Source organism: Maritimibacter dapengensis, from assembly GCF_019218265.1.
Classification (GTDB): domain Bacteria; phylum Pseudomonadota; class Alphaproteobacteria; order Rhodobacterales; family Rhodobacteraceae; genus Maritimibacter; species Maritimibacter dapengensis.
In genome coordinates this window covers 1,069,638-1,125,975 of the sequence record NZ_JAHUZE010000002.1, presented here as the reverse complement: position 1 = coordinate 1,125,975, position 56,338 = coordinate 1,069,638, and the positions used below count along the sequence as shown (strand labels likewise).

General features: G+C 62.3%; 55 protein-coding genes, 2 tRNA genes and 1 other RNA gene (2 of these 58 only partly in view). 31 read left to right on the top strand and 27 right to left on the bottom strand.

All coding sequences use genetic code 11. From position 1 onward, the window contains the following. Together uvrA and KJP28_RS11905 are read left to right on the top strand one after the other, a co-directional pair. On the top strand, positions 1–2,051 hold the 3' portion of the coding sequence (gene uvrA, locus KJP28_RS11910) for an excinuclease ABC subunit UvrA (protein WP_218392745.1). The gene continues 835 nt to the left of window position 1, outside the view; only the last 2,051 of its 2,886 coding nucleotides appear in the window; the start codon falls outside the window, past its left edge; the stop codon is at positions 2,049–2,051. Next, a complete protein-coding gene (locus KJP28_RS11905; RefSeq protein ID WP_218392744.1) occupies positions 2,048–2,449 on the top strand; it encodes an NUDIX hydrolase in 402 nt (133 codons plus the stop codon). Before uvrA ends, KJP28_RS11905 begins: the two co-directional genes overlap by 4 nt. Here the strand turns inward: KJP28_RS11905 and KJP28_RS11900 are convergent. Beyond that, complete coding sequence (locus tag KJP28_RS11900) at positions 2,446–3,174, bottom strand: hypothetical protein (protein WP_218392743.1); 729 nt, start codon at positions 3,172–3,174, stop codon at positions 2,446–2,448. The genes KJP28_RS11905 and KJP28_RS11900 overlap by 4 nt on opposite strands. Before the next feature lie 115 nt (positions 3,175–3,289). Here KJP28_RS11900 and KJP28_RS11895 point away from each other — a divergent pair, with 115 nt between their 5' ends. Next, a complete protein-coding gene (locus KJP28_RS11895; RefSeq protein ID WP_218392742.1) occupies positions 3,290–4,177 on the top strand; it encodes a patatin-like phospholipase family protein in 888 nt (295 codons plus the stop codon). On the opposite strand, the gene KJP28_RS11890 is transcribed toward KJP28_RS11895, so the two are convergent. The 8 genes from KJP28_RS11890 to KJP28_RS11855 form a co-directional block, all read right to left on the bottom strand. Then, on the bottom strand, positions 4,174–4,395 hold the full coding sequence (locus tag KJP28_RS11890) for a ribbon-helix-helix domain-containing protein (RefSeq protein ID WP_218392741.1): 222 nt from the start codon (positions 4,393–4,395) through the stop codon (positions 4,174–4,176). The two genes, KJP28_RS11895 and KJP28_RS11890, sit on opposite strands and share 4 nt — an antisense overlap. Next, positions 4,385–4,561, bottom strand: a complete 177-nt coding sequence (locus KJP28_RS11885) for a DUF4169 family protein (RefSeq protein WP_218392740.1) — start codon at positions 4,559–4,561, stop codon at positions 4,385–4,387. The genes KJP28_RS11890 and KJP28_RS11885 overlap by 11 nt, the downstream gene beginning before the upstream one ends. A 22-nt stretch (positions 4,562–4,583) precedes the next feature. Continuing rightward, positions 4,584–5,618 carry a sensor histidine kinase gene (locus KJP28_RS11880; protein ID WP_218392739.1) on the bottom strand — a complete coding sequence of 345 codons (1,035 nt, stop codon included), beginning with the start codon at positions 5,616–5,618 and terminating at the stop codon, positions 4,584–4,586. Between the two features lie 155 nt (positions 5,619–5,773). Next, positions 5,774–7,165 carry a class II fumarate hydratase gene (gene fumC, locus KJP28_RS11875; protein ID WP_218392738.1) on the bottom strand — a complete coding sequence of 464 codons (1,392 nt, stop codon included), beginning with the start codon at positions 7,163–7,165 and terminating at the stop codon, positions 5,774–5,776. A 138-nt stretch (positions 7,166–7,303) separates the two neighbouring features. Beyond that, on the bottom strand, positions 7,304–7,771 hold the full coding sequence (locus tag KJP28_RS11870) for an SspB family protein (protein ID WP_218392737.1): 468 nt from the start codon (positions 7,769–7,771) through the stop codon (positions 7,304–7,306). Positions 7,772–7,835: 64 nt separating this feature from the next. Continuing rightward, complete coding sequence (gene chrA, locus KJP28_RS11865) at positions 7,836–9,041, bottom strand: chromate efflux transporter (RefSeq protein ID WP_218392736.1); 1,206 nt, start codon at positions 9,039–9,041, stop codon at positions 7,836–7,838. A gap of 43 nt (positions 9,042–9,084) precedes the next feature. Continuing rightward, positions 9,085–9,435: a transfer-messenger RNA gene (ssrA, locus tag KJP28_RS11860) on the bottom strand. A 113-nt stretch (positions 9,436–9,548) separates the two neighbouring features. Next, a complete protein-coding gene (locus KJP28_RS11855) occupies positions 9,549–10,274 on the bottom strand; it encodes a FadR/GntR family transcriptional regulator (RefSeq protein ID WP_218392735.1) in 726 nt (241 codons plus the stop codon). Positions 10,275–10,349: 75 nt separating this feature from the next. Between KJP28_RS11855 and acuI the strand changes: the two genes are divergently transcribed. The 13 genes from acuI (at position 10,350) to KJP28_RS11790 (ending at position 24,207) form a co-directional block, all read left to right on the top strand. Next, positions 10,350–11,342 carry an acrylyl-CoA reductase (NADPH) gene (gene acuI / locus KJP28_RS11850; protein ID WP_218392734.1) on the top strand — a complete coding sequence of 331 codons (993 nt, stop codon included), beginning with the start codon at positions 10,350–10,352 and terminating at the stop codon, positions 11,340–11,342. 202 nt (positions 11,343–11,544) lie between these two features. Beyond that, positions 11,545–11,964: a universal stress protein gene (locus KJP28_RS11845; protein ID WP_218392733.1), complete on the top strand. Its 420-nt coding sequence runs from the start codon at positions 11,545–11,547 to the stop codon at positions 11,962–11,964. Between the two features lie 33 nt (positions 11,965–11,997). Next, complete coding sequence (locus tag KJP28_RS11840; RefSeq protein WP_218392732.1) at positions 11,998–13,662, top strand: BCCT family transporter; 1,665 nt, start codon at positions 11,998–12,000, stop codon at positions 13,660–13,662. A gap of 134 nt (positions 13,663–13,796) precedes the next feature. Then, positions 13,797–13,985 carry an SRPBCC family protein gene (locus KJP28_RS11835; protein WP_218392731.1) on the top strand — a complete coding sequence of 63 codons (189 nt, stop codon included), beginning with the start codon at positions 13,797–13,799 and terminating at the stop codon, positions 13,983–13,985. Beyond that, positions 13,986–15,125, top strand: coding sequence for a vWA domain-containing protein (locus tag KJP28_RS11830; protein ID WP_218392730.1), 1,140 nt, complete (start codon positions 13,986–13,988; stop codon positions 15,123–15,125). 68 nt (positions 15,126–15,193) lie between these two features. Beyond that, positions 15,194–16,615, top strand: a complete 1,422-nt coding sequence (locus KJP28_RS11825; RefSeq protein ID WP_218392729.1) for a cryptochrome/photolyase family protein — start codon at positions 15,194–15,196, stop codon at positions 16,613–16,615. A gap of 65 nt (positions 16,616–16,680) precedes the next feature. Continuing rightward, positions 16,681–17,889, top strand: coding sequence for an SAM-dependent methyltransferase (locus tag KJP28_RS11820; RefSeq protein WP_218392728.1), 1,209 nt, complete (start codon positions 16,681–16,683; stop codon positions 17,887–17,889). A gap of 30 nt (positions 17,890–17,919) precedes the next feature. Continuing rightward, entirely contained in the window at positions 17,920–18,360 is a 441-nt protein-coding gene (locus KJP28_RS11815) for a TrgA family protein (protein ID WP_218392727.1), read from the top strand. Beyond that, positions 18,357–19,487, top strand: coding sequence for an NUDIX domain-containing protein (locus KJP28_RS11810; protein WP_218392726.1), 1,131 nt, complete (start codon positions 18,357–18,359; stop codon positions 19,485–19,487). Before KJP28_RS11815 ends, KJP28_RS11810 begins: the two co-directional genes overlap by 4 nt. Before the next feature lie 56 nt (positions 19,488–19,543). Continuing rightward, positions 19,544–20,578 (top strand): cysteine synthase A, encoded by a 1,035-nt coding sequence (locus KJP28_RS11805; RefSeq protein WP_218392725.1) that lies wholly within the window; start codon positions 19,544–19,546, stop codon positions 20,576–20,578. Then, positions 20,575–23,127 carry a DUF3772 domain-containing protein gene (locus KJP28_RS11800; RefSeq protein WP_218392724.1) on the top strand — a complete coding sequence of 851 codons (2,553 nt, stop codon included), beginning with the start codon at positions 20,575–20,577 and terminating at the stop codon, positions 23,125–23,127. Before KJP28_RS11805 ends, KJP28_RS11800 begins: the two co-directional genes overlap by 4 nt. A 100-nt stretch (positions 23,128–23,227) precedes the next feature. After that, positions 23,228–24,043 (top strand): peptidoglycan-binding domain-containing protein, encoded by an 816-nt coding sequence (locus tag KJP28_RS11795; protein WP_218392723.1) that lies wholly within the window; start codon positions 23,228–23,230, stop codon positions 24,041–24,043. A gap of 74 nt (positions 24,044–24,117) precedes the next feature. Next, positions 24,118–24,207 (top strand) — tRNA-Ser (locus tag KJP28_RS11790). A 188-nt stretch (positions 24,208–24,395) separates the two neighbouring features. Here the strand turns inward: KJP28_RS11790 and KJP28_RS11785 are convergent. The 5 genes from KJP28_RS11785 to KJP28_RS11765 form a co-directional block, all read right to left on the bottom strand. Beyond that, a complete protein-coding gene (locus KJP28_RS11785; protein ID WP_218392722.1) occupies positions 24,396–26,279 on the bottom strand; it encodes a bifunctional sugar phosphate isomerase/epimerase/4-hydroxyphenylpyruvate dioxygenase family protein in 1,884 nt (627 codons plus the stop codon). A gap of 4 nt (positions 26,280–26,283) precedes the next feature. Beyond that, positions 26,284–27,579, bottom strand: coding sequence for a TRAP transporter large permease (locus KJP28_RS11780; protein ID WP_218392721.1), 1,296 nt, complete (start codon positions 27,577–27,579; stop codon positions 26,284–26,286). After that, positions 27,572–28,093: a TRAP transporter small permease gene (locus KJP28_RS11775; protein WP_218392720.1), complete on the bottom strand. Its 522-nt coding sequence runs from the start codon at positions 28,091–28,093 to the stop codon at positions 27,572–27,574. The genes KJP28_RS11780 and KJP28_RS11775 overlap by 8 nt, the downstream gene beginning before the upstream one ends. A gap of 66 nt (positions 28,094–28,159) precedes the next feature. Then, a complete protein-coding gene (gene dctP, locus KJP28_RS11770; protein ID WP_138421571.1) occupies positions 28,160–29,134 on the bottom strand; it encodes a TRAP transporter substrate-binding protein DctP in 975 nt (324 codons plus the stop codon). Between the two features lie 21 nt (positions 29,135–29,155). Continuing rightward, a complete protein-coding gene (locus KJP28_RS11765; protein WP_336245331.1) occupies positions 29,156–30,034 on the bottom strand; it encodes a shikimate dehydrogenase in 879 nt (292 codons plus the stop codon). A gap of 143 nt (positions 30,035–30,177) precedes the next feature. Between KJP28_RS11765 and KJP28_RS11760 the strand changes: the two genes are divergently transcribed. From KJP28_RS11760 to KJP28_RS11745, 4 genes are all read left to right on the top strand, one after another. Further along, the gene (locus KJP28_RS11760; RefSeq protein ID WP_255552316.1) at positions 30,178–30,837 is read left to right on the top strand and encodes a TetR/AcrR family transcriptional regulator; all 660 of its coding nucleotides are present in this window, start codon (positions 30,178–30,180) and stop codon (positions 30,835–30,837) included. A 3-nt stretch (positions 30,838–30,840) separates the two neighbouring features. Next, on the top strand, positions 30,841–31,770 hold the full coding sequence (locus KJP28_RS11755; protein ID WP_218392719.1) for an alpha/beta hydrolase: 930 nt from the start codon (positions 30,841–30,843) through the stop codon (positions 31,768–31,770). After that, complete coding sequence (locus KJP28_RS11750; protein WP_255552315.1) at positions 31,752–32,234, top strand: DUF3237 domain-containing protein; 483 nt, start codon at positions 31,752–31,754, stop codon at positions 32,232–32,234. The genes KJP28_RS11755 and KJP28_RS11750 overlap by 19 nt, the downstream gene beginning before the upstream one ends. A 516-nt stretch (positions 32,235–32,750) precedes the next feature. Next, the gene (locus KJP28_RS11745; RefSeq protein WP_218392718.1) at positions 32,751–33,752 is read left to right on the top strand and encodes an NAD(P)-dependent alcohol dehydrogenase; all 1,002 of its coding nucleotides are present in this window, start codon (positions 32,751–32,753) and stop codon (positions 33,750–33,752) included. 193 nt (positions 33,753–33,945) lie between these two features. Here KJP28_RS11745 and KJP28_RS11740 read toward each other — a convergent pair whose 3' ends face one another. The 3 genes from KJP28_RS11740 to KJP28_RS11730 all read right to left on the bottom strand — a co-directional run bounded on the left by KJP28_RS11740 (position 33,946) and on the right by KJP28_RS11730 (position 35,582). Next, positions 33,946–34,776: a class I SAM-dependent methyltransferase gene (locus tag KJP28_RS11740; RefSeq protein WP_218392717.1), complete on the bottom strand. Its 831-nt coding sequence runs from the start codon at positions 34,774–34,776 to the stop codon at positions 33,946–33,948. Next, positions 34,773–35,258 carry an OsmC family protein gene (locus KJP28_RS11735; protein WP_218392716.1) on the bottom strand — a complete coding sequence of 162 codons (486 nt, stop codon included), beginning with the start codon at positions 35,256–35,258 and terminating at the stop codon, positions 34,773–34,775. Before KJP28_RS11735 ends, KJP28_RS11740 begins: the two co-directional genes overlap by 4 nt. 108 nt (positions 35,259–35,366) lie before the next feature. Continuing rightward, positions 35,367–35,582 carry a tautomerase family protein gene (locus tag KJP28_RS11730; protein WP_218392715.1) on the bottom strand — a complete coding sequence of 72 codons (216 nt, stop codon included), beginning with the start codon at positions 35,580–35,582 and terminating at the stop codon, positions 35,367–35,369. Positions 35,583–35,734: 152 nt separating this feature from the next. Between KJP28_RS11730 and KJP28_RS11725 the strand changes: the two genes are divergently transcribed. Both KJP28_RS11725 and KJP28_RS11720 read left to right on the top strand, forming a co-directional pair. Continuing rightward, a complete protein-coding gene (locus KJP28_RS11725) occupies positions 35,735–36,451 on the top strand; it encodes a winged helix-turn-helix transcriptional regulator (RefSeq protein ID WP_218392714.1) in 717 nt (238 codons plus the stop codon). A gap of 277 nt (positions 36,452–36,728) precedes the next feature. Next, positions 36,729–36,805, top strand: a tRNA-Arg gene (locus tag KJP28_RS11720). 29 nt (positions 36,806–36,834) lie between these two features. Here KJP28_RS11720 and KJP28_RS11715 read toward each other — a convergent pair. After that, positions 36,835–37,572 (bottom strand): glutamine amidotransferase, encoded by a 738-nt coding sequence (locus KJP28_RS11715; RefSeq protein ID WP_218392713.1) that lies wholly within the window; start codon positions 37,570–37,572, stop codon positions 36,835–36,837. Between the two features lie 149 nt (positions 37,573–37,721). Further along, a complete protein-coding gene (gene mepK / locus KJP28_RS11710) occupies positions 37,722–38,285 on the bottom strand; it encodes a peptidoglycan L,D-endopeptidase MepK (protein ID WP_418887928.1) in 564 nt (187 codons plus the stop codon). A 324-nt stretch (positions 38,286–38,609) separates the two neighbouring features. Between mepK and KJP28_RS11705 the strand changes: the two genes are divergently transcribed. The 3 genes from KJP28_RS11705 to KJP28_RS11695 all read left to right on the top strand — a co-directional run bounded on the left by KJP28_RS11705 (position 38,610) and on the right by KJP28_RS11695 (position 41,842). After that, entirely contained in the window at positions 38,610–40,223 is a 1,614-nt protein-coding gene (locus tag KJP28_RS11705) for a L,D-transpeptidase family protein (protein ID WP_218392711.1), read from the top strand. Between the two features lie 121 nt (positions 40,224–40,344). After that, positions 40,345–40,620 carry an acyl carrier protein gene (locus KJP28_RS11700; RefSeq protein WP_218392710.1) on the top strand — a complete coding sequence of 92 codons (276 nt, stop codon included), beginning with the start codon at positions 40,345–40,347 and terminating at the stop codon, positions 40,618–40,620. 13 nt (positions 40,621–40,633) lie between these two features. Further along, complete coding sequence (locus KJP28_RS11695; RefSeq protein ID WP_218392709.1) at positions 40,634–41,842, top strand: beta-ketoacyl-[acyl-carrier-protein] synthase family protein; 1,209 nt, start codon at positions 40,634–40,636, stop codon at positions 41,840–41,842. Between the two features lie 75 nt (positions 41,843–41,917). Here KJP28_RS11695 and KJP28_RS11690 read toward each other — a convergent pair whose 3' ends face one another. Continuing rightward, complete coding sequence (locus KJP28_RS11690; protein ID WP_255552314.1) at positions 41,918–42,616, bottom strand: invasion associated locus B family protein; 699 nt, start codon at positions 42,614–42,616, stop codon at positions 41,918–41,920. Between the two features lie 513 nt (positions 42,617–43,129). Between KJP28_RS11690 and KJP28_RS11685 the strand changes: the two genes are divergently transcribed. Beyond that, positions 43,130–44,668 carry a helicase HerA-like domain-containing protein gene (locus KJP28_RS11685; RefSeq protein ID WP_218392876.1) on the top strand — a complete coding sequence of 513 codons (1,539 nt, stop codon included), beginning with the start codon at positions 43,130–43,132 and terminating at the stop codon, positions 44,666–44,668. A 61-nt stretch (positions 44,669–44,729) separates the two neighbouring features. Here KJP28_RS11685 and KJP28_RS11680 read toward each other — a convergent pair whose 3' ends face one another. From KJP28_RS11680 to KJP28_RS11670, 3 genes are all read right to left on the bottom strand, one after another. After that, complete coding sequence (locus tag KJP28_RS11680) at positions 44,730–45,368, bottom strand: M23 family metallopeptidase (protein ID WP_218392708.1); 639 nt, start codon at positions 45,366–45,368, stop codon at positions 44,730–44,732. A 62-nt stretch (positions 45,369–45,430) separates the two neighbouring features. Beyond that, positions 45,431–46,198: a hypothetical protein gene (locus tag KJP28_RS11675; RefSeq protein WP_218392707.1), complete on the bottom strand. Its 768-nt coding sequence runs from the start codon at positions 46,196–46,198 to the stop codon at positions 45,431–45,433. Positions 46,199–46,289: 91 nt separating this feature from the next. Next, entirely contained in the window at positions 46,290–47,609 is a 1,320-nt protein-coding gene (locus KJP28_RS11670; protein WP_218392706.1) for an HlyC/CorC family transporter, read from the bottom strand. Positions 47,610–47,687: 78 nt separating this feature from the next. On the opposite strand from KJP28_RS11670, the gene KJP28_RS11665 reads away from it, so the two are divergent. Continuing rightward, positions 47,688–48,509, top strand: a complete 822-nt coding sequence (locus tag KJP28_RS11665; protein WP_218392705.1) for a metallophosphoesterase family protein — start codon at positions 47,688–47,690, stop codon at positions 48,507–48,509. A gap of 190 nt (positions 48,510–48,699) precedes the next feature. Here the strand turns inward: KJP28_RS11665 and KJP28_RS11660 are convergent, their stop codons facing one another. The 4 genes from KJP28_RS11660 to KJP28_RS11645 form a co-directional block, all read right to left on the bottom strand. Further along, complete coding sequence (locus KJP28_RS11660; protein WP_218392704.1) at positions 48,700–49,878, bottom strand: ammonium transporter; 1,179 nt, start codon at positions 49,876–49,878, stop codon at positions 48,700–48,702. Positions 49,879–50,069: 191 nt separating this feature from the next. Continuing rightward, the gene (locus tag KJP28_RS11655) at positions 50,070–50,537 is read right to left on the bottom strand and encodes a CinA family protein (protein WP_218392703.1); all 468 of its coding nucleotides are present in this window, start codon (positions 50,535–50,537) and stop codon (positions 50,070–50,072) included. A gap of 1 nt (position 50,538) precedes the next feature. Then, positions 50,539–51,057, bottom strand: coding sequence for a phosphatidylglycerophosphatase A family protein (locus KJP28_RS11650; protein ID WP_218392702.1), 519 nt, complete (start codon positions 51,055–51,057; stop codon positions 50,539–50,541). Next, complete coding sequence (locus KJP28_RS11645; RefSeq protein WP_218392701.1) at positions 51,054–52,184, bottom strand: bifunctional 2-C-methyl-D-erythritol 4-phosphate cytidylyltransferase/2-C-methyl-D-erythritol 2,4-cyclodiphosphate synthase; 1,131 nt, start codon at positions 52,182–52,184, stop codon at positions 51,054–51,056. The genes KJP28_RS11650 and KJP28_RS11645 overlap by 4 nt, the downstream gene beginning before the upstream one ends. Before the next feature lie 169 nt (positions 52,185–52,353). Here KJP28_RS11645 and dusB point away from each other — a divergent pair, with 169 nt between their 5' ends. The 4 genes from dusB to KJP28_RS11625 all read left to right on the top strand — a co-directional run. Beyond that, positions 52,354–53,334 (top strand): tRNA dihydrouridine synthase DusB, encoded by a 981-nt coding sequence (gene dusB, locus KJP28_RS11640; RefSeq protein ID WP_336245330.1) that lies wholly within the window; start codon positions 52,354–52,356, stop codon positions 53,332–53,334. Further along, positions 53,334–54,398: a two-component system sensor histidine kinase NtrB gene (locus KJP28_RS11635; RefSeq protein ID WP_218392699.1), complete on the top strand. Its 1,065-nt coding sequence runs from the start codon at positions 53,334–53,336 to the stop codon at positions 54,396–54,398. Before dusB ends, KJP28_RS11635 begins: the two co-directional genes overlap by 1 nt. Before the next feature lie 14 nt (positions 54,399–54,412). After that, on the top strand, positions 54,413–55,774 hold the full coding sequence (locus KJP28_RS11630; protein WP_218392698.1) for a response regulator: 1,362 nt from the start codon (positions 54,413–54,415) through the stop codon (positions 55,772–55,774). Between the two features lie 85 nt (positions 55,775–55,859). Further along, positions 55,860–56,338, top strand: partial view of a sensor histidine kinase NtrY-like gene (locus KJP28_RS11625; RefSeq protein ID WP_218392697.1) — the start only. It continues 1,777 nt past the right edge of the window; only the first 479 of its 2,256 coding nucleotides appear in the window; the start codon lies at positions 55,860–55,862; the stop codon falls past the right edge of the window.

Here is a 56,338-nt window from a genome sequence, read left to right as displayed (position 1 = left end):
GTGCCTGCCCGACCTGCGATGGTCTGGGGCAGGAGCTTTTCTTCGACGAACGTCTCGTCGTGCCCGATGCGGCGCTGCAAGTCTACGACGGGGCCATCGCGCCGTGGCGAAAGGGCAAGTCGCCCTATTTCCGCCAGACCATCGAGTCGATCGCGCGGCATTACGAGTTCGACTACACGACGCCGTGGAAGGACCTGCCGGAGCACGTTCAGAAGGTGTTTCTGCGCGGCTCGGGCGACGAAGAGATCAAGTTCCGTTTCGACGAAGGCGGGCGGGTCTACGAGGTGACGCGTCCCTTCGAGGGCGTCATCCCGAACATGGAGCGTCGCTACCGCGAGACCGACAGCAACTGGGTGCGCGAAGAATTCGAGCGGTATCAGAACAACCGGCCCTGTGGCGATTGCGGCGGCTACCGGCTGCGCGAAGAAGCGCTGGCGGTGAAAATCGGCCCGTCCGGCGGCAAGCCAGAGGCGCGCTTGCACGTCGGTCAGGTCGTGCAGATGTCGATCCGCGAAGCATACGACTGGTGCGAAGAGGTGCCGAACCACCTGAGCGCCCAGAAGAACGAAATCGCCCGCGCGATCCTCAAGGAGATCCGCGAACGGCTTGGGTTTCTTAACAACGTCGGTCTCGAATACCTGACGCTCAGCCGTAACGCCGGCACGCTGTCGGGCGGCGAAAGCCAGCGGATCAGGTTGGCAAGTCAGATCGGGTCCGGGCTGACCGGGGTTCTCTACGTGCTCGACGAGCCGTCCATCGGTCTGCACCAGCGCGACAACGGTCGGCTTCTGACAACGCTCAAGAACCTGCGCGATCAGGGCAATACGGTGATCGTGGTCGAGCACGATGAAGAAGCGATCCGAGAGGCGGATTACGTGTTCGACATCGGGCCGGGGGCAGGCGTGCATGGCGGGCAGGTCGTGTCCAAAGGCACGCCGCCGGAGATTGCGGCGGATGCCGGGTCGATCACTGGCCAATACCTGTCAGGCGTGCGCGAGATCGCTGTGCCGCTCGAACGGCGCGAGGGAAATGGCAAATCCGTGACCGTCGTCAAGGCAACCGGCAACAATCTTCAGGGTGTGACGGCCGAGTTTCCGCTGGGCCGGTTCGTCTGCGTCACAGGCGTGTCGGGCGGGGGGAAGTCCACCCTGACCATCGAGACGTTGTTCAAGACTGCCTCGATGCGGCTCAATGGTGCACGCCAGACGCCCGCACCCTGCGAAACGATCAAGGGGCTCGAGCATCTCGACAAGGTCATCGACATCGACCAACGCCCAATCGGGCGCACGCCCCGTTCGAACCCGGCGACCTATACGGGCGCTTTCACCCCGATCCGCGACTGGTTCGCCGGTCTGCCGGAGGCAAAAACGCGCGGCTACAAGCCGGGGCGGTTCAGCTTCAACGTCAAGGGCGGCCGCTGCGAGGCCTGTCAGGGCGACGGGGTCATCAAGATCGAGATGCATTTTCTGCCTGACGTTTATGTCGAATGCGAGACCTGCAAAGGCAAACGCTACAATCGCGAAACGTTGGAAATTCAATTCAAAGGCAAGAGCATAGCCGACGTTCTTGATATGACGGTCGAAGAGGCGCAGGAGTTTTTCAAGGCCGTTCCCTCGATCCGCGAAAAGATGGATGCGCTCATGCGCGTTGGGCTGGGCTATATCAAGGTCGGGCAACAAGCGACGACGTTGTCGGGCGGCGAGGCGCAGCGCGTCAAGCTGTCGAAGGAGTTGTCGAAACGCTCGACCGGACGCACGCTCTACATTCTCGACGAACCCACGACCGGGCTTCATTTCGAGGATGTGAAGAAGCTTCTCGAAGTGCTCCATGAGCTTGTCGATCAGGGCAATACGGTCGTGGTGATCGAACACAACCTCGACGTGGTGAAGACCGCGGACTGGATCCTCGACATCGGCCCTGAGGGCGGCGATGGCGGGGGCACGCTCGTCGCCACCGGCACGCCTGAAGATGTGGCTGCCGTTCAAGGCTCGCATACGGGCTATTACCTCAAGGACATGCTGAAACCCAAGAAACGCACGGCGGCGGAATGACCCCGACCCGCGCTGCGATGGCGGTCGTGGTGCGGGAGGGGCATGTTTTGCTCGTCCAACGGCGCAAGCCCCCGGATGCGGGGCTATGGGGCTATCCCGGCGGGCATCTCGATCCCGGGGAAAGCCACGAGACCGGCGCGCTTCGGGAATTGCATGAGGAGACAGGCGTGCTGGCCCGGTCGATAGCGGTTCTGGACGTGTTGGAAATCCGGGCCGAGGGCTATGCATTCGACCTCGCCGCCGTATTGTGTGCGCATGTCGCGGGTGAACCCGTCGCAGCGGACGACGCAATGGCGGCAGAATGGGTGCCGATCGGGGACGTGCTGGCGCGCAGGCCCCCCATGAGCGACCGTGTGGACGAGGTGCTGGAGGCCGCTCTCAGGGCGCTCGCGCGTTAGGCGCGGGCGCGCGGGCGCTGAAGGTTCAAGGTAATTCTTCGCACCATGATCGCGGTCAGGAAGACAGCACCGGCTAGCGCCACGCCAGCGACGATCCAGACATCGCCGAAATTCTTGATGACGATGGCGAGAAGCGCCCAGATCACGCTGGTGAAATACACCCATTCATCACGCCGACCGGCATGGATGAAAAGCGCGGTCCCAAGCGCAAGCAGGATCGCAAGGATGGCCCAGCCCACTTCATCGAGCAGGAGCCCGAACCCGGCCCCGGTGAGGCCCAGAGAGGCGAAGCTCGCCGCAGTCAGCCAGCCGGTGTAGAACGCAACTGGGGCGACCGCCCACCAGCGGTCGCGCTCAGGCGCACGGTGCATGGCAAGGGCGGCCGTGATCAGCATGGCGAAGATCAGAATCGTCGCCCAGATGGCCGAGATCATGGCGATGGGGAGCCAGGCCGTTCCGATCACCAGCGAAATTAGGAGTGGCATCCGCATCCGGTCCCAATCCGCAACGTCATGCCGCCGCAGCAGACCAAACCCGGTCGAAGCGATGAGCCACAGGTAGATTGGCCCCCAGATCGCAAAGGCATAGCCCGCTGGCTGCACAGGCGGATCGACCTGCGGGTTCGGGTAGAGATTCGGGTCGAGGCCGCCGAAGCCCGGAACCATGAACGGCCCGAGCGCGAAGGTGACGGCGGCAACAAATAGCAAAATGGCCTTGGCGCGCATGATGTGTCCTCGTTTTCCTGGATAACGCGTAAAAGTAGGTCATGGTTCACTTGTCGCTTGCCCGTCACGCGGTTTTTAATCGGGTCGGGTAACCGGACGGGCGGAAGGGTGCAGCATGGGCAGACCGAAGATCGGATTGGCATTGGGATCGGGCGGAGCGCGCGGATGGTGCCATATCGGCGTCATAGAAGCTCTTGCCGCTCTTGGCGTGAAGCCCGACATGATCGCCGGCACGTCGATGGGCGCGGTTGTCGGTGCGGCCTGGGCGGGCGAGGCGCTTCCCGCCCTGAGGGACTGGGTCGAGAAGCTGACCCCAGCGGCGTTTCTGCGGCTCATGGATGTTTCGTTCAATTCCGGCGGCCTGGTCGAGGCGCGTCGCCTCGAAGCGTTGATGAAAGACATTGGCGTTCCCGACAGACTCGAAAACCTGCATTGTCCGTTCACCGCCGTCGCGACGGACATGCAGACCGGGCGTGAAATCTGGTTCTCCGAAGGCGAAACATACCGCGCCGTGCGTGGCTCGGCGGGCATCCCCGGCGTTATGACTCCCGTGAAGTACGACGGCCGCTGGTTACTCGACGGCGGTCTGGTGAACCCGGTTCCGGTGTCGGCGGTGCGAGCGCTCGGTGCCGAGGTGATCCTCGCCGTGAACCCGAACGCGCGGCCCGATGGGCAGATCTGGAAGGCCCCGGACGAAACCCCGCACTGGATTGCAAAGGTTCTTCCCGAAGCATTGCACGATGTATTCGGTATTTCGCCCGAGGAGTCGCTGCGCGCCTCGAAACCCGGCTATTTCGACGTGGTGAACGCGGCAATCGACGTCACAACCCAACAGATCAGCCGCGCGCGACTTGCCGGTGAGCCTCCCCATGTGCTGATGGACGCGGACCTCACCCACATCACGGTGCTCGAGCTGTTTCGGGGCAAGGAAATTATCTCCGAGGGTCATCGACTGGTCGAGGCGCAGGCGGATCGCATCCGGCGGGTCTGTGGCCTCGACTAACCCCGGTAATGACGCAGAACGTACAGGCGGATAGCGGACGCCAGACCCGAGGACAGGCCGCGCGCCTCGTCGATTTCTGCAGCAAGCTCGTTGATGCCCTTGCCCTCGGCCTCGGCGATGTCGCGAAAGGCGCTCCAGAACTCATCTTCGAGCGAGATGGAGGTGCGGTGCCCGCGCAGCGTCACCGAGTGCTTGCGGGGCCGCGCGTCACTCGTCACGCTTGTGGCCCTCAAGGTCGCGCGCGGCCTTGTCCTGCCGCGCGTCGGCAAGCCGCTTCTCGGCTTTCGTCCTGCCGAACTTCACCGCGTTTTCATCCGCCACCGCGCGTTTGCTGTCGCGGAGCCTTGCCTTACGAAACCTGTTGAGGTTGGTCACGTTCTTCATGCGCCGATGATGGCGCGGTCGGTCAGGGATTACCAGAGGGCCGGAAGCGAAGCGTGACGCAGGTGCCGCGATCACTCGCATCTGTTTCGATGTCCGCATCGAGGTTCTGTGCGAAGGCTTTGATGAGGCGAGAGCCAAGTCCACCCTCGGTTCCGGCACCAGCAGGCGCCTGTCCGCCGTCATCCGTGACGCACAGAACAAGCGCATCGCCGTCTTTGCAGAATTTCACGTCGATGGTCCCGTGTCTGCCATTCGGAAAGGCGTGTTTCACGGCGTTGGTGACAAGCTCGTTGACCACGAGCCCGAGCGACACTGCTTGTTCGGCGTCCAGTTCTATTTCTTCGATTTCCGCGCGGATCACGATACGCCCTTCGATGACCACGGCACCCTGCAAGCCGTCGACGACACGATTCAGGTAAGTGCCGGAACAGACGCGATCCACTGAGCCGGTGTCCGACAATGCCGCGAACAGGCCCCGGACCGCGTCGATCCGTGAGCCGACCCGGTCGAGGGCGCGGCCAACATCTTCGGAAGACTTGCGTTTTTCCATCGAGATGATCGAGTTGATCACGGTCAGGCTGTTTTTGACACGATGGTTCAATTCGCTCAGAAGGTGCTGTGCCCGATCCAGCGCCTGTAGGTTGGCCTCTTCGGCGTCTTTCCGGCGAGTCACGTCACGAAACAGGATGAACAACTGACCAAAAACCGGTGCAGGCGAGGCGCAAACTTCGAACCATCGGCCCATCGGGACCGAACCGTTTTCGAACCGCAATGTCTCGCGCCCCAAGCCCACGCGCCCGTAGGTATCGACCCAGTGATGCTCCAGCCCGGGAACGAGTTCGAGCGCAGTCTTGCCTTCGGCGTCCTTCAGGCCGGTGAAGGCTTCGAACTTCGGGTTCACTTCGAGAAACCGATAATCGACCGCACGCCCCTCGGCGTCGGTGATCATTTCGGCCAAGCAAAGGCCATCTCCGGTCAGGTTGGTGATCGTGTCGAAGAGGTGCTCGTGTGCGCCGGTGGCGAGGGGAAGCTCGCCTTGGTGAAGAGTTGCTTCCATACCTGCAGCTAGGACACAGGTTTGATCCTAAAGATAGAAGTCTTTTGTATAGGTCACTAACTATAATGTGATGAATAGACGCTAAGCGACTGATAACAAAGAGAAGGCGGCGAAATCCGTGCTCGCCGCCTCTCACATTTGTAATGTTCCACGGATCATTTCGGCCCGATCATCTGCTCCGGGCGCACGACTTTCTCGAAAGTTTCCTCATCCACGAAGCCCAGGGCGATGGCTTCTTCCTTCAGAGTCGTCCCGTTTTTGTGGGCCGTTTTCGCAACTTTCGTAGCGTTGTCGTAACCGATTGTGGGCGCGAGCGCGGTGACGAGCATAAGGCTTTCCTTCATCAGCTTTTCGATGCGCGGCTCGTTGGCCTGAATGCCATTCAGCATCCGCTCGGTGAAACTGTCGGCGGCATCGCCCAGAAGCTGGATCGACTGGAGCAGATTGTAGCTCATCATCGGGTTGTAGACGTTGAGCTCGAAATGGCCTTGTGAACCGGCGAATTTCATCGCGGCATCGTTGCCCATGATATGGGCCGCGACCTGCGTAAGCGCCTCGGCCTGCGTCGGGTTCACCTTGCCCGGCATGATCGAGGAGCCGGGCTCGTTTTCCGGCAGGATCAGCTCGCCCAGACCCGAACGGGGGCCGGAGCCGAGGAAGCGGATGTCGTTGGCGATCTTGTACGCCGCGCCCGCCGTGGTCGCGATGGCACCCGAGAGGAAGACCATGGCGTCATGGGCCGACAGCGCCTCGAACTTGTTGGGAGCGGTGACGAAGGGCAGGCCGGTGATCTCGGCCATGTTTGCCGCGACTTGCTCGCCCCAACCTTGCTTGGTGTTGAGGCCGGTGCCGACAGCCGTGCCGCCTTGCGCCAGCTCGTAGATGCCCGGGAGCGCCAGTTTGATGCGTTCGATCCCGTTCTCGATCATCTTGGCATAGCCTGAGAATTCCTGCCCCAGCGTGAGCGGCGTGGCGTCCTGCGTATGGGTGCGGCCGATCTTGATGATGTCCTTGAACTCTTCGGCCTTCGCGGCGAGGCCAGTGTGCAGCTTCTCAAGCCCCGGCAGCAGCACGTCGCGCACCGACATGGCGGCGGCAATATGCATGGCCGTCGGGAAGGTGTCGTTCGAGGATTGCCCCATGTTGCAGTGATCGTTCGGATGCACCGGGTCTTTCGAGCCGATTTCGCCGCCAAGGATCTCGATCGCGCGGTTCGCGATGACCTCGTTTGCGTTCATGTTCGACTGCGTGCCCGACCCGGTCTGCCAGACCACGAGCGGGAAGTTGTTGTCGAACTTGCCGTCGATCACTTCGCCCGCGGCTTCGATGATGGCATCCGCGATCCGGGCGTCCATATCGCCGTTGGCCTTGTTCGCCTGTGCGCATGCCTTCTTGATGACACCGAGGCCACGTACGATTGCGACAGGCTGCTTCTCCCATCCGATGGGGAAGTTCATCAGCGAGCGTTGCGTCTGTGCGCCCCAATACTTGTCGGTGGGAACTTCGAGCGGGCCGAAGCTGTCGGTCTCGGTGCGGGTGGCGGTCATCGGTCAGTCTCCCTGAAGAACTCTGGCCGTGTCATACCACCCCGCGCGTCGCGTGCAAGATCATTGCTGTATACGACGGGATACATCGGCGGTTCGCGCGCCGCGTGATGGGGTTTCGATCGTGACGAAGGGGGTGGATTATTTTCGGAAGCTGTCCAGGCTCACGACTTCCGCGTCCTTCGGTTCCGCGTCCTCGTCGTCCGGATCGACATGCATCGGGGCTTCGTCCAGATCATCCTCGTCGTCATCGCCTTCCTGCGTCTCGAACCGCAGGCCAAACTCGACTGAAGGATCGACGAAGGTGCGGATCGCGTCGAAGGGGATATACATCCGTTCGGGGTTATCGCCGAAATTCAGTGTGACTGCGAAACCGTCTTCACTGACCTGAAGATCGTCGAACCAATGCTGCATGACTACGGTCATGTCTTCCGGGAACCGATCCGACAGCCAGTCGGCGATTTCCACGTCCGGGTGCATTGTGTCGAAGGTAATGAAGAAATGATGCGCACCGGGCAGGCCGTGATCGGCCACATCCTCGAGAACCTGACGGATCAGGCTCCGCATGGCATCGTGCATCAGATTTCCGTAATCAATCGACCGCGACATCTAGGTCCCCTGCGATAGTCACTTTCACCATAAGGGATTCGGGAGGGATGAAAAGGGGGCGACATCAGGTCAGCCACCCGACGGTGGCCCCTGCAATGGCCATGACGATCAGAAGAATTGGCAGCGGCAGGCGGAGCTGGAACAGGAGCAACCCAGCCAAGCCTGTCAGCCCCAACGCACGCAGGTCGAACATGCCGTCCGTTATCAGTGTGTGGCGGGCGAAAAAGACTGTGAGCGATGCGATGACACCGACGATCGCGGCGGACACGGCATCGAGAGCCGAGGACAGGCGCGGGTTGTCGGTGAGCCGGTCGAGATGCGGGGCGAGCGTGAAAACGAGGCCGAAGCAGGGGGTGAAGATCGCCCAAAGCGTCAGGAGGGCGGCGGCGGCCATGTGGCCGGGGCCCAGCGGGGCAGCGGCGACCATCGCCGCGAATTGGGTCACGAGCACCAAGGGGCCGGGTGTGGTCTCGGCCAATCCAAGACCGTCGATCATGTGTTGGGGCGAGAGCCAGCCTTTATCGGTGACCAGCGCATCGCTCATCCATGCCAAGAGCGCGTAAGCGCCTCCGAAGCTGAAGGCGGCGAGACGTGTGAAAAAGGCGGATATCTCAGTAAGCCTTCCCGCGCTGGTGGCCCAGAGCACGACAAGGGGGGCGAGCCAAATTGCCCCCCACAAGATCGCGGTGGTCACACTCCTCCCGAAACGGGGTGCGGACGAGACAGCCGTAGTTGCGCGGGGTCCGGGCGGTGCGGTGAACGCACCGACGAGCGCTGCGGCCAAGACCACGACAGGGAATGGCGCAAGCCCGAGCGTGAGGACCAGGAAGGCCACGAACGCAAGGAGTCTCGGCTGCAATGACGTGATCATCTTTGCATCCAGCCGAATGAGCGCCTGTGCCACCACCACGATGACCGCCGCCTTGATCCCAAGAAACGCCGCGACCACGTCCGGCGTCTGCCCCCATCTCAGATAGGCGAGTGTGATCGCGGCCATGAACACGGCTCCGGGCAGCACGAACAGGGCGCCCGCGATCAATCCGCCCAACGTCCCACGCCGTTTCCAACCGGCATAGGTGCAAAGCTGCATGGCTTCGGGGCCAGGGAGCAGCATCGCGAATGTCAGCCCCCGCGTGAATTCGGCATCGGAAAGCCAGTGCTTTTGCTCGACCAGTTCGCGGTGCATCACGCCGATCTGGGCGACTGGGCCACCGAAGGACAAAAGCCCGATCTTGCCGAATGTGAGGATGAGGTCGCGTAGCCCGGTCATGCCCGCAGATAGGCAGGGAAATGTAACCCGGGCAAGAAATGAAAATGCAGGCTTCTGTTGCCAGGTGCCTGCGAACCCCGCCTTACGCTGCTAGGCGCAAGGGCTTAGATTTCGATCTTTCGCACCGCTTAGGCGGCGAGAGCGATCGGAGCTTTGTTGTCGTTTGCAACTAGCTTAAGTGAACCGATAACGGTGGTATCTCACCGGGACAAAGCAAACCCCTTTAGACGTTCGTCGATCCTATTTCGGCCCCATGATCCCCAAACGAAGGATTTTTGGTGGAGCCGCCGGGTACCGCCCCCGGGTCCGATCCGCTTATTACGAGCGCGTTTATGTCCATAGTTCCTTGCGGAACAGCCCACATATAGGGCGCGGCGACCCGCCTGAAAAGGGGGCGCAGCGGAATCCGGCGCGGATTTCTCGTCGAATTCGCATGACATGTACGCTGCATCGGAGGGCGCGCGCAGTGGCCCGTGTCGGACACGCAGAATCCTCGCCAACGCCCCGCTAACGCGCCTTGGCCGCCTCGACTTCTCCGGCGATCTTGACCGTGTAGGCGGCGAGGTCGTCGAGGGCGTCATGCACGGCGGCGGTGTCGCGGGCCGTGAGCGCGGTCAACAACCGCCGGTGACGCCGAAGGATGCGCGCACGAGATCGGCCCGTGTATGTGATAAGGTTCATGAGTGGCTGCATCGCTTCGACTGCACCGGCGAGCTGGTAGGACAGGACCGGGTTTTTCGCGGCATCCACGAAGGCGCGGTGAAAGGCGACGTCGGAGGCGCAGAAGGCTTCGTCGGTGATCGTCTCGTCCGCCTGCCGCACGAGTTCGGCCTCCATGGCTGCGAGGTCCTCGTCCTCACGCCGGGCGCAGGCGAGCGCGATGCAGGACACCTCGAGCGCGAACCGTGCTTCGCACGCGGCCTCGAAACTCACGTCGTTCATCGAAAGCAGCAGCGTGGAGGTCGTCACCTGATCGTCGCGGGCCTCGCGATATGTCATCCGGTTCACGAAGGCGCCCCCGGTCGCGCCGCGTTGGGTGCGGATCAGGTTCTTTGCCGCAAGGCGTTTCAACGCCTCGCGCACCGTGGGCCGGGAGACCCCGAAGCTTTCGGCAAGCTCGGCTTCCGAGGGCAATCTGCTGTCGACCTTGAGCGCGCCGTCGATGATTGCAGCGCGGATGCGGTCTGCGATCTGGGCGGACAGCTCCCGCTTCGGGGTCAGGTTCGTTTTCATCGGGCCGGGCCTTTCAATACGCTCGGATCAATTGTATGACATTTGGGAACGTCACCGCAAGAATGGGGAGAGATCATGTTCAAGGCACTGATGCTGGAACAGGGCGAGGACGGGCTCGCCAAAGCCGAAATCAAGGAGATCGACGAGACCGCGTTGCCCGAGGGCGATGTGACCGTGGCGGTCGAATACTCCACCGTGAACTACAAGGACGGGCTTTGCCTGTCGCCCAAAGGCGGCGGGCTCGTGCGCAACTATCCCCACGTGGCGGGGATCGACTTCGCGGGCACGGTCGAAGCCTCCGAGGACGATCGGTACAAACCGGGCGACAAGGTCGTGCTCACCGGCTGGCGAGTCGGCGAGGTCCATTGGGGCGGTTACGCGCAGAAGGCGCGGGTCAAGGCAGACTGGCTGGTTCCCTTGCCGAAAGGTCTTGAACCTCGGCAGGCCATGGCAGTCGGCACGGCGGGCTTCACGGCCATGCTCGCGGTCATGGCGCTCGAGGATCACGGGCTCACGCCAGACAAGGGCGAAGTGCTGGTGACGGGGGCCGCGGGTGGCGTGGGATCGGTCGCGACCGCGATCCTCGCGCATCTTGGCTACGACGTCGCGGGTGTGACCGGGCGACCAGAGACGGGCGACTACCTCAAGAGCCTCGGCGCGTCCCGGATCGTGCCGCGAGAGGAACTGAACGAAACCACCAAGCGACCGTTGGAGACCGAGACCTGGGCCGGCTGCGTCGACGCGGTAGGCGGCGAGATGCTCGCGCGCGTTCTGGGTCAGATGAAATACGGCGGTTCGGTCGCTGCGGTCGGGCTGGCGGGCGGGGCCGGGCTTCCGGCGACGGTCGTGCCATTCCTGCTCAGGGCCGTGAACCTTCTGGGCATCGACAGCGTGATGCAGCCCTATGAGAATCGCCTTCGCGCCTGGGAGCGGATCGCACGCGATCTGCCGATGGAAAAACTCGACGCGATGGTGCAGACCGCGACGCTGTCGGACCTGCCGAAACTCGGGGCGGACATTCTCAACGGACAGGTCAAGGGCCGGGTCGTCGTCGATGTGAACGGCTGACGCGCCTTGCGCGACCGATGGAGGGCCATTTGCGACGCGTATGTCGCAAATGGCTTTTTCCATTGGGAAATCGAGTTAACCTGCGTTAACCTGTCGCACCAAGGGCGGACGTGCCCCGGGGACGCCGGGGGACCCCCCGACAACGAGACGACGTGAGGGCGCGGCTCGGAACCGGACGCTCACCTCACGCGAAGGAGGGGAGATGTTCCAACACATCTTGGTGCCGATCGACCTGTCGCATCTGGACGGTCTGAAGCACGCCCGCAAGGTCGCCGGCGACCTCGCACAGCTCTACGGCTCCGACATCACCTATGTCGGCGTCGGGGCCGACACGCCGGGCGCATTGGGCAAGAACCCGGAGCAATTCGGAAAGAAGCTATCGGAATTCGCAAGTTCCGAGGCGGCCTCGACAGGGGCCAAATCCGGGTCACACCCGGTCATCTGTAACGATCCCACCACCGAGTTGGACGATGCGCTGTTGAAGGCCGTGGGCGAGGTCGGAGCCGACCTTGTGGTCATGCAAAGCCACGTTCCGGGACTCGTCGATTACATCTGGCCGTCGAACGGCGGAAAAATCGCAGGTCACGCAAAATGCTCGGTCATGGTGGTGCGCGGAGATTGACGCGCCACCAGTTTAGCAAGGGAAGGAGCCATCATGGCTGATAATGAACTCGACGATCAGGGAATTCCGTCGCCCGACGGCCATTCCGATCTGATCGACACCGATTACGAAATCGGTCAGGATAACATCAACACCCAGATCGGGCCATTCGGTCTGGACATCCATAACCCGGTGTTCCTCATCTCGGGGCTCGCCATCGTCCTCTTCGTCTTCTACACGCTGGCCCTGCCGGAGCAGGCGGGCAACGCGTTCTCGGCGATGTTCAGCTTCGTGACAAAGAGCTTCGACTGGTTCTTCCTCGGAGCGGCGAACCTGTTCGTCATCTTCTGCCTCGTTCTGATCGTGACCCCCGTGGGCAAGGTCAGGCTGGGCGGCTTGGATGCAAAGCCGGATTACGGATATATCGGCTGGTTCGCGATGCTTTTCGCTGCGGGCATGGGCATCGGCCTCATGTTCTACGGCGTGTCCGAGCCGCTCACCCACTTCTCCACATCTCTCGGCGGCACCACCGTCGAAGGTGGGGTGCGAACGGACTGGGCACCGCTTGGCGGCGCGGAAGGAAATGAAGAGGCCGCCGTGCGTCTCGGCATGGCCGCGACGATTTTCCACTGGGGCCTCCACCCCTGGGCAATCTACGCGGTCGTGGCGCTCGCGCTTGCGCTTTTCAGCTATAACAAGGGCCTGCCGCTCACCATCCGTTCGGCATTCTACCCGATCCTCGGCGATCGTGTCTGGGGCTGGTGGGGCCACATCATCGACGTACTCGCAGTCTTCGCGACATTGTTCGGTCTTGCAACCTCGTTGGGCTTCGGGGCCACGCAGGCGAATGCCGGTCTGAACGAGTTGTTCGGCGTCCCGATCGGCTCCACGACGGAAGTGATCCTGATTTCGGCCATCACGGCCATCGCACTTATCTCGGTGCTGCGCGGGCTGGACGGCGGGGTGAAGATCCTGTCCGAGATCAACATGGGTCTTGCGGCACTGCTCCTGATCTTCACGTTGATCGTGGGTCCGACCGTCGCGGTGCTTACAGGCTTCGTCGATTACCTCGGTGCCTACCTGCAATACCTGCCGGCGCTGTCGAACCCGGTTGGCCGTGAAGACGTCAACTTCATGCAGGGCTGGACATCGTTCTACTGGGCCTGGTGGATCTCCTGGTCACCGTTCGTGGGCATGTTCATCGCCCGCGTGTCGCGTGGCCGGACGGTGCGTGAGTTCGTGATCTGCGTGCTCCTGATCCCGTCCTTCGTCTGCGTGATCTGGATGACCGTCTTCGGCGGCACCGCGATCCAGCAGGTGATCCAGGATGGCTACACTGCCGCACAGGATGCCGAACTGTCGCTTCAGCTCTTCAAGATGCTGGACGTGCTTCCGCTCGCGGGCCTCACCTCGCTGGTGGGCATCATCCTCGTGATCGTGTTCTTCGTGACCTCGTCGGATTCCGGTTCGCTGGTCATCGATACGATCACGGCGGGCGGCAAGGTCGACGCGCCGGTTCCTCAGCGTGTGTTCTGGTGCGTGTTCGAGGGCGCGGTCGCGATCGTGCTCCTCCTCTCGGCAGGCGGGCTGCAATCCTTGCAGTCCATGGTGATCTCCACCGGTCTGCCCTTCACGGTCGTTCTTCTCGTGATGTGCTTCGCCATCTGGCGGGGGCTCACGGCGGAACGTCAGGTGATGAAAGCCGCACCGGCTGAGTAATAGACCCGGTCCCGGCGTTCGCGCCGGGGCCGTCCGTTTCGCGGTGCTAGGAGACCCGCACATGAGATACTCGGAAAGCATCGACATCGCGTAACCTCCCGGAGCGTTTCGTCGCAATCTATGAGGCCGACGGCATGTGGAACCGAAACGAGAACCGGTTCGAAGACCTCGGCGGCAGCACCCGCTGGACGATGGAGTGCGAATTTCGCCCTCAGAGTTTCATCCTCAAAGTGCTGGCCACGCTTGCACCCGGCATGTTTCGCAAACAGACTGCCAAGAATATGGCGGCGTTCAAGTCGTTTGCGGAACAGGACAGACCCTAGATGAAGCTAACTGTCATTCGCCTCGCGGCGGCTGCGTTGATCGTGCCGAGTGGGGCAGCGCAGGCGCAGGAAGGATCGCCGGATTGCACGGCGGTCTTCGCCGACCTCTATGCCGATATTTCAGATACCGTTCCGGTCGATCTTGACCAATGCGAACCTGATACACCGGTCTACGTGCTGGATGAGTGCACGCCACCTGAAAGCTTCACGCCGGGCGCCGTAACCACCCACCTGATCCTTGCGATCGACGCCTCGGGGTCGATGGCCGGACCAGCTGGCGGCCTGTCGAAGATGGAGGCCGCCAAGCGCGAAGCGCAGCGGTTTCTCACCGAGGTGCACGACGACATCGAGGTCGGTCTCATGGTCTACGGCCATGAGGGGACCAACCAGCCTGAGGGCAAGGACGTTTCCTGCGCTGCGACCGAGCTGATCCACGGGTTCGATACGCGCCGGTCGGAACTGGACGGCACCATTGCCGGGCTTCAGCCGACCGGATGGACGCCGCTCGCTGGTGTTCTGGATCATGCGGGCGAGGTCGTTGCGGCGTTGCCGTTGGAGGAGGGCGAACCGGGGCCGGTCCCGGTGGTCTATCTCATCTCGGACGGGGAAGAGACCTGCGACGGGGACCCGGTCACGAGTGCCAAGGCGCTGATCGACGCGGGTGTTTCCACGCATGTGAACACGATCGGCTTCGGCGTCGATGCTGTCACCGCCGCGCAACTCGAGGCGATAGCCGAAGCAGGGGGCGGAACATATTACCCGGCAAAGGATGCCCGCGCCTTGCAAGACCAACTCGACGCGATCCGCGAGACCGAAGCCGCTGCCGCACGTTACCGCTATTGCGTGGACCTCAATGCAGGCAAGATCGCGATGGCCACGCATAACGAGATCATCAAGATGACTGGGTGTTTCCAGCGCAATAATCCGCAACAGCGCATGAGCGCCCTGATGCGTGCCGTCAACGAGGCGCGCGATACAGGTGGGCCCGTTGCAGAATGCGCGTTGGAGATCTCGCGCATGGCGCTGGCAGAGAACAGGAAAACGGCCAAGTGGCTCGTCGACAGAACGGGCCCGATGAACGAAAAAGTGCTCGAGGAAATCGAGGCGCTCTATCGCGATGCCGGCCTGCGCGACGATTGACATGACATGTGGATGCCCGATGTCTTTGCGTCAGTGAACCTGACCGGGCCGCCCTGCGTAATACTCCCATGACTGATGCACCCGTGATCTGGTGGGTCCGCCGAGACCTGCGCCTGACTGATAATCCCGCCCTGACCGCCGCCGCAGAAGCTGGCCCGGTCATTCCCTTGTTCATCCAGGACCATTCCGTCGACAGCCTTGGCGCCGCCGCCAAATGGCGCATGGGCGAGGGGCTTCGCGCCTTTGCGGATGCGCTGGAAGACAAGGGGAGCCGCTTGATCCTGCGCCGGGGCAACGCGCTCGACGTATTGCGCGAAATGGTCGACGAAACCGGGGCGACCGCAGTGCACTGGTCCCGGCTTTATGATCCAGACGCCATCGACCGGGACACGGACGTCAAATCAGCCCTGAAAGACGCGGGTATCGAAGCCGAAAGCCATTCAGGCCATCTCCTCTTCGAACCCTGGACGGTCGAGACGCAGGACGGCGGCCCGTACAAGGTTTACTCGCCCTATTGGCGTGCGGTGAAAGATCGCGATCCCGGTGCGCCGCTGTCCGCCCCCTCGTTATCCACGCCCGAGACATGGCCGAAAAGCGATGTGCTGGACGATTGGGCGATGGGCGCGGCGATGAACCGCGGTGCGGAGGTGCTTGCCAAATACTCCAAACCCGGTGAAGCGGCGGCACGGAGCCGGCTGGCCGTGTTCATCCGCGACAAGGTCGAACGCTACAAATCCGACCGCGACCTGCCGGGGGAAGACGCGACGTCGCGCATGTCCGAATACCTCACCTACGGCGAGATTTCCCCAAGGAGCCTTTGGGCCGCAGGGCAGCGTGCGATGGAGGACGGCAAATCCGGCGCAGAGCATTTCGTGAAAGAGGTGGTCTGGCGCGAGTTCGCCTATCACCTGATGTACAACACGCCCCGCATTCTGACCGACAACTGGCGCGAGGAATGGGACGACTTTCCCTGGCGCGATGACGAACGCCTTGCCGAGGTCAAAGCGTGGAAACAGGGGCGCACAGGCGTGCGTTTCGTCGATGCTGCGATGCGCGAGATGTATGTCACCGGCACGATGCACAATCGCGCCCGCATGATCGTCGCGAGTTATCTGACCAAGAATTGCATGATCCATTGGAAAGTCGGGATGCGCTGGTTCGAAGAGTGCCTGACCGACTGGGATCCCGCCTCGAACGCGATGGGCTGGCAATGGGTGGCCGGGTCCGGCCCCGATGCCGCACCCTATTTCCGTGTGTTCAACCCGGACACCCAGGCCGAGAAATTCGACCCGGACGGCGAATACCTTTCTGCGTTCATCGCCGAAGGTCAAAAGAACCCGCCCGAGACCGCTCTGGATTATTTCGACGCGGTCCCGAGATCATGGAATCTTTCGGCGCATGAAAACTATCCGGAGCGCCCGATCGTTGGTCTCAAAGAGGGGCGCGAAGCGGCGCTCTCGGCCTACCAGAACCGTCCGAAGGCGAGCTAGGTCCAATAAAACCTTGATTGGGCGGCAAAAATCCGTTCGATTTATACGAAAGCAGGGGAACATCGATGATCCACACCGAGACGAGGGGGCAAAAAGACCTGCCGCGGTTCTTTCCGCAGGTCTTTGCATTGGCGAAGCGTATCGGTCAGGGGCGGCTCGATTTCGTGCTGCCGGACGGTCGCGTGTTCCGGGCCGAGGGCCCACGCCCCGGCCATGTCGCAGAAGTGCACATCCACACCGACGACGTGTTTTCGCGCCTCGTGCGGGAGGGTGATCTCGGCTTTTCCGAGGCTTACCTTGACGGAAGCTGGTCGACCCCGGACCTTCAGGCGTTTCTCGATTTCATTCAGACGGACAACGACGACCTCTATGGCGGGTTCAAAGGCGCCAAACTGGTCCAGATGTTCGAGCGCCTGCGCCATTGGCTCCAATCCAACACGAAACGGCAGGCGAAAAAGAACATCGCGGCCCATTACGACCTCGGCAACGATTTCTACACGCTCTGGCTCGACGACACGATGACCTACTCCTCCGCACTGTTCGAGACCGGGCAGGAGAGCCTGGAGAAGGCGCAGGAACAGAAATATGCGTCCATGGTCGACCAGATGGGCGCGCAGCCCGGTGACCATGTGCTCGAGATCGGCTGCGGCTGGGGCGGGTTCGCGGAATATGCGGCAAGCAAGCGGGGTCTGCGTGTCACCTGCCTGACCATCAGCCAGGAGCAGTACGACTACGCCGTTGCCCGGATCGAAAAGGCGGGCCTGTCCGACATGGTGACGTTCAAGCTTCAGGATTACCGCGACGAGAAGGGGCAATATGACGGGATCGCCAGCATCGAGATGTTCGAGGCGGTCGGCGAGAAGTACTGGCCGGTCTATTTCCAGACACTCAAGAATTGCCTGAAGCCGGGCAAACAAGCCACGCTCCAGATCATCACGCTCACCGAGCGGCGCTTTGAAAACTACCGAAAAGGTGTTGATTTCATTCAGAAATACATCTTTCCGGGCGGCATGTTGCCGTCCAAAACCGTCCTCGCTGCCGAGATCGAGAAAGCCGGCCTCGCGCTGCGCGACCAGATCGCATTCGGCCAGAGCTACAGCCAGACCCTGCGCCGCTGGATGCAGACCTTCAACGACCGCTGGGACGAGATCACCCAGCTCGGCTTCGATGATCGCTTCCGCCGAATGTGGAATTTCTATCTCGCGGGTTGCGCTGCGGCGTTTCAGGCGGAAAACTGCGACGTGGTGCAGGTGACGGTCGGACGACCCGCCTGAACCGGGCACATCGCGGGATAGGAGAACGTCATGCCCACATTTGCTCGTCTGGCGGCCGCGGTGCTGCTGGCCGCTCTTGGTGTTGGGGTCTCGTTCCTCGCGATGCCTTACTTCCCCGACGAACAGCCGGTCGGCATGATGCCGGTCGTGGCGGCAATCGCGGGGATCATCGTCGGGTGGCTCTTTACCGGGCGTCGCGTGAACCGGCAATACGGCAACGCTGTCGGGGTCGGGGTGACATCGGCTCTGGCGCAGGCGATTCTGACCATTTTCGCGTTCTCGTCGAAGCTTATGATCGACCGGGCATTCGACATGAAATACAAGACGGTCATGCAGGCGGTGGTCGGTGTGTTCGAGGCGGCGATGGAATATCTCGAGGTCATCGCAGAGCCGGACGTGATCGCGGCGACCCTGATCGGAGGCGCCATCGTCGGGCAGGTCACGCATTGGGTGGCCAAGAGATCGCGGTGAACGTCGGTTCCATGTTTCTCTTCGGCACATTGTGCCATGAACCCCTGCGCCGCGTCGTGCTTGGGGGCGACGCGGGCGTGTCTGTCGTGTCCGCGCGGCTTGAGGGCTACGCCGCGCACTGGGTGACCGGCGCCGATTACCCGATGCTCGTGGAGCGTGACGACGCGGAAACCATCGGTGTTCTGGTGACGGGGTTGTCCGAAGATCATGTCGCGCGGCTCGACTTCTTCGAAGCCGGATTCGCCTACGATCCGGTCCCGGTCCGGGTCGAGACGGACAATGGACCTGTCGAAACGTGTCGTTATGTCGCCAGCCTATCTGCAGTTCCGGGGGCGCCTTGGGTTCTGTCGGACTGGGCCGACCTGCATGGGGCGCTCTGGGTTGCAGCCGCGCAAGAAGCGATGGGCTATTACGGTGAGATTACGCCCGACGAACTCGCCCAACGACTGCCGACCATCCGGTTGCGAGCAGGATCACGCGTTCGGGCGCAGACCACCGCACCGGCCACGCTTCGGTCTGACAACCATGTCGCGGATGATGTCGAGATCACCAAAGCGCGCCGACCTTACGCCAATTACTTCACGCTCGAGGAACACGACCTGCGGTTTCGCCGGTTCGACGGCAGTTTCTCGCAGGAAGTAAACCGGGCGGGGTTCGTCGGTGGCGACGCCGTCACGGTGCTTCCATACGATCCGAAAGCGGATACGGTCCTATTGGTCGAACAGTTCCGCATGGGGCCGTTTTTGCGCGGCGACCCAAATCCGTGGATGCTCGAACCGATCGCGGGACGCGTCGATCCGGGCGAAGCGGTGGAAACGACGGCACGTCGCGAAGCGCTGGAGGAGGCGGGTCTCGCTCTGGGCAAGTTGCACTACGTTTCGGGACATTACCCGAGCCCCGGTGCCGTCACGGAATATGTCTATGCCTACGTTGCGGAAGCCGACCTTGCCGGGGTCGACGGGCGCGTGGCCGGATTGGTTTCGGAAGCCGAGAACATTCGCTCCCATGTCGTGTCTTTCGAGCGGTTCATGGACCTCGTGGCGAGTGATGAAGCGGGCGTTGGCCCATTGGTCGTCTCGGCCTACTGGCTCGCGCTCAATCGGGCCCGGCTACGCGATCCGGCTTGAAGCGGGGCGAGGCGTCACTTACCAAAGACCTGACATTCGCCAGGAAAGGGATGGGCATGGATACGCGCAAGAACCTCGTAGAATTGATCGGCAACACGCCCCTGGTGAAACTGCAAAAGGTGTCCGAGGAGACCGGTTGCGACATTTACGGCAAGTGCGAATTCATGAACCCGGGCCAATCCGTCAAGGACCGGGCTGCGCTCTATATCATCCGGGATGCGATCGAGCGGGGCGAATTGGAACCAGGCGGCACGATCGTCGAGGGGACCGCAGGCAACACCGGCATCGGTATCGGTCTGGTCGCGTCGGCGATGGGGTTTCGGTCGATCATCGTGATCCCCGAGACTCAGAGCCAGGAAAAGAAGGACATGATCCGCATCGCGGGGGCGGAATTGGTCGAGGTGCCGGCGGTGCCTTACAAGAACCCGAACAATTACGTGAAGTATTCCGGGCGGCTGGCTGCCGAAATCGCCAAGACCGACCCCAAGGGCGCGATCTGGGCGAACCAGTTCGACAACGTGGCGAACCGCCGGGCCCACGAAATGACGACGGGTCCGGAGATCTGGGAGCAGACCGGCGGCAAGGTGGACGGTGTCGTCTGCGCAGTCGGCTCGGGCGGGACACTCGGCGGGCTGGCCCTGTCACTCCAACCCAAGGGCGTCAAGGCGGCGATCGTTGATCCCGAGGGCGCGGCGCTCTTCAGCTACTACACCACCGGTGAATTCGCGTCAGAAGGTTCGTCGATCACCGAGGGGATCGGGCAGGGGCGCATCACCGCCAACCTCGAGGGCATCACCCCCGACATGGCGTTCCGGGCCCCGGACGCCGAAGCGCTTCCCTACGCGTTCGATCTGCTCGAAAACGAGGGGCTGTGCGTCGGCGGCTCGTCGGCGGTGAACATGGCTGGCGCAGTCCAGATGGCGCGCGAGATGGGGCCGGGAAAAACCATCGTCACGATCCTGTGCGACTACGGCACCAGGTATCAGGCCAAGCTCTACAATTCTGAATTCCTGCGAGAAAAAGGTCTGCCGGTGCCCGCTTTTCTTGAACGGGACACGCGCGACGTGCCGACCGTTTTCGAAGACGCATGACGCGGACCCTCGGCACCATATTAGCGGCGCTCCTCGTCGGCTTGGCGCTCACCGTCACATCGGCGGTCGCGCAAGGCGAAGAACCTGAAATCAACGCGCCGATGGTCCAGTCCATGCCCGCGCAAGAGGAAGCGCAGACCGTCGAGGTCAAAGCATCTCCGGCCGCCGAGCTTGCAGCCACGGTCGACATGCCCGCCGACGCGCCCGATTACGAGGCCTGGGCGAAAGTCGCGACCCGGGCCGAACAGGCGCTGGAGACCGGACGCGCATCGGAAGAGGCGTTGTCGTCCCTGCGCGCGGAAGTCGTCTCATGGCGGTCGCAATTCGCAGACGCGCGCGGCGAGAACGCGGTGCGCATCACGACGCTCAAGACACAGATCGAGGCGCTTGGGCCGCCGCCCGGCGAGGAAGGTAGCGAATCCGGTACGCGGACGGCCCAGCGTGAGGCCCTGAACGATCAACTCGCGCTTATCGAAACTCCGGTGGTGGTCGCCGATATCGCGCACGCCCGCGCAGATTCTATCATTTCCGAAATCGACGAACTTTTGCGGTCAAGGACGGCAGACACGCTCTTTACGCCCTTGCCCAGCCCGATCAACCCGGCGCACTGGCCACGCGCCCTTTCGGATCTCGGCGCCACCGCGACCTCGATGTGGCACGAGGCTCGTGAAGCCGTCACATCAGATACGCACCGGGCGCAGATGCGGCAGAGCTTTGCCGCCCTTGCCGTCTTTGTTGGCCTTGCAGTGATCCTGCTCTTGCGCGGACGTCGTTGGGTCGTGAAAGCGGGCAACAAGGTGCAGGGGATCGCCACAGGTCCCGCCCGCGGGGTCTGGGGGTTCCTGATATCGCTCGGCCAGATGATCGCGCCAATTCTCGGCGTGCTTTCGATTTTCATCGCCGTCTCGATCATGGGGCTCCTGGACGGGCGCCCGGGCTATTTCTTCGACCTTCTGAACTACACGCTCATCTATCTCATCATCGCCCGTTGGGTCGGTTCGCGCGTGTTCGGCCAGCCGGGTGCGGACTGGGCGGTCCTGAACCTGGTCGACGTTGCCCGGTCCGAGGGCAGGTTCGAAGCGGCTGCGCTCGGGGCGACATACGGCGTCTATCGGTTTCTCGACGACCTCTACGTCGAAGAAGGCTATTCGGAAGCCACGCTCGCGGTTCTTTCGCTGCCAGTACTTCTCGTCGGGGCGATCCTCATGTTCCGCATGGGTCGATTGCTGCGGTCGCATTCCATGCGCGCAGAGGACGAGAGCGCGGAAGGCGAGGGGATCGGGTTCCGCGACCGAACGCTGAGCCTTGCCGGTGGCGCGCTCATGGTCATCGGCGTCGTGGGTCCGCTCGTCCACCTGACCGGCTACGTCAATTTCGCGCAATATGTCCTATGGAACACTGCGCTCTCGCTCGCGCTGGTCGGTTTGCTGCTCGCGCTTCATCGCTTCTACACCGATCTGTATGGCTTGATCTTCCGCAAGTCCGTCGAAGAGGCCGATCAGGCCCTCGTTCCGATCCTGGTAAGCCTGCTGACCCTCGTCATCGCAACGCCACTTTTTGCGCTGATCTGGGGCGCGCGCGAAGCCGAGCTTGCCGAGATATGGGCGAGTGTCGGTGAAGGCGTTTCGCTGGGCGAGGCGGTCATCACGCCCTCCGACATCCTGATCCTGATCGTCGTGTTCGTGATCGGCTACACCCTGACACGCCTCGTGCAAGGCATGTTGCGCGCAACGGTGCTGCCCAAGACCAGCATCGACGTCGGCGGGCGCAATGCGATCACCTCCGGCATCGGCTACGTCGGCTACTTTCTCGCCGCCATCATCGCGATCACGGCGGCGGGCATCAACCTGTCGTCCCTCGCGATCGTCGCAGGCGCGTTGTCTGTCGGCGTTGGGTTCGGGTTGCAGGCGATCGTCTCGAACTTCGTGTCGGGCATCATCCTGTTGATCGAGCGGCCGATCTCCGAGGGGGATTGGATATCGGTCGGTGGACACATGGGGATCGTCAAGGACATCTCGGTGCGATCCACGCGGATCGAGACCTTCGACCGACAGGACGTCGTGGTGCCGAATTCCGATTTCATCTCGGGGACCGTCACGAATTACACGCGCGGCAACAAGGTCGGGCGTCTGGTGATCAACATCGGTGTCGCCTACGGCACCGATACGCGGCGGGTGAGCGAGATCCTCATGGAGATCGTCATGGACCATCCGCTGATCTCTGTGAACCCCGCGCCTCAGGTCGGTTTCATGGCGTTCGGCGCGGACAGCCTGGACTTCCAGATCCGGGCGATGCTGTCGGACGTGACCATGATCCTCATCGTGCAGGACGAAATCAACCACACCATCGCGGAACGGTTCTCCGAAGAGGGCATCGAAATTCCCTTCGCGCAACGTGACATATGGATCCGAAACCCCGAGACGTTGCACGCCCCGCAGCGCCACGAATCTTCCGCCCAAGACACGACCCGAACCGATCCTGCCGACCAGCCCGCCGCTTCAAATTCACCCGCGGGACTTGACGCGGACGTCGACGGCGACGGAGACTGAACAGTATGGGGCGATTGGGCGTCGATGATTTGCCACATCGAAGGTGACCGCCCATGCGGAACCGACCGCGCAGATTTCGGTCGGATTGAAGGGGATGGACATGATTTTCAGGAAAATTGCCGCCGTGGCGGCCGTATTGCTCGTCGGGGCGGGGATCGCGACCCCCGTCATGGCACAGGAACAGAAATGGATCGCGCCTTGCGATGTCTTTGAGAATTTCAAGGCGGCCGGACGCGCGGAAAGCACCGGCGGGCAAAAATACGGCCAGATGTGTTCCATTCTCGGAAACGACCCGATCGCCGAGGCCTGTCTCGAATTGCGCGCCATCGAAGAAGGCGTCCGCCCTCAACCCGGCATGGACGAGGAAACGGAATTGAACGAGGCCTGCGACATGGCGATCGTCGCCGGTCCGCCGCCCGGAATAGAACCCGCAGGACCGACCATCGTGACCGGCACCCCGGACACGGCACCAGCCCTCGACGGTGCGAAGCAGGACGCAGCAATGGAAATGGCGTTCTGGGAATCCGTCAAGGACAGCGAAGACCCGTCGATGTTCGCGGCCTATTTGTCGAAATACCCGCAAGGCACCTTCGCACCGCTGGCCCAGGCCCGGATGCAGACCCTGTCGGCAGGGTCCTCGTCGTCTTCGGGATCGGGCACGACCACCGTCGTGATCGAAAAGCCGGTTGTCACCACAAGCCCGAACCGGAACCAGATCGTGGCCAACAAACGCACGCAACGAAGGCTCCAGGCCGTCGGCTGCTACCGCGGCGCGATCGACGGTATCTGGGGCAACGGATCAGCGAACGCCGTGCGTCGCTTCAATAGCCAGACCGGTCAGCAATTGTCGCCGGGCCGCGCAACGCTGCGCCATGTCGAGGTGATTTCGCGTTACCGTTACAGGGTCTGCAGATAACCCTAATCACCGGCGCGAAATTTCCACCAGCCCCCTTGCACATGCAGTGGGTTCTTGGATACATAGCGCCGCACGGAGAGGTGGCCGAGTGGTCGAAGGCGCACGCCTGGAAAGTGTGTAGGCGGGAAACCGTCTCCAGGGTTCGAATCCCTGTCTCTCCGCCATCTACCCCCGCGAAAGCGTTCTCTCAATTTGGCTCCGGCCGGATTTTTCCGTGTTTCCAAAGGGGTTCGTAGTCCCGGCTGCACACTCACACGTTGGCCATTGGATTGAGTCAGGATCGCTTCGCTCCGGGATAAGTCCTCTCGGCCCAACACGTTACCATTTCGAAGCGGCCAGCACTTTTTCAGCGCTACCTGCCCGGCACACCTTTTGCGCGCCGGAGACGTTTCTGGGCGGCTATGCGGAATGGGGCGTTGGGGGCTCCGAAGCCGGTGTAGCCTGCTTCCCGCTGGAGGATTTCGAAGAACAATCCGCCCGCAAATGCGCGTGAGTAAGTCTGAAAAAAGGCACCGCGGTCATCTTGGTCGTAAAGCAGGTTCAGCGACTGCATCCGCTCAAGCAAGTCAGGGGCGATGTCAAATCTGGCGGCGAGATCGTCGTAGTAGTTCTGCGGCATCGGCAAGGATTCGAAACCGCGTTCGACCAGTCGGTCGAGTGTCGCGAAAATGTCGTCGGTCGCGAGCGCCACGTGTTGCACCGAGGCTCCGAAGGTCTCGGAAAGGAAGCGTCCGGCCAGTGTGCGGTGGCTATCCGCGCCATTGAGCGTCAATCGTAAGGCACCGCCGGGGCTCTCGACCACCTGCGAGCGGACGAGCCCGTCCGGGTCGAACACGTCGACCATCGGAGATTTCTGCATGTCGAACAGGGCGGTATAAAACAATGTCCACGACAGCATGTCCTCATAGCTCATGGTCTGGGCAAGATGGTCAATCCGCGTGATTCCAGCACCTGCCGGTACTCTTTCGGCGCCGAATTCCACTTCCCAGACATCGCCAAGTCCGCTGGTCTCGTCGATGAAATGAAGCACCGATCCTGACAGGCCCCGGATTGCGGGGATGTCGAGTTCGCCCGGACCGATCGGTTGAGAAAAGAGACCGGTACCGAGTGCCGCGGCGCGCTCCGTTACGGCTTGTGCATTCTCGACGGCCAGACCGATGTCACATACCGTGGTGCCGCGCGCATTGAACGCCGTGCCCGCGTGGCCTTCGGTTTCCTCATTCACGACGATCCGCGCGTCGCCCTGCTGCCAGAGCGTCACGGCCTTGTTGCGATGGCGTCCTGATCTCTCGAACCCCATGGTCCGTAGTAAATCCTCAAGGGACCGGGCCTCCGCGCCCCGCGTGGCGAATTCGACAAAGGACACACCATCGACTCCAACGCGGGCCGGCATTTTGGGCAAGTCGAGTTTGATCTCCGGTTCGGCCCGTCGCACATCGTCCATCAGGGCGATGAGCGACCGATAGCCATCGCGGGCCACCTGGCGCGTTGACCCACCGCGAAACTGGTCGTTGAAAATCTCGAGACTGATCGGACCCGCATAACCGGCGGCCATGACCGCCTGCATGAACGCCTGCACCGACAGATCGCCCTCACCTGGCATGTTGCGGAAGTGACGCGACCAGTAGAGCAGGTCCATGTCGATCTTGGGTGCATCGGCCAATTGAATGAAAAAGATCTTGTCGCCGGGAATGCGCCGGATCGTTTCGGGGTCGATCCCACGCCCGAGCGTATGGAAACTGTCAAGGATCAGGCCGATGTTTGGATGATCCGCGCGTCGCACGATTTCCCACGCATCGCGGTGATCGTTCACATGTTTGCCCCAAGCGAGCGCTTCGTATCCGACGCGCATGCCCCGCGCCGCCGCGCGTTCACCCAGTTCGGCGAAGTCGTCTGCCGCGCGGTCGATGCCACCCAGCGCCTTAGGGTGACACGACGAACAATAGAGCACCAGGTCCGTGCCCAACTCACCCATCAAGTCGAACTTGCGCTCGGCCCGGTCGAAGGCTTTGGAACGATACGGCTCGGGCAACCCTTCGAAGTCGCGGAACGGTTGAAACAGCGTGATCTCAAGCCCGTGGTCGCGCACCATCCGGCCTACGTCGCGGGGCGAGCCGTCGAAGGCGATGAAATCCTGCTCGAAAATTTCGATCCCATCGTACCCCGTTGCCGCTATCGCTTCGAGCTTGTCGGAAAGCGTGCCTGAAATCGAAACAGTCGCAATGGACGTTTTCATGGGACTATCCTTGGTACCCCAGAAGCCGCGGCAGGAAGAGGACGAAGTCCGGTACGAAGGTGATGACCAGCAGCGCCACGAGCAGGGCGATGATGAACGGCCAGACGTCGCGGATGATGCGCCCCACCGGCTGTTGCGTGATGTTCGCGGTTATGAACAGCAACAACCCATAAGGTGGCGTGATAAGCCCGATCATCGCGTTTACCACGACAATCACGCCGAAATGGACAAGGTCGATCCCCATAGCCCTCACCGACGGGATCAGGATCGGGACGATGATCAGCAGGATCGCGCCCCCTTCCAGCACCATGCCCAAGGCGAGGAACAGGAGGTTGATGACGATTAGGAACCAGAAGCGGCTGAGTTCGTATTGACCGAGGAATTCGCTGATCGACACGGGAAGGTTTTCGCGCGTGATGACGTAGTTGAAGGTGATGGCACCGGCGACCAGCACACCAACGCTCGCGGTCGACCGGGCCGAGCCCAGAAGCGCCTGATAGAAATCCTTGAACGACACCGAGCGGTAGAACAGCGCCGAGACCAGCAGAGCATAGAACGCGGCCACGGCGGCGGCTTCGGTCGGGGTCATGATACCGCCGTAGATACCGCCCAGCAGGATCACGGGCAGCATCAGGGCCGGAAGTGCCTTCCACGTGATGCCGGGCAGGTCGCGCATCGGTACCACCTCGTCCACCGGGAAGTCGTGGCGGCGGGCCATGATGTAGTTCATTACGCCCATCATCACAGCCATGAGCAGACCGGGCAGCATCCCGGCGGCGAACAGGAAGCCCACGGATTGGTCCGACACGATGGCATAGAGCACCATCGGGATCGACGGCGGGATGATCGGGCCGACGGTCGCGGTGGCGGCGGTGATCGCGGCGGCGTAGCTGTGCGAATACTTCCCGTCGCGCGTCATCAGGTTGATGATGATCTTGCCCATGCCGACCGCATCCGCGACGGCCGAGCCGGACATGCCGGAGAAGATCAGCGACGAGACCACGTTGACGTGCCCCAGCCCGCCCCGGAACCGGCCCACCAGCGCCTGCGCGAACCTGAGCAGACGGTCGGCAAGCGACCCGATGTTCATGATGTCGGCGGCGAGGATAAAGAGCGGAATCGCCAGCAGCGTGTAGTTGTTGAACAGTCCCTGAAGCAGCGTTTCGGACGCGATCGAAGGGTCGAAGCCCTTGAAGATCAGGTAAACGAAGCTGCCCGCGATCATGGCAAGTCCGACCGACGCCCCCATGAGCGTCAGCGCCACAATCAGGATCAGCGCGAGCGTGAAGGGATCAATCATAGTCGTGCGTCTCCGCGCTGGCTTCGGTGTCGAAGGTCGGCCCGGTGCCGCGAATGCCGGCCCATGCGGTCATCAGGCCGCGCACGGCAACCGAGATCGCGAATGGGATGTAGATGATGAAGACCCAGAAGAACGGCACACGGATATAGGCCGTGCGCTCGCGCATCATGAAGTCGATGTAATCCCACGAGGCGGGAATGGTGTAGAGGAAAATCGCGGCGATAATCAGCCCGACGACCACGTCCATACCCCGGCGTACGCCGCGTGGCATGACGGAATAAACGATGTCCAGCCGGATGATGTCGGTTTCGCGTACGACGAAGGCAAAGCCGAACAGGATGCCCCAGAGCCAGGCAATCGTCACCCATTCCACCGTCCAGCCGACCGGCAGGCTCAGGAAATAGCGAAAGACAATCTGCAGGATGAAGGTGACGAACATGGAAAACAGCAGCAGCGCGAGAATGTTCTCGGCCCGTCGTCCCAGCCAGTTCCAGATGGTCTTTGCCTGTTCCATGTGCCCCTCCGGCTCGCGAAGGCAGGCGAGGTTGCCCCCGCCTGCCAAGGTCGTTGACGTGGTCTTTTACTGACCGACGGCCTGAATGGCCTCGACAAGCCCTTCGGGCCAATCGGCCGAGTACTTGCTGTCGGCATAGACACCCAGCACGTGCTCCTGGAAGGCGGCGTTATCGGGCGCATAGACCGTCACGCCGGCGGCTTCGATCTCGGCGCGCTTGCTTTCTTCAAGCTCCAGCGTCGAGGCGTCAAGCGCGGCTTCGAAGTTGTCGGCGCATTCCTGCACCTTCGCCTGCTGCTCTTCGTTCATCGAATTCCACTTGTCGAGCGAGATGGTGAACTCGTTCGCCGCGATCAGGTGCGACGTGGTGCCGATGTAGTTGATGACCTCGTGGAACTTCATAGACGCGGTCGCCGGGAAACCGTTGTCCTGACCGTCGATCGCACCGGACTGAAGCGCGGTGTAAACCTCGGTGAAGGCGACGGGGACCGGGGTCGCGCCCATGGCTTGACCAACGAACTGCCAGCCTTCGCCGCCTGGCATCCGCAGCTTCATGCCTTCAAGATCGGCGGGCGTCATGTATTCCTTGTCGCCTTTGTAGCCCAGATGACGGGCGCCGATGTAGGGATAGGCGAGGATCTTGACCCCGGCCTTTTCCTCGATCTCGGCTTCCAGATCGGCCAGAACATCGCTGTCATAGACGGCGCGCATGTGCTCGTAGTCACGGAACAGGAACGGGGTGCCCAGAACGCTGGTCGAAGGGACCTGATTGTAGAAGTCGAAGATAGCAAGGTTGCCCATGTCGAGGTTGCCGCGCTGCATTGCGGTCAGCTCGGTGCCCTGCTGGAACAGGGTCGCGCCGTGGTAGGGCTGGAAGTTGAAGCCGTCGCCAAGGCAATCGCCGAACTCGGCCTTCAGGATGGCCGAGCGCGGATCGGTTTCCGGCACCGTATCCGAATAGGTGAGTTCGACGACGTCCTGCGCGGACGCAGCGCCGGCCGCACAGATGGCCAGAGCCGAGATGGTGGTAGTGAAACGCATTGGTAATCCTCCCTTGAGCGTTCAGTTTTTTGGGTCTTGAAAGGCCTCGAACGTCGCCCGCATCCGTGCGGGATCAGGGTCGAGGCCAGTGAAAAGTTTGAAGGCACGCACAGCCTGAAAGACCGCCATGCCCGAACCGTCGAGCACCTCGCAGCCTTTGGCACGCGCCGTCGCGAGAAGTTGGGTTTCCCGCGGAAAATAGACGATATCGGCGACCCAGTGGCGGGCCTCGATCAGATCGGCTGGGATCGCCATTCCCGGCAGCTTGGCCATTCCCATCGGTGTCGCGTTGACGATGCCATCCGCTTCGGCCGCCGCGGTCGCGAGATCTGTCGTGGCGCGACCGCCGATGTCCTTCGCCAAAGCTTCGGCGGCGCCGGCGTTCTGATCGTAGACGAAAATGGTCTTCACTGCGGTTTCGCGCAACGCATGCCCTACGGCTCCACCTGCGCCACCTGCGCCCAGAAGCAGAACCGCTTCGCGCGCGACCGTGGGCAAGCCCTGACGCAGGCTTTCCGCAAACCCCCAGAAGTCGGTGTTGTGGCCGAACCGTTTTCCCTCGCGAAACACGACCGTGTTGACCGCTCCTACCTTGCCTGCTGCGTCGGACAGGCCGTCGAGCAGTTCGATCACCTCGCGTTTATAGGGAAACGTCACGTTCAATCCGGCAAAACCGCTTGCTTCAGCCTCGTCCAGCAGATCGGCCAATGCCGGGTCGCCCGACATCGTTTCCGGGTCGATGAAATCATACGTGTATTCGAGCCCGTGCGCGTGCCCCTCGGCCACATGCATGCCCGGCGTTCGCGAAAGCATGATTCCACGCCCGATGAGACCGACCTGCACCTTCCGTGCAGCGGTATCGGGCGCGTTCTGCGCAGTCTTGGCGGTGCCAAGCGTCACTCGAATTCCTCCCTCGCGATTGGCGAGACGACTCGCTCAAATCGAGAGTCAAAATGGAATCACGGTTTAATTCTGTCAAACACTTTTAACTTGGGGTTTAATTATTGACGTGCTAGATCAAGGGTGATCGGGGAGGACCAGAGTTGGCCAAAGCTTTGGAAGAAAAGAGAAAACCAAAGTCGAGCTGGAAACAGGATCCAGAGCGCGTCAAGGCGGAAATCATCAAAGCTGCCATGGCGGAGTTCGCTCAGAACGGGCTCTCAGGCGCTAAAATCGACGACATCTCCGCCCGAACCAGCACCTCGAAACGAATGATTTACTACTATTTCGAGGACAAGGAAGCGCTCTATCTCCGTGCGCTCGAAGCCGCCTATTCCAAGGTTCGGCAAGGCGAGGAGAAACTCGATCTCGACGGGCTTCCGCCGGTGGAAGCACTCGAGCGGCTCGTCGCATTCACTTTCGATCACCACCGCAAGAATCCGGATTTCATCCGAATGGTCATGATCGAAAATGTGCATCACGCCGAGTTCCTGAACGCCTCGCAGGTCATCCGGGGCCTGAACAAGAAGGCCGTTGGCCGACTTGAAACCCTGATCGAACGGGGGCAGGTCTCCGGCGACTTTCGTGACGAAATCGACCCGGTCGAACTGCATTGGCAGATCTCGGCCATCTCGGTCTTCAACGTATCGAACAGGCCGACATTCTCGTCCCTGTTCGGCAAATCTCTCTATACCCGCGAAGGACAGGACAGGTTGCGCGCGCGCGCCGTGTCGATGGTTCTTGGCGACGTTTTGAAAAGGTGAACCATGCTCAATCCGCAGATCAATGACTTCATGGCGAAATGGGATGCCGAATGGTCGACGCTCAAGCCCGGCGCGACGCCGCAGGACCGCCGCGCGCATTTCGAGGTGGTCGCCGCGAATATGGCACTTACGAAGCCCGAAGATGTTGACGACAGCGCAGAACACTGGATCGACAGCGACGCGGGCCGGGTCCGCGTGCGCGTCTTCCGCCACAATAGCGGTGGCGTCCAGGACTGCTTGATCTACCACCACGGCGGTGCGTTCATGCAGGGCAGCCCCGAAACCCATGCCGATATCACCAATCGGATCGCGTCGTGGAACAAGCAGACCGTCGTCTCGGTGGACTACGCGCTCTGCCCGGAGCATCCGTTCCCAGCGGCGTTCGAACAGGCCCGCGATGTGGCGAAGTGGTGCCGTGCGAATGCAGAAACCCTGGGTATCAATCCGCAGCGCATCGTCATCGGCGGTGACAGCGCGGGCGGCAATCTTTCCGCTGCGGTGGCACTCGCAATGAGGGATTTCGGGTTTCTGGGGCAACTCCTGATCTATCCCTGCACCGAATTCGATCTCTCCCGGCCCTCGATGATCGAAAACGCCGAAGCCCCGCTGCTTCAAACCCGTGGGATGCCCGGTGTGAACCGGATGTATGTCGGTGGAGCCGAGAACGAAAACCTTCTGACCGAAGACCCGCGCGTCGCACCCTACATCGCAGACGATCACACCGGTCTCGCCCCGGCCTTCATCGCGGTGGCCGAGAACGATCCGCTTCGCGACAGCGGCGTGATCTATGCCGAAAAATTGCGCGATGCTGGTATCCCCGTCGTGCTCGATATGGGAGACGGCCTGATCCACGGTTACTTGCGGTCCATGGAATACTGCGATGACGCCGTGACCAAACTGCGCTCGATGTCCACATGGCTCGCCGCCCTATGAGAGGGCCTGTCACTCCAGCGTTGGAGTATGCCTTCACCATCGAAGCCCAAATCGAAGCGGCCCGCTCGGCTGGCCCTGCGCCCAATGGCGAGCGGCTTCATATCCCGATATCCGGCGGTCACGTTCATGGACCCCGACTCACCGGCCGCGTCTTGCCCGGCGGTTCGGACTGGCCCTTGATCGAACCGGACGGGACCAGCCGGATCGAGGCGCGGTATACGATCGAGGCCGACGACGGCACGCTCATCTATGTCGTCAATAAAGGTCTCAGGGTGTCATCAGACGACGTCCGCCTGCGCCTCCGAGCGGGCGAAGTTGTCGATCCATCAGAGTTCTACATGCGCGCCGTCCCGGTCTTCGATGCTCCGATTGGTCCGCACCGGTGGCTGTCAGAAGCCGTATTCGTTTGCTCTCTCGCTCCACGGGGCCAAACAATCGTGATCGACGTCTACCGGGTCGCCTAAAAAGCATTGGTACACGCCGCGTCGCGCAACATCTACATGGTGCGCTTCGTGTCCATGTCAGATTTGGTCTGATGTGGCGAAACCCGATTGTTCAACTCACAACATCGAAAGATTGCGACCGATCGCGGAAGGTGCGCCGCCCTGTGGCCCGCCATTCATCATTCATATCAAAACATCCGCCATGCTTGGAAACCGAACCGTCGTCGCGTCTTGGGTGAATGACATCTTCGGGCCGGGCGCGGGCAATTGCCACAAATGTCACGAACTGTCCTCGGATTGAATGTTTTCAATGCAGTGCGGTCTAGCTCGCCCTACGAGGTACGATCAGGCGCGCATCTTAGCCTTCAGATGGTGCGTATCTGCTCCGTCAGGTCGAGCTCGTAGTTTCCATGCGAAAACGCATAGCAAAGGTCAGAATTCAGTCAATTCTCGTTAGCGGACCGCGCGCTTATACCAAATCTCAAGTTCAACAACGGCCAGAGGAAATAGGGCCGCACAACTCGAGAGGACACAGACATGTATGCTTACACTTATTCTCAATACGGCGGCCCCGAGGTCGTGACGAAAACTGAAATCGAAGCGCCGAAGCCCGGAAAGGGCGAAGTGCTGGTGCGCGTCCACGCGACAACCGTAAGTGCGGGCGATTGGCGGGCGCGCAGCCTGACGATGCCGCGCGGCATGGGACTGGCAGGGCGGCTGGTCTTCGGAATCCGCGGTCCGCGCAAGCAGGTGCTGGGCACGGATATGTCTGGCGTGATCGAAGCTGTAGGCGAGGGCGTCACGGCTTGGTCACCCGGTGATGCCGTCATCGCCTATCCCGGCGCAGGTTTTGGTGCCCACGCGGAATACATTGTCATGCCGGCGGACGGAAAACTGGTGGCGAAACCCGCGAACATCAGCTTCGACGAGGGCGCGGCCATCCCCTTTGGCGCAACGACCGCTTATGACTTCCTGGTCAATAAAGCAGGCATCAAAGCGGGCGAGCGTGTGCTGATCAACGGGGCCTCCGGCGCGGTGGGCACGGCGGCTGTGCAAGTCGCCAAGTGGCTGGGCGCCGAGGTCACCGGCGTCACCAGCGGCGGGAACGCAGAGCTGGTGCGCGGGCTCGGCGCCGACCATGTGATCGACTACAAGACGCGGGATTTCACGAAAGGTGGCGAACGGTATGACGTTGTCATCGACACCGTCGGCACAGCCCCGTTCAAAAGGTCACGGCGTGCGCTGCGCAAGGGCGGGCGGATGGTCATGATCTCGGGCGGGGCTTCCGACATGATCTTCGGAAAGCTCAAGGCCCGTCTGGCCGGCATGAAGATGATCAGCGGCGTCGCCAGTGAGAGCCGCGAGGTTCTGGAGGTTGTGGTGCGAATGGCGGCCGAGGGCAAATATCGACCGGTGATTGACCGGAGCTACGGTTTCGACGAGATGCAGGCGGCCCATGCACATGTAGATTCTGGCCACAAGGTGGGCGCTGTGGTCGTGCGGGTCGTGGAGGCGGAAGCGTTCGCGCTCGCTGGGTGAGGTGTTTCACAGTGTCGAGGCGGCGTGGCGCGGGCTCAGGTTCGCGCTACGCGCAATTTTAATTTTGGGTGCGGTAGCACGAGGGCGCTTTTCGGTGTTCAGCTCCGGGCCGGTCGCCAACGAGACGAGCCCAGTAACAGTCAGGTTGCGCCCGAACAAAAAGGCCGTTGTCGCGGTCATACGCTGTGTCAGATTAAATAGGCGCACGAACGCCAGTCACAGTGACGAATTCTGCGGGAATGGCGTAGCTCCCATCGCTTTGCTTGTGATGCGCAACGGATGACAGGAATTCCTGGCACACCTCTTTCCAGTCACTGTCGCTGAACCTTTTGACCGCAAGCGCAACCGGACCTCCCAGAAGAACGGCATCCAACAAGTCGTTCTGCGTCCGAAAGTGCAATGTTTCAAGTTGGCGGTGCTCTTTGATCTCCGTCATGCCGGCAGTTTCGAAAAGCCGGACGAGCGCATTTGGCGCACCCGTTCCAAAGAACATCGGACAAACCTCAGAGGCGACGCGCGCGTCAACGATGGGAAACACTTCGGCCCAACCACATTTGCGTCGTTCCCCCCAAACGGTAGCCGTGACGCGGCCACCGGGAGTGACAACCCGAACCATCTCATGCACAGCAGTTGCGGGGTCTGGTGAATACATCAGCCCGAGCGCGCAGATCGCCGCGTCGAAGGTCCCGTCAGGCACATCCAGCTTTTCCGCCGACATGCGTTCAGCCTCGACGTTTCGATTGCGATGCACAGCTAATCGACTGTGCAAATCGTCAATCATGCCCTGCGAGAGATCCGTGGCCAGAACGCGTCCCTCAGCACCGACTTTTTCGGCCAACCGTGATGTGACCAGGCCGCTGCCGCAAGCTGTTTCTATGACCGTTTGTTCAGTTTGGAGCTGGGCGAACTCCACAAGTCGATCATGCGCCGGACGAAGCTGTGTCTCCCATGACGAATGATAATGTGCGGCCGCGGCATCCCAGCCATAGCGCTGCACTCTGAGTTGAAGCCTGGCATCCATCATTTTACGCCCTGGCCAATTGACACAAAGGTGCTGACGGTTTGCGCGTCCCGGTAGGCCAGGAACCAGGGATCGTGGGCAAGCGCGCGGGCGACCAAACCCCTGAGACTTGCTTCAGATTCCGGGCTCGAAACCTCGATGCCTATGCGTGTGTCGCCGGGAACCGGACTTGCGCCCGCCAAAGCCAACACGCCGCGATTGTCCCAGTCCTGTTCGATGTCGACGTTCACCTCGTCCACGTGCAGGCCGTCGCGTGCCGCCGTCATCTTTATCCCGATCGCAAGGCACCCACAGATCGCAGCGCGCGCGAAAAAGCCCGGTGTCGGCCCTTCGTCGCTCCCGCCGATCGCAACCGGCATGTCGAGGGTAAGCCGGTGCCCGTCCTGCTCATAGGTGCAGCTCAGGCCATTCCTGACCACGGCCGTTCCGCGATGGACGACCCGAGCGTGTTCCGGGCGTTGTGTGTAAATCTCGATCGCGCGCAATTGCGCGTCGCGGGCGTGGGTATTCCGATCCATAGCGCTGAACCTCCAAACACTGATGCAAAGTCTGATTTTGGCCGAACCGCCAGGTTGGCGACCCGGCCAGACCGTTCACTCGGCAGCCATCGCCTTGATGTCATCGGCGCTGGGAGTGGTGCCACCGATGCCCCATTGACCGCTGCGCACCTCCTTGACCCGAACCCAGGTCACGGCGCGCATGTTTTCGCCCTCGACTTCGACCATCGCGTCCGTGACCTTCTCGATCATCTTCGCCTTCTGTTCGTCGTCAAAAACGCCTTCAATCACTTCGATGTCGACCAATGGCATGTCTTCCCTCCTTTGTTGTCAGTAGCTGATGAAACAAGGCTGGCACTGGTCGCCCACGTCGAACCAGTTCTGCAAATGCAGCAAATCCGCTATAGTTTCTGAAGTAGACGCGTGCGGGTGTGAGATGCTTTGTTCGAAGCGGAGGTGCCGCAATGCCAGAGTCAAACTATCCCAAGTTCTGCCCGGTCGCTATGGCGGCCAGCCTGTTGGAGCCTCGCTGGACCATGCTGCTGCTGTGCGAAATGTGGTCCGGTTCCACCCGCTTCAACGAAATTCAGCGGGGTGTCCCCGGTATGTCTCCTGGACTCCTATCCAAGCGCCTGAAGGAGATGGAAGCCAACGGCCTCGTCGTTCGCCGAAGCGGCGGCCCCGGCCATGGGGAGTATTTGACGACCCCACCTGCCGACGAGCTTGAGCCGTTGATCCGGGGTCTGGGTGAATGGGCGCACCGCAATATAGACTGCGACGTGTCGCTGCAAACCTTGGACGCGCGATTGTTGATGTGGAAAATCCGCGGAAAGATCGACCGCCTACAATTGCCGCGACCGAAATGCGTGATTCAGTTCATTCTCAACGATCCGCCCAACGAAACCGCGAATTACTGGCTGGTGGCCAAGCCCGGCGAAGAAACCGACCTTTGCTACACCGACCCCAAATTCGATGTCGATCTCTTTGTCGTCTGTGACCTGCGCGCGCTCACATCGGCTTGGATGGGACATTCGACCTTCGAAGAAGAGATCGAAAGCGGGCACATTTCCCTCACAGGCCACGAACTGATGGAAAGGACTTTGACCAAGTGGTTGATGCGAAGCAGCTTCGCCGATGTCGCCAAGGGTCCTCGAAACGAGCACCGGCAGGCTGCAATCTGATGGCCGGCCTTTGAAAAGGACAGAATGCCGGGAATGCGAGGACGAACGCTGTGCGCACTGGTTCCGAAGCTCGAATGTGCGTCAGCTACATCTTGCTGACTTCCATTTCTGCCGGCCTCCGGTGTCGCACCCCGGTGAATGACGGCAGCGCCGGCAATTGCCGCAAAATCTCGACACATGCCGTTCAGGGGAAGTTTGATGTGCCGAATTTCGCCGTTTTCCCTGGTTCGAATTTCGGTTGCGGGGCGATTTGGCTTCGCCTATACCGCGCGGGCACGCACCCGTAGCTCAGCTGGATAGAGCGCTGCCCTCCGAAGGCAGAGGCCATAGGTTCGAATCCTATCGGGTGCGCCACCTGCATCTTCCATCGCCGGCTTTGGTCTTCAGCCGTAATGCGCAACGAAGTTTCGCAGGATCCGGGCCGGGGCCTCGATGGTCTCGGCGTGGCCTTTCGCGATCAGCGCGTCGGCCTCTTCCGGTGGGAAGTAGCCCCGATGCTTGTAGATGTTGATCCGAGTTTCCAATCCATCGCTGTCGAGTTCGGGGTGGAACTGGGTGGCGTATACGTTCTGACCGTAGCGAACCATCTGATGCGGGCAGGGGCCGGATGTGACGAGTTGACGGACGCCCTCGGGAAGGAATTGCAACGCCTCCTTGTGCCCCACGAACGCGCGAAAATCGCGCGGCACCCCGTCGAGCAGCGGATCATTGTTTCCATTTTCGGTGATGTGGCAGGAGGTCGCGCCGACCGGCTCGCCGAAGTTCTCTTTCGACACCGAGCCGGGCGCCAAGTGATGCCCGAGAATGCCGATCCCGTAGCAGCAACCCAGGAACGGGTGATCGCGTGCGGTGATCTCGGGCATGAGGCCGAGGATCGCGTCCTCGATCCGTTTCTCCACCGGATGTTTCGTCTCCGGCGCGTCGGACACGCAACCGGGGCCGCCGCCGACGATGACGCCGGCGTATCGCGACAGGTCGAGATCGCTCGGAAGGTCCTCACAGTCGAGCCGGATGCGGTGCGCCCGATCCGCCGACAAGGCACCTTTGGCGAGGAAGGCTTCGAATTCATTGTCCGACGCGGGCGTTTCCGGTCGCAATTGCAGGATCAGAAAAGGTTTCATGTCGGCTCGCGTCTTGATCGGAGGTCAAATAGCGTGGAGTCCGACACGATACAATGCCGCCACGGGCGCGCCTTCGTGTTCACGTGACGCCCGTAGAACGAAAAACCCCGGCCTGTGGCCGGGGCATTTTCAACAAGCTTTTCAGGAGGTCAGCTGCCCCAGGTGCGGACCGTTCCGCAATCCATATGCACGAAATTCGAGCCGGAGTATTTGCCGACGCCACCAGCCTTGCAGGCGCAGGCGGCTTTGTAGATCTGCCCCACCGAGCGCGATTTCAGCCGCAGATCCGCTGCCTGACCCTTCAGATGGAGCGAGTTCTTGGCGACGCCGCGCGAGCGCGAGCGCAACATGGCGTTCGTTTTCGGTGAGCGATAGCCCGACAGCAACATGTAAGGTTCGTTCGAGTCGAGAAGCGTATGCGCTGCGGCGGTGATGTCGATCGTGCGGGTGTCGATGTTCAACACCTGATCCGTGCGCCAGTCGCGCCAGAAATGATTGATTTCGGCAAGGGCTTCCTTGATGTACTCGCCCTCGATCCAGTAGATCGTGTTGATGCTTTCGCCGGTGCGCCCGGAGTACATCGCGATCCGGCGAACGTCGCCAGATCCGCGGAGAAAACCAGCTGCTTTGGAGAAAGTCGGTGCTGCGGTAACGGCGGTCGCCGCAAAAACGCCCAGCAGAGCACGGCGGCTCATGCCATTGGAGTTTGCCATATCCATTGTCCCACGTCCCAGTATTTTGCCTGCCCCGCAAGGTTCTACGGGAATTGTTTCGCATTCTTCAACAAGCGATATGCGCGTTATGGCACAACTCGATTCGTGCGCCAAGCCCGGACTGTTGCAGATGGGAACGAATCAAGTGATTTCGGCATGATTCTGCTGAATAGTCGTCAATAGGAGGTAAACCGTGGTCAAACTGCCGCACCCTTGTGTGCGTTGACTGTTCCGATACCAGATGTCGGGTTTGTGATTTCCCTCACTGCGACCTTGTGCAAAACTGCGCTTATCACGAAGAAACGTTTTCACCTGAGGGATGGGATGACTTCCACGCTGCTCCGCTTCAGTGCATTTGCATTTTACGCACTGATTATCACGACTTTCACGGCTATTGCGCCAACACCCGCAACGGCGCAGGCCAAGGTGACGGCCTTTGCTCAGGCGGTTGCCGAAGCTGCTGCCAACGACGAAGAGGTCGCTGCTTTTTATCGCCAGTCGGGCTATGCTCCGCTCTGGACCGATGGGTCCGAAGAACAACAGGCGCGTATCCTGGCGCTGTTCCAGGCGATCCAGCATGCCGACGACCACGGGCTTCCGCTTCCGGACTACGACACGACCGCACTCGAGGCGGAGATGCGTGCGATTGACAGTCCGCGCGACCTTGGCCGGGTCGAAGTGGAATTGTCCAAACTGTTCCTGCGATACGGCAAGCAGATCAATTCCGGGATCACGGAACCTGCCAGCATCGACGAAGGCATCAAGCGGGAAGTGCCGCATCGTGACGGCACCAAGCTCCTGCTGGAGTTTTCGAAATCCGCGCCGGCGCCCTATCTTCGGTCGCTTCCGCCGCGGTCCGAGGAATACGCGGCCCTGATGCGTGAAAAACTGCGTCTCGAGCGTGTGCGGGCCGAAGGGGGCTGGGGTCCGACCGTGCAAGTCAGCGCATTGGAGCCGGGACAGAGCGGCCAGGCCGTTGTCGCGTTGCGCAATCGGCTCGTCGCGATGGGCTACCTGGATCGCTCTGCGACCATGACCTATGACGAGAACATCCAGCGCGCCGTGCAGAAGTTCCAGACACGGCATGGGTTGACGTCCGACGGCGTGGCTGGCGGGGCGACCATGCGTGAGATCAACGCTTCGGTCGAGGCGCGGCTGCAATCCATCATCGTCGCAATGGAGCGCGAGCGTTGGATGAACGTCGACCGTGGCGAGCGTTACATCTGGGTGAACCTGACGACGTATACGGCCCGGATCGTCGACGGTGGCAAAGTCACATTCGAAACGCGCTCGGTCATCGGCAAGAACATCGCGACGCACCGCACGCCGGAATTCTCCGACGAAATGGAGCGTATCGTCATCAACCCGTCGTGGTATGTCCCGCGCTCGATCATCATGAACGAGTATCTCCCGGCGATGAAGCGCAACCCGGGCGCGGCCGGGCATCTCCAGATCACCAATGCCGCAGGGCGGGTCGTGAGCCGTGGAGCGATTGATTTCAACGCCTATGGCCGCAGCTTTCCGTTCAACATGCGGCAGCCTCCGGGGCCGCGTAATGCGCTGGGGCTCGTGAAGTTCCTGTTTCCGAACAAGTACAACATCTACCTGCACGACACGCCGACAAAGCATCTCTTCGCGCAGGAAGTGCGGACCTACAGCCACGGGTGTATCCGCCTTGGCGATCCGTTCGATTTCGCCTATGCGCTGCTCGCGGCGCAGGAGCCTGATCCGAAGGGCTTCTTCCATTCCGTGCAGGCGACAGGGGCCGAAACCCCGGTCGAACTTGAAAAGCGCGTGCCGGTTCACCTGGTCTATCGCACCGCGTTCACGGATACGCAGGGCAACATGAATTACCGCGACGATATGTATGGCCGGGACGCCAAGATCTGGTCGGTGCTGCAATATCGCGGCGTATCGCTGCGCGCACTCGACAGCTGATCGTAGGGTGATGGGAATAGACCGGCGGCCAGACGGGTCGCCGGTTTTTTCGTGTCATCACACCGCTGTTGCATTTGGCTGGCACACAGCCCCCCGAACACGGTAGATTGGGGCCAGAGCCATGAAAGACCTGAACGACCATATCGCGCAGAAGGTGATCGGCATTCTTGCCGCTCAAGCGCTCGTCGGTGTCTCCAGCGTCCGCCTCGACATGCAGCTATCCGACCTCGGGCTAGACAGCCTGGGAACAGTAGAGACCATTTTCGCGATCGAAGAGTGCTTCGACATTTCCGTGCCGTTCAACGCGAACGATCCGGCGGCGGGCGGGGCCGACCTTTCGACGGTGTCCGCCGTGATCGAAACCGTGCGCAACCTGGTCGAACAGCAGGCGGCCTAGGAGCGGGGCGCGCGTGACACGTGTCGTCATAACCGGTGCCGGAACCATCAATCCATTGGGCCACGATGTTGCGAGCACCCGCGCGGCGATGAAATCTGGCACCATCGCGATCGGGCCGCTCGAACTGGAGGATGTCGAGCGACTGACTGTCAGGATCGGTGCGCAGGTCCAGGGGTTCGACCCGGCCACCCGGTTCGCCCCGCAATCGCTGTCGCTCTATGATCGGTTCACACATTTCGCTCTTGTCGCTGCCCGCGAAGCCATCGGGCAGGCGGGGCTTTCTTTCGACGATGATCTGTCCCGGCGGGCGGGCGTCGTGCTGGGCAATTCCGGTGGCGGCATGCAGACGCAGGACGACGCTTTTCGCGCCGTGTATCAGGGCGGCAAGACCAGGGTGCATCCCTTCACCGTCCCGCGCCTCATGTCGAACGCGCCGACAGCGCATCTCAGCATGGAATTCGGGCTGCGCGGTCCGTCGTTCTCGGTGTCGTCGGCCTGTGCTTCGTCGAACCACGCGATGGCGCAGGCCGCGGCGATGGTGCGCGAGGGGCTGGCGGACGTGATGCTGACGGGTGGCACCGAAGCCATGCTGACGTTCGGAGGCATAAAGGCGTGGGAGGGGTTGCGGGTCATGTCGCAAACCGGATGCCGTGCCTTCTGCGCGACCCGCGACGGGATGGTTCAAGGCGAAGGCGCGGCGGTCTTCGTGTTCGAGAATTACGACCATGCCCGGGCACGCGGCGCGACGATCCTTGCGGAAGTGGCGGGTGCGGCGATGACGTCCGATGCCGGCGACATCGTCATGCCATCGCAGGACGGCGCGGGCAGCGCGATGGCACGCGCGCTCCAGAACGCCGGGATTGCGCCGTCAGACGTCGGCTATATCAACGCGCACGGAACAGGGACGCGCGCCAACGACAAGGTCGAAACTGCGGCCATCCGCTCGGTTTTCGGGCGCCTTGCGGATGACATCGCGGTGTCGTCGACGAAAACCATGCACGGGCATCTCGTCGGAGCGACCGGGGCGGTCGAACTGATCGCCTGCCTTATCGCCCTGGACGAAGGCGTCATCGCCCCGAATGCGGGGTGGCGCGAACATGATCCCGATTGCGACCTGAATATCGTCACGGGCGGGGCCAGGCAGGCCAAGGTGACGGCCACCTTGTCGAACGCCTTCGCGTTCGGGGGAATGAACGCGGTCCTTGCATTGACCCGCGCCTGAGAGATTATCAGTCAAAGAAAAACCGCCGCTTGCGAAGGCAGCGGCGGTTTTGTCTTCAGCGTTCGAACGCCCCGATCACTCGGTCGAGGTCGGCGCCTCCGGCGGAACCGGCAGAACGAGCGAGTTGAACGCGTCGGTGAAGCCGGACAGGGACGCCGGGATCTCGACCCGCTGGTCGCGGGCATTGGCCGGCACGACCGAGATCGTCGCCGAACTGCCCGCCTTGAGCGCGGCCACTTCCGCTTCGGTGAACCCGAACTGGGCGACACAGCCGATCGGTTCGCAGCTGGTGAACCCGTATTTCTTGGCCGCACCGCCGTCGATCGAGATCGTCAGACCGTCCTGCAGGCTCACGCCGAGCGGCACAATGATCGCGGACCCGGCGGTCGCTTCCATTTCTTCCGGGAGTTTCCCGACCGAAAACTTGCCGACCGGGTTTTCGTTGTTGCCGTCATAAAGCAGCTGCGTGATCTGGCAGGGGTCGTCTTCCTCGTTGTTGGGGATGCGCAGGCAGGCGCGCTCCCAGTCCCCGAAGACGTCGTCCACATATTCCTCGATGCCGACCGGCTGACCCAATTGCGGCTCGCTGGAGCCGGCAGTCGCCGGGGCTTCGTCACTTGCTTCCGCACCGGCAGCCGGTGCCTCTTCCGTCGGTGCCTCGGTCTGTTCGGCTTCCGTCGCATCGCCTTCGGTCGCATCCTGCGCGAAGGCAGGCGCAGCGAGCGCAACCAATGCGACGAGGCTGAGCGGTTTCAGGATATCTGACATTTTCATTCCCTTCGGTCCTGAAGAAGTTTCCGGGCGTGGTTAGCATGGCGATCTGGACAGGTCAGCCCCAAATCCACCCCCTTCGCATGTGACCCTGCAATAATCCGCCGGGTCCGGATCGTTCGCTGAACGGGGCCTCTGTGCGCCGGTGCCGTGCAAGAAAGACCTTGAAAAGGAAAAGGGCCCGCGTGCGCGAACCCTCTCCGTTTTGTTTTCTCCCTGCCGGACTGGCCGACTTATGGCGGGACGCTACGACAGAAGGTCGCAGCGGTCAACAGCTATAAGATTACAAACTCAACGCCTACTAACTTGCGCCTAAAACCCATGTTTTCATTGGGATTTTGGGGGGCAACCCCGAAAAAAGCCGCGCACCGAAGCGCGCGGCAGTCTGACAGGGAGGAAGTCGTCCGAACAGGTCAGACCGTCCGGACGCCTTGAGACTGGCATCGAAAGGTTAAAAATGTATTGTCTCCTGCGTACGTCGCGAGAATGGAAGGGCAGGCGGTCATGGTCGGTGGGATGGAAGATGCGATTTTCGTAGGCGGGGGTGGCGAGGATTACGCCACCAAGCAGGGGCTGAAACTCAAATACGCGAACCGACACGGGCTTGTCGCAGGCGCCACCGGGACCGGCAAATCCGTTACGCTCCAGATCCTCGCAGAAGGGTTTTCCAAGGCCGGCGTGCCGGTTTTCCTCTCCGACGTCAAAGGCGACCTGTCCGGGCTTGCCGGTGCCATGTCCGAAGATCACAAGCTGCACGAAGCGTTCCAGAGCCGTAGTCAAACCATCGGCTTCGACGATTTCGTGTACGAAGCGTTCCCGGTCACATTCTGGGATCTCTACGGCGAGCAGGGCCACCCGATCCGAACAACGGTGTCAGAGATGGGGCCGCTGCTTCTGTCGCAGCTTCTCGAACTCACGGATGTGCAGGAAGGCGTGCTCAACATCGCCTTCCATGTCGCCGACGAGCAGGGCCTCCCGCTCCTCGATCTCGAAGACCTTCAGGCGCTTTTGGTCTGGGTCGGGCAGAACGCCGATGACCTGTCGCTCAGATACGGCAACGTGGCGACGTCCTCCGTCGGCGCGATCCAACGTGCGCTGTTGGTGCTTCAGAACCAGGGCGGCGAAAAGCTCTTCGGCGAACCGGCGCTCGAACTCGCCGACCTTATGGCGGTGGACCCGAACGGGCAGGGGCGCATCTCGATCCTCGCCTCCGACAAGCTCATGGGCGCGCCGAAACTCTATGCGACATTCCTCCTGTGGCTCCTGTCCGAATTGTTCGAAGACCTGCCGGAGGTAGGCGACCCCGACAAGCCAAAGCTCGTCTTCTTCTTCGACGAGGCGCATCTTCTGTTCGAAGATGCGCCCAAGGCGCTCGTGGACAAGGTCGAGCAGGTCGCGCGGCTGATCCGGTCAAAGGGGGTCGGCGTCTATTTCATCACGCAAAATCCGGCGGACGTGCCCGACGACATTCTCGGCCAACTCGGCAATCGCATCCAGCACGCGTTGCGCGCCTTCACCGCGAAGGACCGCAAGGAACTGCGGCAGGCGGCGGAAACCTACCGCGAGAACCCGCGCTTCTCCACCGAGGACGCGATCCGCGACGTCGGCGTTGGTGAGGCGGTGACCTCGTTTCTTGAGAGCAAGGGCGCGCCGGGGATCGTCGAACGCACGCTCGTTCGTCCGCCTTCCTCACACCTGGGCGCGGTCGATCCGGCGATCCGGGCATCGGCCATCGCGAAGTCTCCGGTGGCCGGGAAGTACGAGACGGAACTGGACCGGGAGTCCGCGGCCGAGATGCTGGCAGCACGGGCAGAAGCCGCTGCGAAGGAAGCCGAGGAGGCCGAAGCCAAAGAAGCGGCCGCCGAAGAGGAAGCGCGCGAATATGCGAAGGCCCGACGATATTCCGGCACGAAAACGGCCTCGAAGAAATCCGACCAGGGGATCGGGGCGCAGTTCGGCTCGGAGGTCACGAAACTCGTGATCAAGGAGTTGAAAGGCACGACCGGCCGCCGCATCGTGCGCGGTATCCTCGGAGGTATTTTCAAGGCACGGTAAGCGGTCGGGTTCGGGACGTGGCACATTCAAAGCGCCCGGCACAACGCCCGGCCATGTTGGATCAGCTCTGGTTCCTGCGGCAGACAACCGGATAGGTGATCTTGTGCGCGGGCGCTCTGTCCACCGGGGCACATGTGACGCGCCCCGGACCGTTGACCCAGAACGCATTGGGGTCGAGCTGTTCGATCCCCTGCCACCAGTTGTTGCCCGATTTGGTCCGAGCCCCCGGCGCGGTTTCCCTGTGATACTCGAAGTGCAGATGCGGGAACGACGACAACAACCCGGTCTCACCCAGCGTTCCGATCTGCTGACCGCGCGCGACCATTTGGCCGATCTCGACCTGCCGTTTATCGAGATGGAAATAAAGCGTCTGCACCTTGCGCCCCGTATCGTCCGGGCCGTGCTCGATCACCACGCGGTTGCCGTAGGCTGGCTCGTACATGCTGATCGTCACGCGCCCCGGCGCGGCGGCCAGCACGGGCGTTCCGGCTGAGGCAGCCACGTCCAGCCCTCGGTGACCGGGTCCGCCGCCGGCCTTTTCATACATGAATTGTTGCGAGATCGGCGGTGCAGAGGCCGGCATGACCACCTCGTATTTCGGATGGACATGGCGAAGATAGGCGACGGCGGTGCCATACTCATGCTGGACACAGGCGGTCAGTCCGAACGCCATGCCGCATAAAGCCCAAAAAAGCCGCATCGCCAGATCCCCCCAAAACGCGCCTGCCGTGTCATACGGAATTCGGCGCCTTTGGGGAAGCCTCAGCCGTGTTTCGCTTCGTGCTTGCGAAGCTTTTTCTCCGCAGCCTGAAGCGCGGCTTTCATCGCCACGTTGACCGAAGGCTCTCCGAGTTTTTCGGCGGTCATCACACCCGCATGGGCCACACAGATCCGCTGCGCACCCGACCATCGCTCGGTGATCGACGCGCCCCAGTCGCGAAAGTCGGACGCCGCGCCGGGTCGGTCCTCGAGCGCTGCGCCCAGCGTCAGGTGAACGCTCAGCTTACCCGGCTTGCCTTTCTTCGCGCCCCGCAGGTTGAAGGTGTCGTCTACATGGATCGTCTTCGACGCCTGGTGGTAGGCAAGGATGGAGCCGCAATGGATGTTCTCATTTGCGGGGACCAGTTCGACCCCGGCTGGGAGCGAGAAATCGAGGTCCTCGGCAAACTCCGTGCCGGTCACGAGGTCCTCGGTCGTGGTCTTCTCCCACCCGAGATCGGGATACTTGCGGATATGACGGCTTGTCCCGAAATGGCGCGCGTTCGGGAAGTCCCTATGCATCGCCTCGGAATGAAGCGTGTGGAATGGATGCAGGTTGATGACCGCCACCACGTTGTCGCGCCCCCCGGTGATCTCGTCCAGTTCAGCCAGCAGCTCTCGGGGGATCGTGTAGCTGTCCAGCATGACGAAGCGCCCGTCGCCAAGTCGTACGAGCGAACAATGCGTGCCGAGTTCCAAAATGCCGCCGAGCTTGAACGACCCGCGGATGTTCCAGAATCCGTCAGCGCAATGGATGATCTTCGGTTGCATGGCACTCCTCTCCGTTTCCTTCGACCTAAGGTGGCGTGGCGAGATTGCCAGCCCGCCGTCACGTCAGCTACGCGTCAACGGGCGGTTCTGGTCAAAGTCGACGGATTTTGAGGCGCGAAATACGGTTTTCCGTGCGCTTCGTGACTTCGAACCGGAAGCCGTGAAAGGAAAACACCTGACCTTCCGCGGGGATCGTCTGCGCCTCGTGAATGACGAGACCGGCGATCGTGTTGGCTTCCTCGTCCGGGAGCGACCAGTCGTTCGCGCGGTTGAGGTCGCGGATCGTCATGCCGCCATCGACGGAATAGGCCCCGTCCGACAGCAGTTTCAGATCGCCCGCATCCGACGTGTCGAATTCGTCGGTGATCTCACCCACGATCTCTTCGAGGATGTCCTCGAGCGTGATGAGCCCCTGAAGCGAGCCATATTCGTCCACGACGAGTGCGAAATGCGTGTGCCGCTTGAGGAATTCGCGCATCTGGCTGTCGAGCGTCGTGGTCTCGGGAATGAAATAGGGCTCCATCGCCACGCCCATGATGTCGAAGTTATCGAAGGCCTCCACGCGGAACGCGTCACCCGCCGCCTGACCGGCCTCGTACATGGCGCGGCTCAGGTCCTTCGCGTGGATCAGCCCGACGATGTTCTCCGGCTCGTCACGGTAAAGCGGCAGTCGCGTGTGGGGTGAGGCGAGCGCCTGCTCCAGGACTTCTCGGGCCGGGAGACCGGCGTTGATGACCTCGATCTGGCTGCGATGAAGCATGATCTCTTCGACCGTCCGCTCCCCGAGGTCGAGCGCACCCAGAAGCCGGTCGCGGTCTTCCTTCTCCACCGCGCCTTCGTGGTGGCCCAACGTGATCGCGCCCATGATTTCCTCGCGGACGGCAAGGATATGACTGTCCGGGTCGGTCTGAACGCCGAAAGCGCGCAGGATCAGGCGCACGAGGGCGCGGACCACGCTGACAACAGGGGCGAGGACGAGGATGATGATGCGGATCGGGGCAGACACCCAACCGGCGGCGTTCTCGGGCCGGGTGATCGCGTAGGTCTTCGGCAGAACTTCGGCGAAGATTAGCACCAGAAGCGTCATCACCAAGGTCGCCAGGGCCACACCGCTGTCGCCGAACAGCCGCGTGAACAGCGCCGTTGCAAGCGCCGAGGCGAGGATGTTGACGAAGTTGTTGCCGAGCAGGACCGAACCGATCAGACGCTCATTGTCTTCGGTAATCTGAAGCGCCCGCTCCGCGCCTTTATCGCCCTTGTCGGCTTTCGCGCGTAGTTTCCCGCGCGACGCGGCGGTCAGGGCCGTCTCTGAACCGGAGAAAAAGCCGGACAGGACAAGGAGCAGGACGATGGCACCGGCGGAAATCCAGAACGCGGTGTCGAGCATGGTGCCGGGGTCGGCGGGGGTCATTGTGATTGTTTCTCCAAGGGGTGTGCGTGTTATGGTTTGCCAACCCCGTCGTTTCAAGTGGCGGGGAGGGGAGGAGACATGATTATCCAGGATCTGGGCAGCTTGTCCGGCCCTGTCGTCCTGTGGGGCGGCGCGCTGGGAAACCTCGCCGCGCTCGATGCGCTGGAGCGGGCGATCGACAATGCCGGCGTGGTGCATGTGATCTCGACCGGCGATGCCGTCGGCTACTGTGCCGAAGGTGCGGACTGCGTGGCGCGCTTGCGGTTGCTCGGCTGGTCGGGAATTGCAGGCAACGTCGAGCGCCAGCTGGGCGCGGGCGCGGGGCATTGCGGCTGCGGGTTCGAGGCCGGGAGCCTGTGCGACAGGCTGAGCGCAGGCTGGTGGCGTCACGCGGATCGGACCATCGGTGAAGCGGCCCGCGACTGGATGACCGAACTTCCGGATATGCTTGTTTTCACGCACGAAAATCGCCGCTATGCCGTGATCCACGGAGGCGTCACTCATATCTCGCGGTTCCTGTGGCAGACCTCCAGACAGGAAGAATTCGCAGCGGAAATCGCCGTGATCGAAGCGGCGGTCGGGCCGGTCGACGGCGTCATCGCCGGGCACTCGGGGCTGGCGTTTCAGCGGATCGTCGCGGGGCGGCACTGGATCAATGCGGGTGTGATCGGGATGCCGCCCAACAACGGGGTTCCGGGCGGGCAATATGTGCGGCTCGACGGGTCCGGGGCGCATATCCTGCGGCTGTCATACGACCCCACGCCGAGCGTTCATGCGATGAAGGCGGCGGGGCTGACGCAGGGCTACGATCAGGCGTTGATGGACGGTTGCTGGCCGTCCCAGGACGTGTTGCCCGACGCGCTGCGTCGACGCCGGCCGGTCTCCGGGCCGGTGAGTTAACCTTTCGTGCGACCGCAAAAACCAACGTATGTTTCACGTATGGAATACGTATGGAAAGCGTATGGAAAAGGGTGTGGTTCCGGTTGGGTTAACACCCGCAGCGGAGCGCGGGATACACGCCGTCCGGGGCGCAATGAAAAGGCGCGTGAAGTGACCCCCACGCGCCTTAAAGCTTCAACCCTGCTGACGATCAGCTGATGATGTCGTAGGCGCGTTCGCCGTGAACCGTCAGGTCGAGGCCGTTCGTCTCGGTCTCTTCATCGACGCGCAGATGCGTGATGATCGAGATCGCCTTGATGAGGATGAAGGTCACGACAATCGTGAACACGCCCACGATGACCAGCGAGCCGAGCTGCGCTGCCCATGCACCCGCGCCGAAGACCGCGATCATGATCGTGCCGAAGATGCCGCCGACGCCGTGTACCGCGAAGACGTCGAGCGTGTCGTCGATGTTGAGCCGGTTCCGGATGAGGTTCACGGCCTCCTGGCACAAAACGCCCGCGACGCCACCGATGACCAAGGCCTCGATGGGGCCAACGAAGCCTGAGGCAGGTGTGATCGAAGCGAGGCCCGCGATGGTCCCCGTGACGATCCCGACGAGCGAGGCACGGCCGAACTTGATCTTCTCCCACAGCGCCCAGGTGAGCGAGGCGGTTGCGGCGGAGATATGCGTGACGGTCAGCGCCATTGCCGCACCGCCGTCCGCAGCCAACTGCGAGCCGCCGTTGAAGCCGAACCAGCCGACCCAGAGCATCGACGCGCCGATCATCACGAAACCGGGCGAATGCGGCGGTTTCTTGCGGTCCTTGCGTGGGCCGAGAAAGACCGAGATCATGATCGCGGCGAGGCCTGCGGTTTCGTGAACGACAATGCCGCCCGCGAAGTCGCGCACGCCGGTCTCCCCGAAGATGCCGCCGTCGGACAGGAACCCGCCGCCCCAGATCCAGTGAACCACCGGCGCATAACACAGAAGCATCCAGAGACCCGAGAATGCGAGGACGAAGCCGAAGCCGATCCGCTCCACGTAAGCGCCGACGATGAGCGCCGGGGTGATGATCGCGAAGGTCATCTGGAAGGCGAAGAACAGGACTTCGGGGATCGTGCCCGACAGCGCCTCGCCGTCGATCCCCAGAAGGAACATCTTGCCAAGTCCGCCCCACACGGCGTTCCCGTCACCGAAGGCGATGGTGTAGCCGAAGGCGAGCCACAGCACGCTCATCAAAGCGGCGATGGCGTAGACATGCATGAAGACCGAGAGGACGTTGCGCGCGCGAACGAGGCCTCCGTAGAAAAGCGCCAGCCCCGGCAGCGTCATAAAAAGCACCAATGCGGTCGCCACGATGATCCAGGCGGTATCTGCCCCGTTCATATTCCCCTCCGTCCCTTGTTCGTTTGGAATGGGGGCGGAATAGGGCGTGGGGCGCAAAGGGCAAGGCTCGCGAGACGGGCAGACGCACAAAAGCTATGCAGATTCAAAACTGCCCAAATAATGCGCGGATATGCGGGAAAGCTGCGTGTTTTGGCGGCGACACTGGAATTTCGCGGCGGTGGCGCGTGGGGTCAGGCCGCGGCGCGTGCGCCCAGCAGGGCGAGCGCGTGGTTCATGGCGGCTCGGCGCACCTCGGCGCGGCCCAATGCGCCGAACTCCACGGTTTCTGTCAACGTCGGCCCGTTGCCCGCGACCCCGAAACAGACCCGGCCCTCCGGCTTGTGCTCGGACCCGCCGGGCCCGGCGATGCCGGTGATCGAGACCGCGAGATTGGCCGTGGAATGCTTCAGCGCGCCCTCGGCCATCTCCCTCGCGACCTCTTCCGAGACTGCGCCGAAGGCGTCGAGGCTGGCCTGTGTGACGCCCAGCAGTTCGCGTTTGGCGGCGTTGGAATAGGTGATGAAACCGCGTTCGAACACGTCCGACGACCCGGCAATGTCCGTGAGCGCCGCGCCGACCATGCCGCCGGTGCAGCTTTCCGCCGTGGCGACGGTCAGCCCGGCTTTGCGGCAGAGGTCGAGAACGCGGGCCGGGTCCATGTCACACCATGACGATCGCGTGGCTCACACCGGCAGCGATCAGGACCACGAAGGCGGCGAAGACGCCCGCGATCACGTCGTCCAGCATGACGCCGAGCGCGTCGCCGCGCCGGTCCGCGCGCCCGATGAGCCAGGGTTTCCAGATGTCGAAGAGCCGGAAGGCGAGGAACCCCACGATCCAGCCGGGATAGAGCGCCAGCACATCCGCGCCTACACCCGCGGCCCCGATGGACACCGGAAGAATGGCGATGCCCTGACCCACGACTTCGTCGATGACGATTTCGGAGGGGTCGTGATCGTCGCCGCCGGCCGTCATGAGGCGTGTGGCTTTCAGCCCGCCGAAGAAGGTGAGCACCAGTGCGACCGACAGGAGCAGCGGGCCGCCCAGTTCGAACGGCAGAAAGATGCGCCCCAATTCGTGCAGCGCCCAGATGAAGGGCAGGGCGGCAAGTGACCCCCATGTGCCGGAGGCCGGTTTCAGGTAGCCGATGAAGAAGAAAGTGGCGAAGACGCGGCTCATGCCCGCACCAGCGTTGCGACGGCTTGGGAGGCGATGCCTTCTTCACGACCGGTGAAGCCGAGGCGTTCGGACGTGGTGGCTTTGACGCTCACCCGGTCCGGGTCGACCGACATGATCCGGGCAAGCTCGGCGCGCATCGCACCTGCATGGGGCCCGATCTTGGGCTGTTCGCAGATTAGCGTGACGTCGCAATTGGCAAGCTCGAAGCCCTTCGAGCGTGCCAGTTCGATGGCGTGTTTCAGGAAGATGTCGGACGCCGCGCCTTTCCATTCCGACTCGGACGGCGGGAAATGCTGGCCGATGTCGCCTTCGGCGAGCGCGCCGTAGATCGCGTCGGTCAGGGCGTGCATGCCGACATCCGCATCCGAATGGCCCTTGAGCTTCTTGTCGTGCGGCACGGCGACACCGCAGAGGATGCAGGCGTCGCCATCCTCGAAAGCGTGAACGTCGTAGCCAAGGCCGGTGCGTATATCCATCTGCTGCCTCATCAGGTCTTCGGCCCGGGCGAAATCCTCGGGTCCGGTTATTTTCAGGTTCTTCTCGTCGCCCGCCACGATGGCGACGTCAAGGCCCGCATGGCGCGCCACTTCCACGTCGTCGGCGGCGCCGCCGGGGTGGTCGCGGTGGGCCTGAAGGATCGCGTCGAAGCGGAAACCCTGCGGGGTCTGGGCGCGGTAGAGGCCGGAGCGGTCCTGTGTGCCGGTCACGATCCCGTCCGCGCCGGTCCAGAGCGCATCGGTGACGGCGAGGGCCGGGGCGGCACCGGGGGCGTGCGCCAGCCCATCGATCACCCGGTCGATGACCTCGGGCGAGACCAGCGGGCGGGCGACGTCATGGATCAACACCGCGTCGGGCGGGTCGCCCGCCAGCGCTTCGAGCCCCGCCGCGACGCTTGCGTCACGTGTGGCCCCGCCGGTCGCGACGATCGCGCCGGTCAGCTCCTCGGCCTGTCCCATGTCGTCGGGATGCAGCACCACGACGATCCGGCCCACACGGGGATGGTCGCGAAACGCCTGAAGCGTCCAGTCCGCGACGCGCCGCCCCGAGAGCATCCGCCATTGCTTCGGAACCCCGCCACCGGCGCGCGTGCCGCGCCCCGCGGCGACGATGAGTGCTGCAATATCCATGTGAACCGTTTAGAGCCTGCCGAAATGAAAGCCAATCCTTGCCCGAATATGGGGGGAATATGCACAAATAATGTGCACATTCGGATTAATCGCGCTTGTGTCCCCCGCGAAATTGCACCTTTTTAGGGCAGGTCCTACAAACAGGGCAATCGCACAAGGATTAGGCAGCGTGCTGCGGCTGACGGACGACCTCACATTAAGCCCCCCGGTTTTTCTCGCCCCCATGGCGGGGATCACGGATTTGCCGTTTCGCGATCTCGTGTCGCGGTTCGGCGCGGGGCTTGTCGTGTCGGAAATGGTCGCGAGCCAGGAGATGGTGCAGGCAAAGCCCGGCACCCGCGAGCGCGCCGAGCTGGGTTTCGGCCACGCGGATACGGCGGTGCAGCTTGCAGGCCGCGACCCGTATTGGATCGGTGAGGCCGCGCGGATGGTCGAGGCCAACGGCGCGAAGATGATCGACATCAACATGGGTTGCCCCGCGAAGAAGGTGGTGGGCGGGCTGTCCGGCTCGGCGCTTTTGCGCGACCTGCCGCTGGCGCTGTCGCTGATCGAAGCGGTGACGGCGGCGGTGTCGATCCCGGTGACGCTCAAGACCCGGCTGGGTTGGGACGACAGTCTTCTCAACGCCCCGGAGCTTGCGCGGCAGGCCGAAGCGGCGGGCATCCGCATGATCACGATCCACGGACGCACGCGTTGCCAGTTCTACAAGGGCCGCGCGGACTGGGCCGCGATCCGGGCGGTGAGCGAAAGCGTGGACATTCCGGTGATCGCAAATGGCGACATCGCCAGCCCACGAGACGCCCGCCGGGCGATGCAGCTTTCGGGCGCCGATGGGGTCATGGTGGGCCGTGCGGCGGGCGGACGGCCATGGCTCATCGCTCAGATCGCGGCCGATCTTTTCGGCACGCGTGCGCCCACGCCGCCCACGGGCCGCGCCTTGGTCGAGATGGTCCTGGAGCATTACGAGGCCTCGCTTGCCTTTTACGGCGACGACCTCGGCAAGCGCGTGATCCGCAAACATCTGGGCTGGTACATGGACGATGCGCGCACCGCGCCGGACATGCGCCGGGCCGTTCTGAGCGAGCCCGACCCGGCCCGCGTCATGGCGCTCATTCCCGACGCGCTTTCTCCCGAACACGAGGCTGCCTGATGGACGACGAAGAACTCTGGAACGCGCTGCCGGTGCCGGGGCTGATCATCGACGAAGATGACCATATCGCCAATGCCAACAGCGCGGCGGAAGATTTCTTCAACGCATCCGCCAAGTCGCTCTGCGGCAAGGCGGTGCTCGACTACCTCGCGATCAACGCCAATCTCGACGGGGCGTTCGAGAGGGTGCGGCGCGCGCATGGGCCGATGTTCATCAACGCGGTCGACGTGGGGACGGGGACCATCGCGCCCGTCGAGTGCAACATCCAGATCGCCCCGATCAACCGCCGGTCCGGCCAACTTCTGATGCTGATGGAGCCGCGCAAGCTTGCCGACCGGGTGGGCAAGGCGCATGGCGTCAAATCCGCTGCGCGGTCGGCTATTGGAATGGCCGAAATGCTGGCCCATGAGATCAAGAACCCTCTGGCGGGGATCACCGGTGCGGCGCAGCTTCTGTCGATGAACCTTTCTGCCGAGGATCAGGAGTTGACGGACCTTATCGTGGTCGAAAGCCGCCGGATCGTCGCGCTCTTGGAGCAGGTCGAGCAATTCGGAAACCTCAGGCCGCCCGAGCGCAGGGAGGTCAACGTCCACGACCTTCTGGACCGTGCCCAGAAATCGGCCGAGGTCGGCTTTGCCGCGAAGATGAAGATCCGAGAGGATTACGACCCGTCGCTTCCGCCGACCTTCGTGGATCCCGACCAGCTCATGCAGGTGTTTCTCAACCTCTTGAAGAACGCCACGGAAGCCTCTGGCGAGGACGGCGGCGAGATCAGGATACGCACGTTTTATGACCACGGGCTCAGGCTTCGGCGCCGGGACGGCACCGGCGCGAGCCTGCCGTTGCAGGTGGAGATCATCGACGACGGCCCCGGTATCGCGCCGGAGATCGTGGAGCAGATTTTCGAACCCTTCGTTTCGGGGCGGGAAAACGGGACCGGGCTCGGCCTCGCGCTCGTCTCGAAGATCATATCGGACCACGACGGCTGGATCGCGGTGGATTCGGTGCCCGGCAGGACCGTGTTCCGCATCTCGCTCCCGGTCGCCCCGAAAGACATTGAATAATAAGGAGACACGGTATGGATGGCACGGTACTTGTCGCGGATGACGACCGCACGATCCGCACGGTTCTGACCCAGGCGCTGACGCGCGCGGGGTGCCGGGTGCATGCGACCTCGTCGCTGGTCACACTGAAACGCTGGGTCGAGGAGGGGCGTGGCGATCTCGTGATTTCGGACGTCGTGATGCCGGACGGAAACGGACTCGAGGCGTTGCCGGAGATTTCCGCGATGCGCCCCGATCTGCCGGTGATCGTGATCTCGGCGCAGAACACGATCATGACCGCGATCCAGGCGGCCGAGGCCGAAGCCTTCGACTACCTGCCGAAGCCGTTTGACCTACCGGACCTGATGAAACGGGCCGCGCGGGCGCTGGAGCAGAAGCGCCGCGCACCGGCGCCGCGCACCGCCAGTGACGCTGAGGGGGGCGATCTGCCGCTGGTCGGGCGCACGCCGGCGATGCAATCGCTTTACCGGCTGGTCGCACGGGTGATGAACACGGAATTGTCGGTGCTCATCACCGGCGAGAGCGGGACAGGCAAATCGCTCATCGCGCGGGCGATCCACGATTTCTCGGACCGCCGGAACCTGCCTTTCGTGGTCGTCACCGCCGATGACCTGACGCCGATCGACGGGCCGTCGCGGGTGTTGTCGAAGGCCGGGCAGGGCACGATCCTGTTCGACGAGATCGGCGACCTGGATGCGGATGCGCAGGCGCGGATCACCCGGATGCTCGACAGTCTCACCGACCCCGCGCCGCGCATCATCGCGACGTCGCAGAACGACCTCAGCCGCCGGATCAAGGACGGGGCGTTCCGTCAGGACCTCTATTACCGGCTGGGGGGCGTCACGATCCCGGTTCCGGCGCTGCGCGAGCGGCTCGAGGATATTCCGTCGCTTGCCGATCACTTCCTCGCGCGGGCCGAGCGCGACGGGATGACGCCCCGCGTGCTGTCCCTGGACGCGGTGGAGCTTCTGCGCGCCTATCCCTGGCCCGGCAACGTGCGGCAGCTGGAAAACACCGTGCAGCGGCTCATGGTCACCGGGACCGAGGCGGAGATCACCAAGGCCGAGGTCGAAGCCACCCTTGGCACGCCGTCGGGCGGACCGATGCCCACCTCGGACGAAGGCGAGAAGTTGTCGGCCAGCGTCGCGCGGCATCTCAAGCGGTATTTCGACCTGCACGGGGGCACGTTGCCGCCTCCGGGGCTGTATCAGCGCATCCTGAAGGAAGTGGAGGTGCCGCTGATCGAGATCGCGCTCGACGCGACCGGCGGCAATCAGGCGAAATGTGCCGATCTGCTCGGGATCAATCGCAATACTTTGCGCAAGAAGATCACCGAGCTTGGAATCGAGGTGACACGGCGGCGCAAATTGATGTAAAAGTGCCACATCCGTGGCTTCGGTGCTTCATTGAGCCGAACGTGTCACGAGCCGCATTGTCGGCGGGGGATGGAGCAGCTTTTTCATGGCAGCGCAAAGCGCTAAGCGGAAATGGACATGGGACCGACTGGCTCGGATACGCCGTCTGAGGCGGGTCCAGTCGATCGCCACGATCAGCGTCGTGATTCTCGGCCCCGTTCTGGCGGTCGCGACCTACCTGATTCTCGGCCCGATGGATCAGGGCGCGGCGAGCAATGCGCTGCGCCTTATCCTGCTTGCGGATTTCGTCTATGTGCTCGCCGTCGCCTCGCTGGTGCTCACGAGCCTTCTGCGCATGGTGGCCGCGCGCCGGGCCAAGTCCGCCGGGTCGAAGCTTCACCTCAGGCTGACGCGGGCGTTTTCCGTCATCGCGCTGATCCCCACGGTTCTCGTCGCTATTTTCGCCGTGCTGACAGTGAACGTGGGGCTCGAGGGCTGGTTTTCCGACCGGGTGAGCCGGGTGGTGGGCAACTCGCTTGAAGCGGCGCAGGCCTATGAGGAAGAGCACCGGCAAGGGCTCATCAC

Excerpts from the sequence above, each read along its gene's own strand:
- KJP28_RS11630 (WP_218392698.1), top strand. The coding sequence starts at position 54,413 with ATGGATGGCACGGTACTTGTCGCGGATGACGACCGCACGATCCGCACG.
- KJP28_RS11895 (WP_218392742.1), top strand. The coding sequence starts at position 3,290 with ATGGGCAGACCGAAGATCGGATTGGCATTGGGATCGGGCGGAGCGCGC.
- KJP28_RS11750 (WP_255552315.1), top strand. The coding sequence starts at position 31,752 with ATGGCTCGCCGCCCTATGAGAGGGCCTGTCACTCCAGCGTTGGAGTAT.
- KJP28_RS11815 (WP_218392727.1), top strand. The coding sequence starts at position 17,920 with ATGCCCACATTTGCTCGTCTGGCGGCCGCGGTGCTGCTGGCCGCTCTT.
- KJP28_RS11740 (WP_218392717.1), bottom strand. The coding sequence starts at position 34,776 with ATGATGGATGCCAGGCTTCAACTCAGAGTGCAGCGCTATGGCTGGGAT.
- KJP28_RS11730 (WP_218392715.1), bottom strand. The coding sequence starts at position 35,582 with ATGCCATTGGTCGACATCGAAGTGATTGAAGGCGTTTTTGACGACGAA.
- KJP28_RS11845 (WP_218392733.1), top strand. The coding sequence starts at position 11,545 with ATGTTCCAACACATCTTGGTGCCGATCGACCTGTCGCATCTGGACGGT.
- KJP28_RS11745 (WP_218392718.1), top strand. The coding sequence starts at position 32,751 with ATGTATGCTTACACTTATTCTCAATACGGCGGCCCCGAGGTCGTGACG.
- KJP28_RS11670 (WP_218392706.1), bottom strand. The coding sequence starts at position 47,609 with ATGACCCCCGCCGACCCCGGCACCATGCTCGACACCGCGTTCTGGATT.
- KJP28_RS11855 (WP_218392735.1), bottom strand. The coding sequence starts at position 10,274 with ATGAAAACGAACCTGACCCCGAAGCGGGAGCTGTCCGCCCAGATCGCA.
- dctP (WP_138421571.1), bottom strand. The coding sequence starts at position 29,134 with ATGCGTTTCACTACCACCATCTCGGCTCTGGCCATCTGTGCGGCCGGC.
- KJP28_RS11705 (WP_218392711.1), top strand. The coding sequence starts at position 38,610 with ATGACTTCCACGCTGCTCCGCTTCAGTGCATTTGCATTTTACGCACTG.
- KJP28_RS11870 (WP_218392737.1), bottom strand. The coding sequence starts at position 7,771 with ATGTCGCGGTCGATTGATTACGGAAATCTGATGCACGATGCCATGCGG.
- KJP28_RS11655 (WP_218392703.1), bottom strand. The coding sequence starts at position 50,537 with ATGGACCCGGCCCGCGTTCTCGACCTCTGCCGCAAAGCCGGGCTGACC.
- KJP28_RS11885 (WP_218392740.1), bottom strand. The coding sequence starts at position 4,561 with ATGAAGAACGTGACCAACCTCAACAGGTTTCGTAAGGCAAGGCTCCGC.
- KJP28_RS11635 (WP_218392699.1), top strand. The coding sequence starts at position 53,334 with ATGGACGACGAAGAACTCTGGAACGCGCTGCCGGTGCCGGGGCTGATC.
- chrA (WP_218392736.1), bottom strand. The coding sequence starts at position 9,041 with ATGACCGGGCTACGCGACCTCATCCTCACATTCGGCAAGATCGGGCTT.
- fumC (WP_218392738.1), bottom strand. The coding sequence starts at position 7,165 with ATGACCGCCACCCGCACCGAGACCGACAGCTTCGGCCCGCTCGAAGTT.
- KJP28_RS11840 (WP_218392732.1), top strand. The coding sequence starts at position 11,998 with ATGGCTGATAATGAACTCGACGATCAGGGAATTCCGTCGCCCGACGGC.
- KJP28_RS11820 (WP_218392728.1), top strand. The coding sequence starts at position 16,681 with ATGATCCACACCGAGACGAGGGGGCAAAAAGACCTGCCGCGGTTCTTT.
- KJP28_RS11680 (WP_218392708.1), bottom strand. The coding sequence starts at position 45,368 with ATGCGGCTTTTTTGGGCTTTATGCGGCATGGCGTTCGGACTGACCGCC.
- KJP28_RS11880 (WP_218392739.1), bottom strand. The coding sequence starts at position 5,618 with ATGGAAGCAACTCTTCACCAAGGCGAGCTTCCCCTCGCCACCGGCGCA.
- KJP28_RS11725 (WP_218392714.1), top strand. The coding sequence starts at position 35,735 with ATGCCAGAGTCAAACTATCCCAAGTTCTGCCCGGTCGCTATGGCGGCC.
- KJP28_RS11825 (WP_218392729.1), top strand. The coding sequence starts at position 15,194 with ATGACTGATGCACCCGTGATCTGGTGGGTCCGCCGAGACCTGCGCCTG.
- KJP28_RS11690 (WP_255552314.1), bottom strand. The coding sequence starts at position 42,616 with ATGAAAATGTCAGATATCCTGAAACCGCTCAGCCTCGTCGCATTGGTT.
- KJP28_RS11665 (WP_218392705.1), top strand. The coding sequence starts at position 47,688 with ATGATTATCCAGGATCTGGGCAGCTTGTCCGGCCCTGTCGTCCTGTGG.
- KJP28_RS11660 (WP_218392704.1), bottom strand. The coding sequence starts at position 49,878 with ATGAACGGGGCAGATACCGCCTGGATCATCGTGGCGACCGCATTGGTG.
- KJP28_RS11700 (WP_218392710.1), top strand. The coding sequence starts at position 40,345 with ATGAAAGACCTGAACGACCATATCGCGCAGAAGGTGATCGGCATTCTT.
- KJP28_RS11830 (WP_218392730.1), top strand. The coding sequence starts at position 13,986 with ATGAAGCTAACTGTCATTCGCCTCGCGGCGGCTGCGTTGATCGTGCCG.
- KJP28_RS11795 (WP_218392723.1), top strand. The coding sequence starts at position 23,228 with ATGATTTTCAGGAAAATTGCCGCCGTGGCGGCCGTATTGCTCGTCGGG.
- KJP28_RS11900 (WP_218392743.1), bottom strand. The coding sequence starts at position 3,174 with ATGCGCGCCAAGGCCATTTTGCTATTTGTTGCCGCCGTCACCTTCGCG.
- KJP28_RS11780 (WP_218392721.1), bottom strand. The coding sequence starts at position 27,579 with ATGATTGATCCCTTCACGCTCGCGCTGATCCTGATTGTGGCGCTGACG.
- KJP28_RS11785 (WP_218392722.1), bottom strand. The coding sequence starts at position 26,279 with ATGAAAACGTCCATTGCGACTGTTTCGATTTCAGGCACGCTTTCCGAC.
- KJP28_RS11755 (WP_218392719.1), top strand. The coding sequence starts at position 30,841 with ATGCTCAATCCGCAGATCAATGACTTCATGGCGAAATGGGATGCCGAA.
- acuI (WP_218392734.1), top strand. The coding sequence starts at position 10,350 with ATGTTCAAGGCACTGATGCTGGAACAGGGCGAGGACGGGCTCGCCAAA.
- KJP28_RS11805 (WP_218392725.1), top strand. The coding sequence starts at position 19,544 with ATGGATACGCGCAAGAACCTCGTAGAATTGATCGGCAACACGCCCCTG.
- KJP28_RS11675 (WP_218392707.1), bottom strand. The coding sequence starts at position 46,198 with ATGCAACCGAAGATCATCCATTGCGCTGACGGATTCTGGAACATCCGC.
- KJP28_RS11835 (WP_218392731.1), top strand. The coding sequence starts at position 13,797 with ATGTGGAACCGAAACGAGAACCGGTTCGAAGACCTCGGCGGCAGCACC.
- KJP28_RS11715 (WP_218392713.1), bottom strand. The coding sequence starts at position 37,572 with ATGAAACCTTTTCTGATCCTGCAATTGCGACCGGAAACGCCCGCGTCG.
- KJP28_RS11905 (WP_218392744.1), top strand. The coding sequence starts at position 2,048 with ATGACCCCGACCCGCGCTGCGATGGCGGTCGTGGTGCGGGAGGGGCAT.
- KJP28_RS11645 (WP_218392701.1), bottom strand. The coding sequence starts at position 52,184 with ATGGATATTGCAGCACTCATCGTCGCCGCGGGGCGCGGCACGCGCGCC.
- KJP28_RS11685 (WP_218392876.1), top strand. The coding sequence starts at position 43,130 with ATGGAAGATGCGATTTTCGTAGGCGGGGGTGGCGAGGATTACGCCACC.
- KJP28_RS11775 (WP_218392720.1), bottom strand. The coding sequence starts at position 28,093 with ATGGAACAGGCAAAGACCATCTGGAACTGGCTGGGACGACGGGCCGAG.
- KJP28_RS11800 (WP_218392724.1), top strand. The coding sequence starts at position 20,575 with ATGACGCGGACCCTCGGCACCATATTAGCGGCGCTCCTCGTCGGCTTG.
- KJP28_RS11650 (WP_218392702.1), bottom strand. The coding sequence starts at position 51,057 with ATGAGCCGCGTCTTCGCCACTTTCTTCTTCATCGGCTACCTGAAACCG.
- mepK (WP_418887928.1), bottom strand. The coding sequence starts at position 38,285 with ATGGCAAACTCCAATGGCATGAGCCGCCGTGCTCTGCTGGGCGTTTTT.